Source organism: Nocardia sp. NPDC051463 (assembly GCF_040681975.1).
Classification (GTDB): domain Bacteria; phylum Actinomycetota; class Actinomycetes; order Mycobacteriales; family Mycobacteriaceae; genus Nocardia.
The window spans coordinates 1-57,137 of the sequence record NZ_JBFBAB010000009.1; the positions used below are offsets into that span (position 1 = coordinate 1).

A 57,137-nucleotide genomic window follows, 5' to 3' on the forward strand; every position below is an offset into this window, starting at 1 on the left:
AAAAACGCTCGGCTGGGATACCCCAGCCGAGCGTCTTCGTGATCTACTCACCAGCTAAGAAGCAGGCGGTGTTGCGACGACCCCTGAAATCCAAGGAAGCCGGGGGCCGAGTTCGACAATGCTTGCTGTCAGCGTTTCGCTGTCAGGGGCGCTTGTTGATATTGATCTGCTCGGTGGGTGCGTCGTCCCCGCCGCGATATGGGCGCACGCCGCTCGCCGCGGCATCGCCGTCACGCTGGGCCGGGGTGCTGCCGCGGGGAGCCGGGGTGCCGCCGCGCGAAGCGGTGGCGGGGCTCGCGCCCCCGCGGATGCCGAGGACGATACCGGCGATGAGGGCGATCGCACCGAGAACCCCGAGGACGATCGGCATGATGCGGCCGAACAGCGACAGCTTGTCGATGTTCTCCTTGGCTACCGAGATCTGCGACTCGACGGTGTTCTCGTCGAAGACGAGGTTCGACTTCAGCGCGGTGACCTCGGGCTTGTCTCCGCTACGCGCGTAGTACAGGTGCGGCTGCTCGCCACCCTTGATGATGGTGCCGGTATCGGGCTCGACCCACAGGTCGCGGACGTTGGTGTACCACCGGATCATGGTGACCGGGGTTTCACCGCCTTCGACGCCCCACTTGGCGGCGGGCAGGCTCAGCCTGTTGGTCGGCGCCTGCACCACATCCCACATGTTCGTCACCGGGACCTGCTGCTGGAAGTGGTAGACCTTCATGCTGTTGATCTCGGTCTCTTCGACGAAGGTGGCGTCGTAGGACTTGCGCGCGTTGATGTCGAAGTACGGGTAGGTCTTCTTCTCGGTGCCGATGGGGAATCGGTACTGCAGACCGGTGTGCTGAACCGGGTCGGCGATGCTCTGGCCGTCCTTGTTCACCGAGACAGCGATGGAGCCGTTGGGCTCCTTATCGATCGGCTGGCCGTTCTTGCGGTCGATGGTGACTCGGTCGACGGTCGCGGTCAGCAGCCCGGTGTCGGCCTGCTTATCGATGCGGCGCAGCGTCTGACCAGCCTGGATGGTCATCTCGCTGGCATCGGAGGGGTCTTCGACCGTGAGGAACCGCTGCGAAACCAGCGGCACATTGGTGTCGACCTTGGCCGAGCCTTCGGGGGCCGTGAGCGACTTGGAGTCGAGCACAGAGCTTTCCGAGCCGGGCTGGCTGGTGGCGACGGTAGTGATCTCGAGGTCGAGCGGAGTCTTGGCCAGTTTGCTGACGGTGTACGTCGGGATCATCACCGCTGCGACAATCAGCAACGCGCCGAGACCCACGAGCAGGCAGGCCACCGTCCTTCTGGTTCCGGCACTCAGTGCCATGCAAACTCTCCTCGTCGTAGAACACCGGTCATTCCGGCGAGTACTGCGGGCATGCCACGGCACTCGTGAGCCCCGACACTAACAGTCCGGTGTCGTACCATGCGGTGTCGAGGCAGGAATCGACCCGGAAATCGCCCGAGTTTAGCGCGACGTGTGAAACGACGGGTTCTCACCTGGGCGTATCCACAAGGCAGACTGGAGCTCGATGACCGCAACCATGCCCGCGCCGACCACCGCCACCGCGACGGTCGCACCCACCCGACCTCGCGGCTTCCTACCCGCGCTGGAAGGCGTGCGCGGCATGGCAGCGCTCGGCGTCGTGGTCACCCACGTCGCCTTCCAGACCGGTGCCACGGGAACGCCGGTACTCGGCCGGATCTGGGAACGCTTCGATATGGCAGTCGCGATTTTCTTCGCGCTCTCCGGTTTTCTACTCTGGCGTCCGCATGCCGCGGCGGCGCGCGGCCGCGGCGACGCACCCACTGTCGGCTACTACCTGCGGCATCGCGCGGCGCGCATTCTGCCCGCGTACTGGGTGGTGGTGTGCGTGGCATTGGTGCTGTTGCCCAGTGCGGCAAGCACCGCGGGGCTGCGGGTGTGGGTGGCGAACCTCGGGCTGTTGCAGGTGTTCGTGCCGTTGACGCTCACCGACGGGCTCACGCAGATGTGGAGCCTGTCGGTCGAGGTGTCCTTCTATCTTGTGTTGCCGCTGCTGGCGTTCGCGTTGGTCCGGTTGCGCGGCGCTGCCGCTCGCTGGCGGATCCCGGCGGTCCTCACCGTGGCGGTGGTGGCGCTCAGCTGGAATTTCATTCCGGTGCCGACTCCCGATGCGATTCACGCCGATAATTGGTTGCCCGGATATCTGCCATGGTTCGCGGCAGGCATGCTGCTCGCCGAACTCGTCGATAATGCAGATTCGCTATCGCGCTGGCGTCGAATCGCGGGCAATAAACCAGTGATGTGGGCTGTCGCGCTCGCCGCTTTCCTGTTCTCTGCCACCGATCTCGGTGGCCCCGCCGGGTTGACCCGAGCCGAGCCTTGGCAATACGCGGCGAAAATGGGCCTCGGCACCGTCATCGGTTTCGCCCTGCTCGCGCCCCTGGTGCTGCGACCGCCGACCGCGCGCCCGCACCGGTGGCTGGAATCTTCCGTCGCCGCGACCATCGGCCGCTGGTCCTACGGCATCTTCCTCTGGCATCTCGTCGTGCTGTCGGTCGTCTTCCCGGTCTTCGGAATCCTGCCGTTCCGCGGCAATTTCGCCTACGTCCTCGCCCTCACTATCGCCCTCACCCTGCCCGTCGCCGCGGCAGGCTACGCCCTCGTCGAAGAACCGGCCCGCCGTTTCGTTCGCCGGCGTGATCGCGCACGATCGGCCGGTCAGTCCTCGAGTTGACGGCGCATGTCGAGCAGGTGGTGGCGTAGTTCGTGCAGCGTGTGCACGGCGACCCAGCGCACCGAACGTTGCTGCGGTTCGGGGAAGAGGTAGATGATCGTGCGATCCCAGTCCGCGGGCGCCAACCGATCGAGCACGTTCGCGAATAACAGGGCCGCGTCACCGAGCTGACGGGCCACGTCCGCAGGCTGCTGCTCGGCGTATCCCTCATGCTCGACGCGCTCGTCTCGGCCCATGTTCTGTGCCGTCGGCGTGTCCTGTCGGCGGGTGAGCAACACCCGCTCACGTTGTGCGAGAAGGACATCCCGCATGTGGCAGGCGTACTCCAGCGGTGACCACACCTCCGGACGCAGTCGTCGTCGCAGCTCCGCATGGTCTCCGCGCAGCAGGGTCGCGTACTCCGCGGCGTGACCGCGAGCCAATTCCGGCACCGCGCGGGCCATATCGAGGTCGTACACGAAGCCGCATTCCATACAGTCGGTCACGCCCTCGAACCTAGCAACTGCGTCGCCGGACCACGCGAAACGCAAACCGATGCCGGGATCGACGGCGGACAACCGGCAACACCGACGGTGCCCAGGTGGCCGGCGGCGGCCCTCGGTAACCGTCGCGGGGCTGTAGACCCGCAGCGTGGTCTGGCTATCGGCCGGTCCGTCGCGTCAGTCGTGCGGTGCGAGCGCGGCGACTCCCACCGCGATCACGGCGATCAGCGCGGGTATCTGCACCCACAGCGAGCTGCCCATGTATCCGCCAGGGGCACGCCACGGTCCGGTGGACAGCGCCGCCGCGGCGAAGGCGGTCCCCAGACCAGCCACGGCCGCAAGGCTTTTCGATACCAGGCGCGAGGCGAATCCGACCCCGGCGATAGCCGCGATCGTCAATACGGTTCCGACTGGTCCTGCGATCACGGTGATGGCGGCGGTCAGCCCGATCGCCCCGAGGATCCGATTGGTCCAGCGGACAGGGGTGGGCTGGTCGTCGGTGCCGGGGGGCCGGCTACCCGTGGCGAAACTCGTGGGCGCGGCGTCCGTAGTGGTGCGATTGTCGGTGGGGCCGCCGCTGTCGCCGGTGTGGTTGTCGCGTGCGTCGGCGGGGTTGATCTCCGAGGTGCTGTGGTTGTCGTTCGCGCCCGTGGGGTCGACGTCGGGGTGGTCGGCGCGCGAGTCCGTGCGGTCGATGGTCGAGCAGGTGCGTCGGACATCCGCGTCAAGGGGGACGGACGCATCAGATGCTGGCCCGATGCCGATCGGCTTGGGATGCTTGCGTGGCCGAAGTGGGATCGCGAGTGCGACGAGGGGTATCAGGAGCAGCAGCCCACCGAAGATGCCGAGGCGGTACCAGCGATCTGCGGGGAACTCGATGGTGAACGGGCCCTTGGCAGCTGCGGGAACAAGCCAGGCCTGCTGCCAGCCGTCGACGATGACAGGGTCGAGGAGGTGGCCGTCCGCTGTCCGCGCCCGCCAGCCGACGTTGTTGCTGAGCGGCAGCACCAGCAGTCGGGTCCCCGGCGTCGATTCATTTCGACGTTGCGTGTCGGCCTCGGGTACCGGCTGGGCGGCTGGTTCGGGCGGGGTGTCCGACCCGGTCCGCGTCGGGCTTTCGACGTCGGTCGCTTCGGCGGGGAGGTCCGTCCGGTCCAGGCGTAGTCGGTCGACGAAGAAGAGATCGGTGGGTGCGACGGTGACGTCCGCTCGGCCGGGTGCGACGGCGATGTCGGAATAATCGGAATCAGACTGGGGCAGTTCGGAATTCGGGCAGACCCGGGCGGCGATCGGTGCGCCGGAGCGTAGTTCGTCGACGGTCGCGGTGAGGGTGGTGTGGACGAAGCGGCCGCCGAAGGCGATCGTGGGTCCGTCCGTGCACGCAATGGTGATCTGCCGATCGAGTGCGGCCGGGGCGGGGTGGTCCGGCCCCAGCACCGTGACCTCCGCGAGCCCGGGTGGCTGGGTGACGACGAAGCCGAGCGCGGTGCGGTCGAGCACGTCTTTCCACGTCTGGATACTGAGTTCGATACGGTCGGTGACGCTGGGGTGCAGCGAGATTCGGGCGGGTGCGCCCGGCTCTCGCCCCTCGATTTCCCGCACTTGCGGTCCGTCGCCCAGATTGACCACTACCGCCCTGGGCGCGGCGGGCAGCCCACCCGCCGACGGGGTCAGTTCGAGCCCGGTCACGAGGGCGGGCTCCGGCAGCTCGATCGTCAGTGTCGGCTTGCCGCCGGTGAGGTTGCGGACCGAGCTTTCCGGGGCGGTCCAGCTGGTGCGCGGATCGCCGTCGGTGGCAGCGAACGCGGAGCCACGCAGATCGCCGACATCGGCTCGGCCGCGGGCCACCGGTCGGGTGCGGTCGGTGAGCAGTGCCGCCAACGCGGGACCCTGCCTGGTGCGGACGGTCAGCTGCGGGGTGATTGTCACGGGTTCGGGAACCGAGATCGTGCGTTCGAAAGTGCCGGGCTCCTCCGGGGCGAGGGCGAGGCCCTTGCTGCACCGCACCCGATCCGGCGCGTCGAAACAGGCACTGCGGCCAGGGAATTCCTGCCCGAGATCCCAGGCATGCACCCGTGCACCGGACGGCGGCGGTGGCAGCACGGTCCGATGCCGGATGTCGACGCGCACCGGCTTGTCGCGGATGGTGTAGTCGTCCAGCGTGAGTTCGCTGATGCCGAATTGTCCACCCCGCGTGCCGGTTTCGGTGCGGATAGCGGTGATCGACAGCCAGTTCGTCGGTCCGGCAGGCAGTGAGATGGACACCGGCGCACCGGGTTCGGATATCCGGGCCGAGACGCTGCCGTTCGCGGTACGCACCTCCACCCATTTCACCGGGTCGCCGATCGCGGCGGCACTGGTGGACAGATGCAGCAGTCCGGAGCTGATCGGTTGGTCGAGGTCGAGTCGAAGCCATTGTCCGAGTGCGCGTTCGATGCCGTTGCTGATCCAGGCGGTCGACGGATCGTCATCGACCACCGCCGCGGTGGAGCTGCCTGGTGCCGCGCCGCCGAGCTGGGTGGCATCGCCTGCCGAGCTGGACGCGGTGATCGTCGCACCCGACCATTCCCCGCGTACCAACTCCGCGCCGGGCACCGGGTAGTCCGGTACCAGATTGTGGGTGCGGCGGGCATCCCCGGCGGCGCGCAGCGCGGAATTATGGTTGTCGACTCTGCCGAAATCGGCTTCCCGGTCCATCGGGGTATCGGTCACGGTCACCGGCCCGATCGGCAGCCCGGCGTTGCTCGCGTCGGAGGCGAGAAGTACCGGTGTATTTGCCTTTCCATGGTCGCGACGCAGCCGTTCCAGCACCTCGGGCCCACCTTGGATCACCGGCACTGTCTCCAACGGCACGGTGTAGGCGCCGGGGAAGGACCTCGGCGCACCCGGCCCGCTGCGGACCTCGGCGGGAGTTCCCGGCGGCGGCACGTCGACCCGATAGATCTCGACGGCCGGGTAGGTGGGTCGCAGGTCGCCATCCGCGACCAGGTCATCGGCGATGACGGTCGTCTCGATGGGGGCGCCGAATTCGGTCACCTTCGTCAGCCCAGGTGAGCCATCGAGTGCCTGGTGCGCCAGCATCGGCCGGGTCGAGCGTGAGGTTTCCGGGTCGAGATCGTTGCGCAGCACCAGGATCCCGATGCCCTGATCGGCGAGTGTCGCGGCGAGTCCGGTCGATGGCCTGCCGTCGGCGATCAGCCGCTGCACCGAATCCATCGCGCGGATGGTGCCCGGCGGGTTCAGCGGTACGGCGTCGCGCACCGCCCACGGTGTGCTCGCGAGCGCCTGCAGCGGTTCGTCGCGGGTCAGTCCCCATACCTGACTGCCGAACGGTGCGCCGGGCACGATCAGCGCACGGGTATCGGAGGCGTTGTGCGTCAGCCAGTCCGCGGTTTGCTGCCAATACTCGGGAACATGCTCGTAGGAACCGCGTGGCGCCAACTTCCCAGTCCACGCCAGCGAGGTGGACAGCACCAGCGCGGTGAAAATCAGTGCGGCCACCGCCACCGAACGGTCCCGCTCCGGATGCGCGAACGCACTGCGCCATACCGGCATCGGCACCGCAGCGGGCAGGGGCACCCTGGCGAGCAGGTGCGCGAGGCCCAGCACGAGGGGAAGCCGGATCAACGGCTCCAGCTTGTGCACATTGCGCAATGGTGCGCCGCCGGAATCCAGGAAGGTCCGTACCGACTCCGCGAACGGTCCGCTCAACTCGCCCGCGTAACCAGCGCAAATCCCGACAAGGCCGACGATCAGAATGAGTGCGAGCCTGCCCCGATGTGGCATGGACCGCATCGCGAGCCCCGCCATTCCCGCCGCCGCGAGCAGCCCGGTCGCGAGCACGGCCGCGGGCTGGGTGACCAGCACCGCGCCCGCGATGCGTTCCGGCGACACGAACGGCGTCCAGCTGTCGGTGCCGCGCAGCACCTCGCCGAGCGACGCCCACTGCGTGGTCACTCCGGAGGATTCGATGTAATCCAAAAACGGCGGACTTACCTTGCCGAGCAGCAGCAGCGGCACCGCCCACCAGAACGTGGCGAGCACGAGCAGCGGAATCCACGCCCGTGTGAACAGCCACCAGTCTCGATTCGCCTGATAGGACGCCGATCGAGCACGCCCGGCGCCAGTCTCGCCCGGGTGGAACAGTGGCGAGGCAGCCGCCCACCACAACAACGCGGGCAGGAACGCGGCGACTGTCGCCACCGCGTTGACCGAACCCATCAGTGCGAGCGCGAGCGCGCTACCCGCGGGGGAGGTGGCGCCGCGGCGGCGGCGGTATGCGGTGCCGAGCGCGGCGGGACCGAGCAGGACCCATGGTGCGAGCATCATCGGCAGCGTCTCCGAGGAGATCGAGCCGAGGGTGGTCAGTACGCGCGGTGACAGCGCGAAGGCGACGGCCGCGATGACCCGCGACCCGCGGCTGCCGATCCCGAGTGTTTCGCAGAGCCGGATGATGCCCCAGAATCCGGCGAGCAGCAGCAGTGCCCACCAGATCCGTTGCGTCACCCAGGCGGGCAGACCGAGCACATGTCCCGCGGAGAAGAACGCGCCGTGTGGAAAGAAGTACCCGTACGCCTGGTTCTGCACCTGGCCCATCGGGGCCTGACTGCTCCACAGGTGGGCGGCGCGTTCGAGGAAACCCAGCGGATTCTGCGCGAGGTCGTATTTGGTGTCGGCGACCGCGCGGCCGGGCGCCTGCAGAAACGTCAGCAGGAACGCCGCGACCACGGTCCCGGCGAACCATCGTCTACCGAGCGGGGCGGTGCCGACCTCGCCGCGACCAGAGCCGCGCGGCCCGCCGTCTCGACTGGGTGCCGCCGCGGAGGAGCCGAGCGAGTCGGCGGAGGAAGCGGAGGTCAGCGGCTGCCGTACTCGACGCTGTTGAGCAGCGAGGAATCGGAATCACCGGTGTGGTCGATGTCCGGACGCGAGTTCTGCTGCACAGCCACGGTGATGATCAACACCGCGATCGCGCCCAGCACGGCGCCGGCGACCGCACTCGCAACACCAGGGACAGCAAACTTCATCGCGGTACTCCAATACATCGATGCAGGCATATTCCGGGTCAACCTAGCAGTAACACCGCGCTCGGCGTGCGTTCAGCCCGCCGATAACTGACATCAACGAACACAGCAGCCGATATTCGCCGAATGCGTCGGCTCGGGAAACAATCCTTTTCCGGCGCGTTTACCGCCCAGAGCCGACAGACTTCTCGATCCGGACGGTGCGGAAATTCCGTCATGGACGTGGCCGTGTTGATTCCGGGCCGAACAGGCACCTTCTCTCGGGCCGCCGTCGGCGGACCCGCCTGCTGGAACAGGATCAGCGTTGCGGGATCGCGCAGTGCAGGCTGCCGAGCAGGGTGCGGAGTTTGGCGGTGGTCTCATCGAGTTCGGCGTAGGGATCGGAGGCGGCGACGAGGCCGCCGCCAGCGAAGGCGCGCACCGAGCGGCCGTCAGCCGAGAGTTCCGCACAGCGGATCGAGACAACCCACTCGCCGTCGCCGTGCTCGTCGCACCAGCCCACCGCGCCGCCATAGAAGCCACGGTCCTCTTCCACCTGTGTGATCGTGTCGAGCGCCAGGTCGGTCGGCGTCCCGCAGACCGCCGGTGTGGGGTGCAGCAGCAGCGCCAGATCCAGGGCGGTGGTCGCGGGGTCGCGTAGCCGGCCGGTGATGGGCGTCGCGAGGTGCCAGACCTCGTGGGTGTTGATCAGCTCCGGACCGTCGGGGACGCTCAGCTCCGCGCATACCAGGGTCAGCCGCTCCCGGATCCATTCGACGACGAAGGCATGCTCGTCGCGATTCTTGTTGCTGGACAACAGATCTCGCGCCTGCACCGCATCCGCTTCGGGGTCGGGGAGCCGTGGCAGAGTGCCTGCGAGCGGCCGCAGCGTGACAGTGCTGCCGTGGCGTGCGACCAGAACTTCCGGCGTCGCGCCGACCAACGTCACGCCCGTTCGACCCGCGGGTGTCAGGTCGACTGCGAACACATTGGCGTGCGGATGCCTGGTGAGCAGATGTCCGGCCACCACTTCCGGATCGAGCACGTCCTGTGCCTCGGCCAGCACCGACCTGGCGGCAACGACCTTGCGCAGCCGCTGCCTCGGATCCCGCAACTGCTCGATCAGCTTCGTCACCCGCGCGACATGCTCTGCAGGACTCGGTATCTCGGCGACCACAGCCACCGCGGGCAGCGCGGGTAAGGCGGCGGGCCGCCACGGCCCCACGGTGTGCTGCGCGCGTTCCGGCACGCTCAGCGCGGCGGGCCGTCGCGGATCGAACGGCAGCGCGCCGACCACCAATGTCGCGGTGCCGTCGCGCAGTGCCGCCACCGCTCGCGCGGCATCGTCGAACGCGATCCGGCTACCGGATGCGCGAACAACACCACCTGGCTGAGCGAGCAGAAAACCGTCCATGATCCCTCGACCCTAGTGGCACTGACGGGCGGAGTCTGTCGCCAGTCGTGCCGCTGCGGCCGATCAGGTTCTGCGCGAGATGACCATGATGTATTCGCAGGGAGCGGTCGTTCGGTTGGCGAAGCCGTGGTCCGCGTCGGCCTGGAAGAACAGAGAGTCGCCTGTGTTCAGGGTCTCGCTGATTCCGCCGATCGCGACGGTGAGGGTGCCTTCGAGCACCACGAGTTGTTTCTCCGTACCCGGCGGATACGCGGGCAGCAGCCCGGTAGAGACCTGTGCGGGGAGGTAGTGGATGACCATCTCGGCTCCTCCCGCGCCCGGGGCTGCTGACACCATATGCCGTTCGAAGCCGGTTTCCGGGTCGCGGAAAACGGGGCGATCGTTCTTGCGCATGACAACGGCCACACCAGACGCGGCAGCAGCTGCCCCACCGATCAGGTCCGAGAGCGACGCGTCGAGCGCGTGGGCGATCCTGGACGCGACGCCGATCGTCGGGCTCTTCTCACCGCGTTCGACCTTGGACAGCATTGCCCGGCTGACCGACGACTGTGTGGACAGCTGCTCCAGCGTCAGGCCCGCCTCCTCGCGGCGTCGCCGCACGTTGCCGCCGAACGCGCCGGCCAGGTCGTCACCGTGCTGTGGTTCGGCCGCGGTTCCGTCTTGCTCGACCACCGTGCTCCTCGATCGGTAGGTATATTCGCCGCCCACAGTGTAGCTTTCTCCTAAAGAAGATATAGTCTCCTATCGGAGACGTGCGATATGCGCCCAACACGACGGAGGTTCCATGCGTTTGATCTCGAGTGGCCAGCACCATGCCACGTTCGAATTCGGCGATCTGCAGGTGATCTCGTTGCGAGACGGGTACATCGACATGCCGCCGACACGGCTCCGCGACGAGGATGGCCGCACGCTCGATGAGCTGCCGGCCGCCGTGCCGCTGGCCGGCGACAACTTGCGGCTGTCGGTCAACGCCTTCTTCGTCACCGACGGCACGCGGTCGGTTCTCATCGACACCGGCGCGTCCAACGCCTGGCACGACCCCACCATGGGATTGATCTACGATGCGCTCGACGAAGCGGGAATCGACCGCGCGCAGGTCACCGATGTGGCCATCACCCACAGGCACGAAGACCACGTGAGCGGCCTGATCGCGCCGGACGGTTCAGAGGCGTTCACCGAACTCGAGCGCGTGTGGATCGGCGCGGGCGACACCTCGGTGTTCACGGGGCGGCTCGAGCCGATCCGCGACCGGGTCGTACCCGTGTCGGAGAAGGTCGCGATCAACGACTGGACCACCGCGATCCCGACACCTGGCCATACACCCGGTCACACCGTCTACGACGTCAGGAGCGGCACCGGCCACCTTCTCGTCTGGGGCGACACCGTTCACGTTCCCACGCTCCAATTCGATCAGCCGAACGTGTCCTGGGAGTTCGACGGCGACCAGTCCCAGGCCCGCACCGCGCGAGCGGCCCTCCTGGAACAACTGACCCAACCTCATCACTTCGTCGCCGGCGCCCACCTCGACTCACCCGGCATCGCCCGCGTAACCCCCTCCGGTGATGGTTATGCGCTGGAATACCTCGCACCACCGATCGGCTGATCCAGCCTGTCGGCTTCGGGCCGCGCTCGCGACGGCGGCCAAGGAGGGCTAGCTCGTCGGGAACGTGGTCGAGCCGATCAGGCGCTTCCCGGGCGCGTAGAAGTTGATCAAGGTTGGCAGGGTTGGTGCTGCAACGGCGCGCAGCTGAGTCGCACCGCTGCGGTGATGCCCGCCGAGCGACTGGTGCATGGCCGCGGCGGACATGTCGCGAAGGCTTTCCATGAGGTGCCCCTCGGCGGGCTAGCGGCGGGGCTCCTTGCCCGGCGGCACCATGAGGACGGGGCGGTGGCAGTGCTTGAGGACGGCGTCGGCGACGCTGCTGTGCAGCAGGGCGCGGATGCCGGTGGCGCCACGAGTGCCTGCGACGATGATGTCGACGTCGAGGTCGTCGGCGCATTCGACAATGGCGTTCCAGATCGTCGTGGTGCATTCGGCGGTGCGTGCCTCGGCATTGAGGCCAGCGAGCTTGGCCAGTCGGACGCCTTCGGTGTTCACGTTGCGCGCGTCGACGTAGGCGATGTCCTCGACCTCTTCGTCGGGCAACCATTCCGGTTGCATCACTCCGGACAGGCCGGACACGCGCGCGGCTTGGCGCACCATCGGTTCCCAGGCGGTCAGCACCACGGCTCGGTTCGCGGAAAGGAACCGTCCGGCGTATTCGATGGCTCGCTTGGCATTCTCGGAGCCGTCATAAGCAATGAGCATCAGATCGCAGGGCACAATGACCTCCTGGTCGGAGTCACATGGCTACGCAATCAGGTTACTCCGGGAGGTCACTGCGGCGGCCGCGCCGCGCACGGACAATCGGCCGCACGAAATGGGTGAATGATCGATGTAGGCGTGTGCCTGGGCCCCGATAGTCGGAATACTGTTCAGGGCCAAGCGAATCCCCGCATCGAAACGGCCTGCTGCGCGATCGGTCGCCATCGCCGCAGCTGGTCGCGGTAAACCCGACTGGGCAGGTCCACGGCGGCGGGTCGCACCCAGACGCATCAGGGTCGAGCGCGGCGATTACCGTTGACACTCATGCGGAAGACGCCTCTCGTTCTGCTCGCTATCCTCGCCACCGTCGCGACCTCGTGCTCGAGCGGTGACACCACTATCGCCACGACAACCTCATTGGCGCGGCCGACCGGCGCGCTGCCGGGAGCGGCGTCGGGGGTGCCGGGCACTGCATCGGCCAAACCGGATTGCGTGGCCGACTATCTCGCGCGATTCACGCCGCGACAGAAGCTGGCGCAGTTGTTGACCGTCGGGGTCACCGGCGCCGCCGACGCCACGAACGTGGTGCGCACCGAACAGGTGGGCGGCATCTTCGTCGGCGGCTGGACGGAGCAGGCACTGCTGGCCGACGGGCAGATCGGCCAGGTCGCGGCCGCGGCGACGGTCCCACTGATGGTGACCATCGATGAGGAGGGCGGCCGCGTCTCCCGAGTCAAGGACTTGATCGGTGTCGCGCCGTCGGCACGGGTGACCGCACAGACCATGACGCCCGAACAGTTCTACGACGCCACGCTGACCAGGGGCAAGGCGCTGAAGGATCTCGGCGTGACGGTGGATTTCGCCCCCGACGTGGACGTGAGCAGCCAGCCCGACGATTCCGTCATCGGTGACCGTTCGTTCTCCGACGATCCCGCCGTGGTGACCCGCTACGCGGACGCCTACATCCGCGCCATGCGCGAGGTCGGCCTCGGCACGGTGATGAAGCACTTCCCGGGCCACGGTTCCGGCTCCGGTGACTCCCACACCGGCGCGGTTCGCACTCCGCCGTTGGACCAATTGAAGACCGTCGACCTCGCTCCGTTCCGCACCCTGATCAACTCCGGTGCCGCGGTCATGGTCGGTCACCTCGACGTGCCCGGCCTCACCACCCCGGGCGTGCCCGCGAGTATCAGTCCCGAAGCCATGTCGCTGCTGCGGGACGGCACCGGATATGGTGCCGAGCCTTTCCGTGGGGTCATCTTCACCGACGATCTCGGCGGCATGGCCGCGATCACCAGCCGGATGAGCATCGAAGAGGCGGTCGAGGCGGCGCTGGTCGCGGGTGCCGACAACGCCCTGTGGATAACCACCGACGCGGTACCGCAGGTGCTCGATCGTCTCGAGGAGGCGGTGTCGAGCGGTCGCCTGCCCGCCCCCCGCGTCGATGCCTCTGTGCTGCGTGTTGCCCGCTACAAGGGCGCGCTGACCTGCTGAGCTGACGCTCGGCCCGTCTTGTCCGAGGCCGCCGTCCCGGCAGTGATCCGGGACGGCCGTTATCGAGTTCGCGGAGCAGGAGCTCGATCCGTGCTCGCCCGGCGTTCCCGCAGATGTACAGAGTCAGATGACGGGACGCGCCCAGTCCGGCATGATCACCGGGCCGATCAACTCCAGGTCGGCGGATCGTCCCTGGCGTTGTGACATCTCATCACCGCGATATCGGGCGACTGGTGAGCAAATCCAACCCACGGAACTTACCTTGGAGTAATATAGGAACTTCACATGCGGTAGGAGAGTGGATGGCTGGCGGGACGAAGCGACTTCCTCGGGCGGTTCGTGAGCAGCAGATGCTCGACGCCGCGGTCGAGGTGTTCTCGCGCAAAGGCTTCCACGACACCTCGATGGATGCGATCGCCGCCGAGGCCAAGATCTCTAAACCGATGTTGTACCTCTACTACGGCTCCAAGGACGAGTTGTTCCGCGCCTGCATCCAGCGTGAGGGGCTGCGATTCATCGAGTCGGTGGCACCGGCGGGCAACCCGCAGTTGTCCCCACACGAGCAGGTCCGGACGGCGCTGGAGGGTTTCCTCGGTTTCGTCGACAGCAACCGTCGCTCCTGGCAGGTTCTCTACCGCCAGGCGATCGGGCAGCAAGCTTTCGCCTCGGAGATCGAGAACGCCCGCGAGCGAGTCATCGAGCTCACCGCCAAACTGCTCGAGTCCAGCGCCAAGCATGCCGAGCCGGGCACCAACTTCGACGTGGTGGCGGTAGCGGTCATCGGTGCGGGCGAAGCGATCGCCGACCGTCTGGCCGCCGGACGGATCGAAGTCGGCGAAGCCGTCGACCTCCTCGACGACCTCGCCTGGCGTGGCCTCGCGGGTCGCAAGAAAGCCGAGTAGTTCGCCACTGAGTGCGAGGAGCACCGCTCGGCTTGCCACGTCGTCGACGGGCTGACAGAGTGCGTGAGTTCATCGAGTAAGGACCGGCTGATTCAGTGGCAGCCGGGGAGGGACGGGGCGGAATTGTTCGGGATGTTGCGGCCGTGTTCGCATGGCGCGGAGAAATACGGCATCGACGCGACCGAGTGGCGCACCCATATGTGCGGGCTATGTCTGGGATTGCGCGACGGGCACGGGCAGTTGGCGCGAACGGCGACCAATACCGACGCGATCGTGCTGAGTGTGCTGACCGAGGCTCAGTTTTCCGGGCCGATGGCGCGGACCGCCGCGGGGCCGTGCGCGTTGCGCGGCATGCAGCGGGCCACGGTTGCCGCCGCCGACTCGCCGGGCGTACTGCTGGCATCGACCGCGTCACTGTTGTTGGGCGCGGCCAAGATTCGTGATCATGTCGCGGACGGTGACAGTTCGGCGCTGGTCAAACGGCCGATGACCAAGGTTTCCGGCCGGTGGGCCGAACGGGCGCGTTCGCAGGCGAGCGTGATCGGGCTCAACGTGGAACCTCTTGTCGCCGCGATAGATTCGCAGATCGAACTCGAACGTCGCGCGGGCGGCGCACCGTCGATCTGCGAAAGGCCGACCCTGGAACAGTTGACCGCGCCGACCCAGATCTGTGCCTCGGAATTGTTCGGGCATACCGCGGTGCTGGCCGACCGACCGGAGAACATCACCGCATTGCGCGAGGCGGGTAGGCATTTCGGCCGCATCGCGCATCTCGCCGACGCTGTGAAGGATTTCGAAGCGGACGGCACGCGCGGTCGCTTCAACCCGCTCGCGGCCACCGGAACGACCATGCCGGAGGCCTACGACCTACTACGGCAATCGGACTCGCAGGTCCGCGCGGCCCTCACCGTGGCCGGCCTGGACCAGGTGCCAACCATCCGCTGGATGCTGCTGGATCCGCTGCGCGCTCTGGTGCGCGAAGTGGGCCGCGGCGTCGGCGCAACCGCCAACGCCTGCCACGCATCCCGCGACACAGTGACCTTGCAGTACCCCGGTCCGCCCAATACCGGGCACCGCCCGCCGACACGCCGCCCCGGCGTAGGGGAAGCTCTCGCTGTGGTCCTCGGTGTCTATTGCACCGGCTACGCCTGCTGCGCCGACCACACCAGCCCGTGCTCCGGTCAGCGCAAAGGCGCCTGGATCAAGAATTGCGACTGCTGTAGTTGCTGTGATTGCGGCGACTCGTGCGGCAATTGCTGTGACTGCGGCAATTGCTGTGATTGCGGCTGCGACTGCTGAACGCGGCGGCCTGCCGGAAAGGCAAGAGCCGCACCCCTATTCGAGGTGCGGCTCTGCTCCAGCTCTGTTCAGCGCAGCGTGGCAGTCAGGTGTGGATAACCCTTCTTCGGGTTGAGCAACGCCAGGTCCCAGCCACCCTCGACCTGATCCGCGTACACGTTCACCGTCGACGGCAGCAGAATCGGCTTACCGAACTTGACCGCGTAGGTCGTCTGCTCCGGGATGCGGCCCTCGATATTGCCGAGGATGTTCGCCGCCGACCACATGCCGTGCGCGATCGCCTTCGGGAAGCCGAAAGCCTTGGCGCCCAACGCGGAGGTGTGGATCGGATTGTGATCGCCGGACGCGGAGGCGTACCGGGTGATCGTCTTCTGATCCACCCGCATCGTGCGCAGCGGCGGTGGCGCGACCTCCTGCGGCTTCGGCTCCGGCTTCGGTCCACCCGACAGCGAGGTGCGCTGCTGGTGCAGGAAGGTGGTGACCTGTCGCCACACCAGCTCCCTGCCGACGTTGACCTCGGTCACCGCATCGACGAGCAGACCCTTCGGGTGCTCGCGCAGGTTCTCGATGTGCGTCGTGAAGTCCAGCGGCTCGCTCACCGAGATCTCGCGGGTGCGCTCGATCAGGTTCTGCGCGTGCACCGCACCCACCGCGACGAACGGAAAGTCGCGCGCCACCACCAGCTGCATAGCCAGCGGGAAGCTCAGGATGAACGGGTAGGTCAGCGGCAGCGAGTCGTTGAACCGCAGTCCGGTCGCCCGGCAGTACGCGGCAAGGTGGTCGGGGTCCACCGTGAAGCCCTCGAGCCGGACGGTCCGATCCGGCAGGGTGGACTTGCGTGCCGAGACCAGCGGCACCGGGACCGCGCCGAGCGCGGCCTTGACGAACAGGCTGCTGTTCTTCGGGGGTTCGGTGAGTGTGATCAACTGTGTCTTCTCCCGCCCTGTTCCCGCCGGTGTCTTCTCCCGCCCTGTTCCCGCCCGTGACATCATGCTCCGATCAGGCTCTGTCCGCAGACCCGAACCACGTTGCCGCTCACCGCGTTCGACGCCGGGCTCGCGAAGTAGGCGATGGTCTCGGCCACGTCGACGGTCTCGCCGCCCTGCAGCAGCGAACTCATCAGGCGGCCCGCCTCACGGGTCGCGAGCGGGATGGCGGCGGTCATCGCGGTCTCGATGAAGCCGGGCGCGACCGCGTTGATGGTGATGCCCTTCTCGGCCAGCTTCGGCGCCTCGGCGTTGACCATGCCGATGACACCGGCCTTGGAGGCGCCGTAGTTGGTCTGACCGCGGTTGCCCGCGATGCCCGCGATGGAGGACACGTCGATCACGCGGCCGCCCTCCTTGAGCGCGCCACGGGAGACCAGACCCTCGGTAATGCGGTGCGGTGCGGCGAGGTTCACGTTGATCACCGAGTTCCAGCGGCCCTCGTCCATATTGGCGAGCAGCTTGTCGCGGGTGATGCCCGCGTTGTGCACGACGATGTCGATGCCGCCGAAACGCTCGGTGGCGAATTCGGCCAGCTTTTCCGCGGCGTCGGGCGCGGTGACATCCAGCGCGAGCGCGGTGCCGCCGACCTTGTTGGCGGTGGCCGAGAGTGCCTCGCCTGCGGCCGGGATGTCGGCGACGATCACGGTGGCACCGTCACGGGCGAACACCTCGGCGATGGTCGCGCCGATGCCGCGCGCCGCGCCGGTGACCACGGCGACCTTGCCCTCGAGCGGGCGATCCCAACTGGCGGGCGCGGTCGCGTCATCCTTGCCGACCCGGATGACCTGGCCGTCGACGAACGCCGACTTGGCCGAAAGCAGGAAGCGCAGTGTGGATTCCAGGCCGGTCGCGGTCGCGGCCGCCTCTGGGTGCAGGTACACCAGCTGGGCGGTGGCGCCGCGCAGCAGCTCTTTGGCGACGCTGCGGGTGAAGCCCTCCAGCGCGCGCTGGGCGATCTGCTCGTCCACGCTGGCGGTGAGCTCCGGGGTGGTGCCGATGACCACGATGCGGCCGGACGCGGCAACACTGCGCATGGCGGGCTGGAAGAACTCGTAGAGCTGCGAAAGGTCCTCGATTGAGCCGATGCCGGTCGCGTCGAAGACCAGCGCGCCGTACTTCGCGCCCTGGCTCGGCGCGTCGGCGAAGGTGTAGTCCGACAGCAGGGTGCGCACCGGCTCCGCGACGCGGCCCTTGCCACCGAGCAGCACCGGGCCGGGCAGCGGTGGCTCGCCCTTGGTGTAGCGGCGCAGGGTCTGCGGCTGCGGCAGGCCCAGCTTGCTCGCCAGGAACTGTCCGGGGGCAGAGTGTACGAACGATCCGTAGAGGTTGGGAGCACCCTTGCTCTTGTTCGCTGCCACTGTTTCTCCCTTTTCTGTGTCTCGTGTGTGTACTCGACTCGCCGGTGGCTGCCGGCCAACCGGGTGCTGCTCGTTCACTGCACGTCCCCAGGCGAAATTACGCACGTGCACGGGGTACGGTGTCGACAATAAACTTACTCCAGAGTAAGTTTAAAGTAAACCAACACGACGGGGCGCCGATCCGCGCGGAATTTTCGTGCGAGCACCGGGGCGCCGGCCAACCCCCCGACGAGACCTGGAGACTCGAGTGACAACCAAAGCCCGTTCGGCGAAGAGCACGGCCAAGAAGGCCCCCCGTCCGGTCGCGATTGTGGGCGGCAACCGGATTCCGTTCGCCCGCTCCGACAAGGCCTATGCCCACGCCTCCAACCAGGACATGTTCACGGCCGCGCTCGACGGCCTTGTCAGCCGGTTCAACCTGCAGGGCGAGCGCCTCGGCATGGTCGCCGGCGGCGCGGTGCTCAAGCGCGTCGGCGAGCACGGCATGATCCGCGAGAGTGTGCTCGGCAGCAAGCTCAGCCCCTACACCCCCGCCCACGACCTGCAGCTCGCCTGCGGCACCGGCCTGCAGGCGATCGTCACCGTCGGTGACGCGATCGCGGCGGGCCGCATCGACGCCGGTGTCGGCGGTGGTACCGACACCACCTCCGACGCTCCGATCGGCGTCAGCGAGGGCATGCGCGAGTGGATGCTCGACGCCAACCGCGCCAAGAGCAACAAGGATCGGCTCAAGCTGGTCGGCCAGTTGCGCCCCGGCATGCTCGGCATCGAGATCCCGCGCAACGCCGAGCCGCGCACCGGACTGTCCATGGGCGAGCACGCCGCCATCACCGCGAAGGAATTCGGCGTCGCCCGCGAGGCGCAGGACGAGTTGGCCTACCTGTCGCACAAGAACATGGCGGCCGCCTACGACCGCGGCTTCTTCGACGACCTGATCACCCCATTCCTCGGCCTGACCCGCGACGACAACTTGCGCCCCGGCTCGACCGTCGAGAAGCTGGCCACCCTGAAGCCGGTCTTCGGTGTGAAGGCGGGCGAGGCCACTATGACCGCGGGCAACTCCACCCCGCTGACCGACGGCGCCTCCGCGGTGCTGTTGTCCAGCGATGAATGGGCCACCGAACGCAACCTGCCGGTGCTCGCGCACCTGGTGGACAGCGAGGTCGCCGCCGTCGATTACATCCACGGTCCCGACGGCCTACTGATGGCCCCGACCTACGCGGTGCCCCGCATGCTGGCCCGCAACGGCCTGACCCTGCAGGACTTCGACTACTACGAAATCCACGAGGCCTTCGCGTCCGTGGTGCTCGCGACCCTGCAGGCCTGGGAGTCCGACGCCTACTGCAAAGAGCGCCTCGGCCTCGACGGCGCGCTCGGCTCGATCGACCGCAGCAAGCTCAATGTCAACGGCTCCTCGCTCGCCGCGGGCCACCCGTTCGCCGCCACCGGCGGCCGCATCGTCGCCTCCACCGCGAAGATGTTGGCGGAGAAGGGATCCGGCCGTGCGCTGATCTCCATTTGCGCTGCGGGTGGTCAGGGTGTTGTCGCGATTCTGGAGCGCTGACTTCCCCGCTGTCACGCGTCCTCAGGCCGGACTCCGTGACCGCTGCGTCGGCGGTCGACGGAGAAGTGAGGGGTGATTTAGCCGGTTCCCGGTGCATGACCCATGTGCTGGCGAAATCAGTTGTCCTATAGAGACGCCGAAAGCGAGCACACATCGAGGGGGTATTCGGTCGGTTTCCCGATCGGATACCCCCTTGTTGCGGCATCCATGCCGGACTGACCGGCCACGCCCTCACTCGCCTCTCGAGTTCCCTTCGGCGCCATCGGAGTTCGCGGTCGCCGCGGTGCGAGGCGGGCTATAGCGGGCCGTCGCCACCCACTCCGGCTGCTCGCCGAGAGTAGTCATACGGCGGTCGAATACGGCCTGGGCGACCACCATTCGACTACGTTCGACGGACTCCAGACCATCGGAGGGCGCGAGATCTATGATTCGCATCGCTGCCTTCATGCCACCCGAACCACCGCCCAACAGGACTGGCCTTGCTCAACATCCACCCTGAGGGCTCACGTCACCGAATCGATCAGCTAACTCCAGTACTCCCAGGGATCGAAGACCCCCTCCTCATGCGCGGCTGCCTCGTCCTTGCTGTGCAGGAAGTGGGAGTCGGACTGCACGGTGTCGACCGTGTCGTGCCACGAGGCTTCGGTGATCGGGGATGGGCGGCCCGCGGGCCTGTCTGCGTCTGCGGGCCTGACTGGGTGCCGGGACGGTGGCGTTGACGTTCTGTTGGTGTGATCGAACCTCGTTGGTGTCAGCGCACCAGCCTGACACGGGCGGCGGCGAAGCGGACCAGGCCGGGGGCGAGTCGTCCGACTATGTACTGCAACCGTGCTTCCGGTGTCACCGGTACGACTTGCCGGTCCTTCTGCACCGCTCGCACGATCTGCCGAGCCACTTTCTCCGGCCCGTAGCCGCGCCGTTGGTAGAGGCGGTCGTAGCGCTCCTGCCTGCGGGCCTCCTCTTCGGCCGAGACGCCCGACATCCTGGTGTTGCGCACGATATTGGTATGCACGATGCCGGGGCAGATGGTGCTGACGCCGATGTTGTGCTTGGCCAGTTCGGCGCGCAAGCAGTCGGAGAACATGAAAACCGCTGCCTTGCTTGTGGAATAGGCGCTGAACCCCTGCTGTGGCATGTATCCGGCCATACTGGAGAGGTTCACTATGTGCCCGCCGAGTCCGCGCTCGACCATATGACCGGCGAAGGCGCGGCAGCCGTTGACGACTCCGTTGAGATTCACATTCAACACCCGCTGGAAATCCTCGCTGGAGGTGTCCAGGAACCGTCCGGCCTGGCCGATGCCCGCATTGTTGATCAACACATCCGGCACGCCGTGCTCGGTGATCACATGCTCGGCGTGCTTGCGCACCGCCGCTTCATCGGAGACATCCAGTTCGTAGGCGTGGCCGCGCCCGCCCGACCGGGATATCAGCGCGACCGTCGCCTCGGCGGCGGTGCTGTCGATATCCGACACCACGATCTCCGCGCCGTCCTCGGCGAAGGCGAGCGCGGTTTCCCGCCCGATCCCGCTGCCACCACCGGTGATCACCACCAACTGATCCTCGAACGGCTTGCGCGGCACACCCATTCGCGTGCGCCGAAAGGTGCGCGACTGCGGCCCGCCCGCCACCGCGTCGATCAATTCGACGGCCGCCGAGGCGAGCAGTCGCGGATGGGAGAACGGCAGCCAATGCCCGCCCCGCACCACGCGCAACCACACCGCGTCGACCCAGCGGTCCTCATCGGAATAACTCGACTGCCGGACAGCGGGATCGCGGGTGCCGACAATGATCTGCACCGGAACCGAGGTGTGCCGCGCGCGGGCACCCAGTGGATTGGTGGCCCAGGTCGCTCGATAGATGCGCAGGCCGCTCGCCATGTCCTGCTTGAATGTGGGGGCCAGGTGGATCTGGTCGGGAGCCGCTCCCTCCGTGCGGGAAAGCCAAGTCCGCCAACGCTCTTCGCTCACCCCCGCCGCGATCGCCGCTTGCGGAAGCACCGGCAATGAGAAAACGCCCGAATAGGCGAACGAGCCGAGTTGTGCCAGTGGGAGCGCGATATTGCGCGGCGTCGGCCTGGCCAGCCTGCTACGTGCCCAGCTCGCGGTGTGCGCGAGGCTGGGGCCGGAGACCGAGGTGAACGACGCGACAAGTCGATGCGCGTCGGGCCGTGCGAGCACCTCCCACATAGCGATGCTGCCCCAGTCGTGCGCGAGCACGTGAACGGGCTCGCCATTGCCGAGCGCCTCGATCACCGCGACGTAGTCCGCGGCGAAATTCGCCACAGAAATGGCCTTGGTGCCCGGCGGGTTGGAAGACTCGCCGTGCCCACGGTTGTCCACGCTCAGTACCCGGAACCGCTCGGTGAGTTCCGGCACGACGTTGTTCCACAGGTGGTGGGTGTCGGGCCAGCCGTGTAGCAGCAGGACCGTCGGGCCCGCCGGATTGCCCTGCTCGAAGACGGCGATATCGACCTCGCCGTTGCGTACGACGTGTTTCTCGACCATGAAGCCAACCCACCTTCCGAACCGCAGTAGCGGACCTCACCCTCGAGTTCATTGTGTCTGAGACGGCACGTTTCGGATAGCCCCTCGACGCCCGGCGGGAAGGTCCGCCCGCTGGCGGCACAGCCATGCCGGCAGGGGGTGTCCCTCAACTACCGCGACTTTCGGTGGGTGTCCGCAGACAGCAATGTCGACTGACGCAAGCGCGCCTGCGGCCTTTCTGTCCGCCCGCTCGTCGTGCTCGAAATGGTGGCGCAGGGCCGGCTGAGCGGATCGGCTGTCGAGCTACTACTCCGGCAGCTCGTTGTGCCCGCCGAAGGCCTTGCGCATGGCCGAAAGCATTTTGTCCGCGTACAGCGATTCCCCCCGCGAGGAGAATCGGGCGAACAGCGACGCCGCGAGGACGGGCGCGGGGACGCCGGTGTCGATCGCGGCGTCGAGGGTCCACCGGCCCTCGCCCGAATCCGAGACCCGGCCGTCGAACGAATCGAGGTTCGGATCGGCGAAAAGGGCGCCCGCGGTCAGGTCCAGCAACCAGGAGGCGACTACCGAGCCGCGCCGCCACACCTCGGTGACCTCGGGAATGTCGATCGCGTACCGGTAGTACTCGGGATGTTCGAGCGGCGTCTCCTCGGCGGAGAACCGAGCGTTGTGGTCCGCGCCGATATTCGCCTTGTGCAGGATGTTGAGACCCTCGGCATAGGCCTGCATGGCGCCGTACTCGATGCCGTTGTGCACCATCTTCACGAAGTGGCCCGCACCGGCCGGGCCGCAGTGCAGATAGCCGTGCTCGGCCGCGGACGCTTCGCCGGTGCGTCCCGGTGTCCGTTCGGCGGCCTCGACACCGGGAGCGATGGATTTCAGGAGTGGATCGAGGTACTTCACCTGTTCGGTCTCGCCGCCGATCATCAGACAGAAACCGCGCTCGAGCCCGAAGACGCCGCCCGAGGTGCCGATGTCCACATAGTGAATTCCCTTGGGCCGCAACTGCTCGGCACGTACCAGGTCCTCGTGGTAGCGGCTGTTGCCGCCGTCGATGATGATGTCGCCCGGTTCGAGCACCTCGGCCAGTTGATCGATGACCGCACCGGTGGCGCCCGCGGGGATCATCACCCAGACCACGCGCGGCGTCTCCAGCTTGCCGACGAAGTCCGCCAGCTCGGTGGCGCCCTGGAATTTCGCCGTGCCCAGTTCGGCGGTCAGCTCGTCGATGCGCTCGGGCTTGCGTTCGTAGCCGACGGCGGTGTGCCCGTCCTTGACGATACGGCGGACGATATTGCCGCCCATCCGGCCTAGACCGATCATTCCCAGCTGCATACTCATCCATCTCCCTCGTGTATTGCGAGCCCTGATAGCGAGACGTCCTGGTCGATTGTCCCGCGCCGGTCGACCACGGTCGCGTTCAGCGTGTGTAACGCCTCGTTCTGGGCGGCGATATTCCAATCGGCTCCGCGTAGTTGCCAGACCCCCGACCCGGCAACTGCGCGGGGCCCTTCCATGTCCTGCGGGCGAGCGTTTTGCGCAAGGTTTGCTGCAGATCTGTGGTCTGCGGACCATGCCGGTAGCGGCCACTATGGTGGGCGGAGACTCGCAACCGTGCGAGGTCCCTTTTCATCTCGAGCGGGGAGGACGGTTCGTGACGAGCGAATCGAGCACCGGGCGTGGCGGTCACGGTAGACACGAAGGTGGCGAAGTCGGACTGCGCCAGCTCCTCGAGTCGACCCGTTCTCCGTTACCGGACTCGGCTGCCGGCTGGGATGGCGACTCGGCGCCCACCCAACCCCTGCGGGCGACCGCCAGGGTGCAGCCACCCGGTCGCCCACAGGTCAGCGAGGCCGCTACCGAGCGCTGGTCTCGGCACCAGGAGTCGCAGCCGCAACCCAAGGCGAGTGGGTCACCGAAGGCCCCCCTCGTCAAGAAGATCGGCATCGGGATCGGTGCCTTCGTCGCGGTGGCGGGATCCGTATACGTAGCTGACCTGCTGTTATCCGCTGGGGAAGTGCCGCGCGGCGTCGAGGTCGCGGGCGTCAGCGTCGGTGGTCTCGACACCGACACCGCGGACACCAGGCTGCGTGCGGTGCTCGGCCCACGTTCCGGGCACGAACTGCCCGTGCAGATCGCCGATATGCAGACCAAGCTGCTGCCGAGCACCGCGGGGCTGGAAGTGGACTGGGCGACCACGTGGGAACGCATCGGCTCGCAGCCGATGAATCCGATCACCAGGCTGACATCGCTGTTCACCACCCGCGCGGTGCCGATCGCCAGTGTCGTCGACAACTCGGCGCTGGATCGTCAGCTCGCCGGTTTGCGGGTGCACGACCGGCCGACAGTCGAAGGCACCATCAGATTCGAGGGTGGCAGACCGGTAGCTGTGCCGCCGGTGCCAGGGCGGGTGCTCGACGGTCCCGCGGCCCGCGCAGCGCTGATCGACAACTGGATCTACGGCACGCTGATCGATCTGCCGGAGACGGCCGCGCCCATGACCGTCCGTCCTGAAGCGGTCGATCGGGCATTGCGCGAGGTCGCGGAGCCAGCGGTGCGCGCACCGATCACTTTTGCGGGCAAGGGTGCGGCGGGCAAGCTGGAGCCAGAGCAGATCGCGACCATTGTGTCTTTCGCGCCCGATGGCAATGGCGGACTCACCGCGACCTTCGATCAGGAGGTGGCTACCAGTTTGCTGGCGCCCCAGCTCGCCACCTCCGAAGTGGAGGCCAAGGACGCGACATTCAGTCTGGCCGGTGGGGCCGCGAAGGTCGTTCCCGCGATTGTCGGGGACAAGATCAACTGGCCGAAGACGCTCGAGCAGCTGCCGAATCTCATTGTCATGCCGCAGGAACGCACCGCTCGAGCCGTCTACGACAAGGTCGAGCCCAAGCTCACCACCGAGGCCGCGCAAGGTCTCGGCGTTACCGATGTCATGGGCCAATTCACGACCAACGGCTTCAGCGGCCCCTCCGGGGTGAACATCCGGGTGGTCGCGCGGAAGGTGAACGGCGCCATCGTCAAACCCGGGGAGACGTTCTCGCTCAACGACTTCACCGGCCCGCGCGGCACGGCCGAAGGCTACGTCGAATCCGGCATCATCGATCACGGTCGACCGAGCACCGCCGTCGGCGGCGGGATCAGCCAATTCGCCACCACTCTCTACAACGCCTCGTACTTCGCGGGCCTCGAGGACGCGGGTCACACCGAACACAGCTACTACATCTCGCGCTACCCCGCCGCTCGCGAGGCCACCGTCTTCGACGGCGCCATCGACCTGCGCTTCCGCAACAACACCCCCAACGGCGTGTACATCGAGACTCTCACCACCGACTCCGATGTCACGGTCCGGCTGTGGGGCACCAAGACCGTGGATGTCGAGTCCATCACCGGCGAGCGCACCAAGCCGACGGAACCGCAGACGGTCACCCTCCCGAAGGGCAAGGACTGTATCGCCTCCGAGGGCGGCCCCGGGTTCACCGTGTCCGATACCCGCGTCATCACCGATCACAAATCCGGCAGGGAAGTCTCGCGTGCGACTCGGAACGTGAAGTACGACCCGATCCCTATCGTCAAGTGCGAGTAGCCCGGCTGCGCGCGTCGGCACCTGGGTAGTCGCTGCGGGACCCGCGGACTTCCGCCTTTTCTCTGAGATTGCGGGCTGCGGTTACCCGTACAGTTCCGGAGACGGGGCGGCACGGGTATGGCGTGCCGATCACCAAGCGCACGTTGGTTGCTCGGATCGCGCGGATAAAAGCGAATCACCTCGCCATCGCCGCGCGCCCAGAAATGTTACAGATAATTCCTGTGAAATACTTCTCAACATAACTTGTGGATAGCTGGGTAGGCCACAGTTCTATGGGCATGTCTCTCCGATCTCTCGAGATTTTCCCAATTGGTGCATCGCGCAAGGCCATTGGTGTGATCTCGGTGTTGTGCGGCTTATCTGCCAGCTACGGTGGCACCGGGCGCCTTGTCGGTGGCAAAGTTCGCGAGGGTGGGTGCGTGGCGGCTGCCCGGCCGATCGGTCGAGCCCGATTATCCGTGGATTTCATTTCGAATGACTCGCAACGGTGTGGCAACCTCATGCCCCGTGGCGGGGTCATGTAGCTACTCGCTGGCAGTTGAAGCGTTGTGATACAACATCTTTCGTTGATAACAAGCGTGTTATCAATGAGAGACATTTTCTAGGGGTAGATATTCAATGAGCAAGCTTCGCGTGTTCGGTGTGGTCTTTATCGCCGCTGCTGCTGTGATCGGCGCGGGTTCGGGCCTGGCGTCCGCAACCGTCGACCAGGGCATCGTCGTGCAGGAAATCGGCACCATCGCCCCCGGTGAGCCCACCCCGGGCGGTACCGGCTCGGCGGCGCTGCTTCCGGAACTTCTCAAGGCGCTGGCGACCGGCTCGTCGGCCACCAAGCCTCCCGCGACCCCGTAATCACCGAAACCGAATTGCCCCGCCTCGCACGAGACGGGGCATTTTTGGTTTCCTACCTCTGATACCTGTTGCCGCGCAAAGATTATCCAGCGGACGGCGAATCGAGGGTCAGGGGTCGCACTACCACGGGCTATGAGATGGTGACCAGTATTTCTGCCGCTGCCGATTATTTGTTACGTCGGCGAGTGGCGTCGCCGCACAGTGAACCACCAGGTCGTGCGGGGAGCTGGTTACCATCAGTTTGCATGGTGTTCATGGTCACGACTCTGATCGAAAATCTACCGTGATAGAAATGCGCAGACGATCGCAAACGCGGTCGGATGAGGAATAAGGAAGAAGAGTTTTCATGCGCAAGATTCGTCTGTTCGGTGCCGCCGTTGCCGCTGCCGGTATCGTCCTCGCTGGTTCGGGTATCGCCGCAGCCGAGACCCCTGCCCCCGTTCCGGCTCCCACCGGCTCGAGCAACCTCGCCATCGGCCTCGGGAAGCTGCTGGCGACCGGTTCGGGTGGCGTCAAGCCGCTGCCGACCGCCACCACGGCAGGCTGACAAGCGCTCGATCGCGCGTCGATCCACCAGCGGCCCGGAGAAATCCGGGCCGCTGGTGTTGTATCCACCCGTCACAAGGGAGTTCGCAGCAGGATCACGTTGTACTGGTTGTGCACGGTCAGCATGAAGTAGAGGTCCGGCCCGGTCTGGTACGGAAAGATCATGGGCGCGTAGGCAGTCGGCAATGACGGCCCGCTGACGAGAACCTGTGGTTCGCCCCATGGGCCCTGCGGAGCCGACGCGGTGCGCATGACAACGGAATTGGCCGGGTCGGTGGTGAGCATGACGAACTTGCCGAGATAGTTGTTCCACATCACCGACAACTCGGCGACATCGCCGACGATCGGCGCCGCGGTCTTCGCATCGCCGGGCTGCCACGCGCCGCCGTCCCAATACTCGTAGGCGTCGATATTCGCGATATCGGCTTCCTTTGCTCTGGAGACGAATCCGGGGTTGTTGCGGCCTCCTGGTGTGCCGTACCGGTAGATATATCCCGCGTTCTTCAGGAAGGCGTTCTGCTGGAACTTCTCGTGGCCGTCCACATTCCCGCGCCGGGTGTTGGTCAGCTGGGCCCAGGTCTGCCCACCGTCGCCGGAGGCCGCGAGGGTCGAGAAGTTGGTGGCCCACTTGCCGTGGTCGCCCCATTCGCGCACCGACATCATGCTCATGAACTGCACGCCGCCCACCGAGATGCCCGCGGTCGGAATAAAGCTGATCTCGATGCCGGGAATCTTCGGGCTCGGCAATGGATTGGGCACCGCACTGTCGAAGATGATGCCGTTCGCCGGGTCCTTGGTGGTGCTGCGGAACAGGGCGTTGCTGGTCCAAGCCCAGATGCTGCCCGCGAGCAGGTTGGGCACGCCGAGCCCGGCGCTGTCACCGAAGGCGGTGATCATCCGGCCGCCGCCGTCGTCCCACATGATGCCGAGATCGGTGCCGAGCACGTTCACGTTCTGAGTGTGATTGGGGCTGTCGATCCCGGTCACCTGGAAGATCGCCTGGGCCGGACCCGGCAGCCGCGGTAGTCCGCGCGGCTGGCCGTTCAGCCCGGGAATCGGATTGACATTGTTCGGATCGGCGCAGGTCGGTCCGGTGAATGCGACAGCGAATACGACGGCGAGTACGCCGATTCTGGCAAGGGCGAGCAGCGAGCGGTTCATCCAAACGGTCCCTTCGTCGGCACACGCGCGGCTGGCCCGATCATTGTGCACCGCCTTCGCGCCGGAGGTCCGGCGGCCTGGTGTTATGCCGGCGGACCGCACCGGGTAACAGCAGCGAAATGCGGCCCCGCGTGCCGCATCGCCTCCCCCTTCGAGGCGATCCGGCACGCGGGGCCCGAAGAGAATCGTTGCTAATCTCGTCGGAGGTCGGCAGGAGGCACTTGTATGAGCACTACGCACACCGAGGTAACTCTCCAGGTAGGACCGGATGCCGTCGAAGGCCCGTGTGGCGGGGATAACTGCGGAATCCGGGAAGTCCTCGACCGACTGGGCGACCGATGGAGCATGCTGATTCTCGTCGAGTTGTTCAACGGCCCGCGCCGTTTCCGGGAATTGCAGCGCGCGGTTCCCGGAATTTCTCCGCGCATGCTTACCGTCACCACCCGCAAAGTGGTTCGTGACGGTCTTGTGAGCCGTACCGTGCTGCCGACCTATCCGCCGCAGGTCGAATACGCGCTGACCGACCGCGGCCACAGCCTTTCCGTCCCGATCTTCGGGCTGGTCGAATGGTCACGCGACAACCACGACGCCATCCTGCGTTCGCAGGCCGAATTCGACGCCGAGCACGCCGACCGAATCGACTAGCGCACACAGCGAAAAGCACAGCGGCCCGGAGAATCTCCGGGCCGCTGTGCTGTATTCGGTGTGACAGTAGTCAGCTAGCGCCTCAGAACGCCGCTTCGTCGATTTCCATGATGTCGTTGTCCAGGTTCGACAGGATGGCGCGCGTGGCGGTCAGCTCCGGAAGCACGTTGCGGGCGAAGAACTGCGCGACACCGACCTTGCCGGTGTAGAACGCCTCGTCGGCACCGGTCGCGCCATTGTCGAGGGCCTTGATGGCGACCTCGGCGTGACGCAACAGCTGCCAGCCGATGAGCAGGTCACCGACGGCGAGCAGGAAGCGCACCGAGCCGAGACCGACCTTGTAGAGCTCCTTCGGGTCGGCCTGGGCGCCCATCAGGTGGCCGGTGAGCGTGGCGGCCATAGCCTGCACGTCCTCCAGCGCGGTGGCGAGCAGCTTGCGCTCGGCCTTCAGGCGACCGTTGCCTGCCTCGGACTCGATGAACTTCTGCACCTGGCCTGCCACGTGGGCCAGCGCGACGCCGCGGTCACGGGCGATCTTGCGGAAGAAGAAGTCCTGTGCCTGGATGGCGGTGGTGCCCTCGTACAGCGAGTCGATCTTCGCGTCGCGGATGTACTGCTCGATCGGGTAGTCCTGCAGGAAGCCGGAGCCACCGAAGGTCTGCAGCGATTCGGTCAGGTACTGGTAGGCCCGCTCGGAACCGACACCCTTGACGATCGGCAGCAGCAGATCGTTGACGCGGAAGGCCACGTCCTCGTCGGCGCCGGAAACCAGCTGCGCGATATCGGCATCCTGGTGCGCGGCGGTGTAGAGGTAGATGGCGCGCAGACCCTCGGCGTATGCCTTCTGCAGGGCCAGCGAACGACGCACGTCCGGGTGGTGGGTGATGGTGACGCGGGCAGCGGCCTTGTCGGTCATCTGGGTCAGGTCCGAACCCTGGACGCGCTGCTTGGCGTAGTCGAGCGCGTTGAGGTAACCGGTCGAGAGGGTCGCGATGGCCTTGGTGCCCACCATCATGCGCGCGTTCTCGATCACGTCGAACATCTGCGCGATGCCGTTGTGCACCTCGCCGACCAGCCAGCCCTTGGCGGGGATGCCGTGGCCGCCGAAGGTGACCTCACAGGTGGCCGAAACCTTGATGCCCATCTTGTGCTCGACATTGGTGACGAAGGCACCGTTGCGGTCGCCGATGGTCTCGGTCTCGAAGTCGAAGTGGTACTTCGGCACGTAGAACAGCGAGAGGCCCTTGGTGCCGGGTCCCGCGCCCTCGGGGCGGGCCAGCACCAGGTGCATGATGTTCTCGAACAGGTCGTCGGAGTCGCCCGAAGTGATGAAGCGCTTGACGCCCTCGATGTGCCAGGTGCCGTCTTCCTGCTTGACCGCCTTGGTGCGTCCGGCGCCGACGTCGGAGCCGGCGTCCGGCTCGGTCAGCACCATGGTGGCGCCCCAGTTGCGGTCGGCGATGATCTGCGCCCACTTCTTCTGCTCATCGGTGCCGTTGTTGTAGAAGACCTGCGCGAAGCCCGCGCCCGCTGCGTACATCTGGGCAGGCGGGTTGGCGCCGAGGATCATTTCGCCCAGCGCCCAGGTGACGGCGCTCGGCGCGCCGAGGCCGCCCAGCTCCTCACGGACGCCGACCTTGGCCCAACCTGCGTCTTCGAGCGCGCGGTAGGACTTCTTGAAGGACTCGGGGAGAGTGACGGTGTGGGTCTCGGGGTCGAAGGTCGGCGGGTTGCGGTCACCGTCGACGAACGAGTCGGCCAGCGGACCCTCGGCCAGGCGACGCACCTCGTTGAGCATCTCCTTGACGGTCTCGGAGTCGAGATCGCCGTATGCTTCGCCGTCGAGGAGCGCACCGAGGCCGAGTACCTCGAAGAGGTTGAACTCCAGGTCGCGGACGTTGCTCTTGTAGTGGCCCATGTCTGTCTACTCACTCTCCGTTGAGTTGGTGCGGTCGGTTGCTTGCCGTTCCCGCCCGTTGTCGCCACCGGGTAGCCATCCGGGTTTCCGCATGCTACTCGCGGGTAACTTATGAAACATATTACCGGCCGGTAATGGGGAGGCAAAGGCTCGAGCGGGCAATGTGACGCGGAAAACACTCGAAGGCGTTGCCGCGCCGCCGCGGCTCGAGTAAGAGGCGGGTTGTCTGCCCGGCTCGACTGCCGAACCAAGACCCTGTTGCGCTCGCTGGTTCCCGGTTGCTGCAGCGCTACCGTTGGGTGTGCGAATCGAGACGAGCGCAGGGCCTGCCGAGATCGAGCTCGACAAGCCGCGCGCGCCTGCCTTCCTGCTGCTGCTCACGCACGGCTCCGGAGGTGGCGTCGACGCGAAAGACCTGCTCGTGGTACGCGATCGTGCGCTCGAGCTCGGCGGCGCGGTAGCCAGGGTCGTGCAGCCCTATCGGGTCGCGGGACGCCGCGCGCCGGGCTCGGCGGTGAAGCAGGACGAAGCCTGGCTCGAGATCGTCGCGCAGCTGCGTAAGAAGGTCGCCAAGGTCCCGCTGATCCAGGGTGGTCGCAGCAATGGCGCCCGGGTGGCCTGTCGCACCGCGATCGCCGCAGAGGCAAGCGGGGTGATCGCCCTGTCCTTTCCGCTGCATCCCCCGGGAAAGCCGGAGAACACCCGCGTCGAGGAGCTGCGGTCGACCGGCGATATCGAGGTGGTGGTGATCAATGGTGCGCGAGACCCGTTCGGTGTGCCCGACGAGGTCGACGCGATGCAGGTGGAAACCATTGCTGGACAACCGCATTCGTTCCGTAGCGGCTTCGCCGAGATCGCCGACATCGTCACGCCGCCGCTGCGGCGATGGGCTGGACTCGAGGTCTGACAACCGTTGCTTCTGAACCGGCTGTGCGGTGCGGCCACTGCCTTCTTCGATCCCGTGCGACGAGTCAGCCACTCGCCTCGCTGTTGCAGTCAATGCGGTTGACCGGCCACATCGCCGCGCACCGCCGGGACTATGTGAACGCGCCGAGCCGGGAGGAGTCGGTAGCCACCCGAGCGGAGTGCAACCGGCACCTGCCGGCGCGCTGCGGCAGATCGGTCACTCGACGGTCGGGGATTCCCATGCCTGCTGGTCAGGTACTGGAGCCGATCTGGTTGCGACGACCAGTGCATCGATGGCATCGCGGTCTTCGGTGATGCGGAGGATGCGCTCGGCGATTCGGACCTGGATGTGTTCGGATTTCGGGCCGAGGTCGGCGACGATGTCTTCGGGGGTGAACAGGACCGACGGATCCTGAGGACCGCCGTAACCGTCGGTGAGATTGGTGGTGTCGTGCCCGAGGATCAGCAGGGTGCCCTCGGGAGCGAGCAGGTCCGCGGCGCGGCGGACCAAGGTGCGGCGCTGCTCGGCCGGCAGGTGCAGGAAGACCAGCAGGACCAGCTCGTACGGGCCGGTGATACCCGCCGCGTCGAGGTCGGTGACGTCGGCGCACTGCCAGGTGATGCGGTTGCGCACCGAGCGCGACAAGCGGGTCGCGACGGTGCGGCCCTTGTCGACTCCCACCTGTGAGTAGTCGACCGCGTGCACCTGCCAGCCGTGCGTGGCCAGCCACAATGCGTTTCGACCCTCGCCGCAGGCGAGGTCGAGGGCACGCGGCAGCGTCGGCACCTCGCCGTCCGGGGTGTCGGGCTGTAGCGGGGTGCGCCGCTCCAGCCCGTAGACGTGCTCGACCACCGTGCTGTTCGGCGGTGCGCCCCAGACCAATTCACCTTGCGCATACCGCGCGTCCCAATCGGCCGCCTCCATACCCCTCAGTCTATGGACCGGCCTCAGCCGCCTCGCGCCACTGTGCGCGCGGGCCGGGTCATGTCGATGGGGCGAACTCCGGCAGCCAGCGCAGCGGCGTGGTTTCCCGAATGTGGATCAACACGTCGAACGCCTCGATCAACGAGCCGACCAGCATGTTCGCGTCGGCATCCTGCGCGGGGTCGTAGATCCCGCTGATGGTGCGCAGCTTCGCCGGTGCGAGTCGCCACCGGTGCACCGGGTCGGGGGCCTGCGCCCGCAGGTCGACGGCGAAGGCGGGCAGGTTCACCGCACCGAGCGTTGCGTCGATGAGATCGGGCGCGGGATCAGGGGCTGTCGCCATGCCCAGGTCGCCGTGATGGAAGCCGATCGCCACCGACGCGTAGTCCGCGCCGAAGTGGCGGCGTAGGTGGCTGCCTGCACCGCGGAATACGCTCTGCTCGGGTTGGGCGCCGAGGGCGAGCGCCGCGGTGTGGGCGATGCCGTCCCAGTAGGCGATCCTGGCGCCGGTCGCCCGGTGCCATTCGATGACGCGATCGGCCGACGGCCGCTCGTCGCGGTCGAAGCCGCCTTGTCCCGCAACGCTATTCGTATGGAAAGCAAGGATGCGGCGCGCGTGGGCCAGCGCGGTCGAGCGCTCGGCCGACTCCGGTAGCCCGTCGAGCAGTGCGAGCGCATCGCGTGCTTCGTCGAGGAAGGGGCGACCAGGGTGAATGCCTTGGTGGCGCTGGACGTGTTCGTCCACCTGGTGCGCGGTCCTGATGGGCGTGAGATGAGATTCGAGCGCGATGAGCCGTTGCGGCGCCGCGTGCCGGATGTAGTCGAGCACCACGTCGTAATCGGCGGATTCGGCCTGGGGCGGCTCGACGCCGAAGATGCGAACCGGATCATCCTGATGTTCCTGATTGAAAGCCCGAATCCAGGTCAACGCCTCGACCGTCTCGGCGCTGCGCCACGGTCGCCACGCACTCGCGAGCACGGATTCGGGATCGCCCGCCCCGGTGCGAACAAAGTCGTCCCAGCGCTCACCGGAACCCGCGCTGTCCTGAATCGCCAGTGCGCGGAAGCCGTGCCGTTCGACGAGCGCGCGGAATATGCGTGAACGCACACCGAAGGTCTGCCGGGAGAATCGCGTCGATTCGCCGAGCCCGACCACTGTCGCGGCCGCGAGCCGGTCGACCAATGGTTCGAGGTCCGTGCCACCGTAGTCGGCGTCGGAGCCGGTCACCGGACGGGCATTGGCACGCAACCAGTCGCGCACTGCGGCGGTCTCGTCGGATGCGCCGACAGGGGATGCGGGAGCGGTAGTAGTCATGTCGCAAGCCTCATACCTGAAGTCCACTCGAGGTCAAATCGACCGTCGAGGGCGGGGAGCCATTGCTGGATCCCGGCTTGTCGAGCGCTGTGTGCGATCCGGACGCGGAGCCATCGGACGGCCCGCAGGTCGTGGTCACAACGTCGTGCGCATCAGGACCACGTTGTACTGGCTGTGGACCGTCGTGACGAAGTACAGGTCGCGACCGGTCTGGTACGGGAAGATCGAGGGCGCGTAGGCGGTCGGCAATTCCCTGGTGTCGATCAGCACCTCGGGATCGCTCCACGGACCCGTCGGCGATGGCGCCCGCCGCATCACCACCGAATTGAACGGATCGGTGGTGAGCGCGATGTACTGGCCGAGGTACTGGTTGTACATCACCGACAACTCGCCGACACCGAACATGATCGGCGCGGCCGCGTTGACGTCGTCCTTCTTCCAGCGCTCGCCGTCCCAGTACTCGTATTCGGCGAGGTTGGCGATGTCTCTGTCCCGCACGCGGGCGACGAACGCCGCACGGTTGCGCCCGGAGCGGGTGCCGTATTCGTAGACGTACCCGCCGTCTTTCAGGAAGGCGTTCATCTGGAAGTTGGCGTCGGCTCCGTCGTTGGGCCTGCGGGTCTGCGGCAGCTCGGCCCAGGTCTCGCCGTTGTCGCCGGAGGCGGCGAGGCCGGAGAAGCCCGTGGTCCACTGCCCGATGTCATCCCAGCTCTGTACCGACATGAGGCTCATGTACTGAACGCCGTCGACCGCGATGCCCGCGGTGGGGATGCGGCTGATTTCGATGAACGGAATCTTCGGGCTGGGGATAAGGTCGCGCGCCTGGCCGAATACATCGCGCACGACACTGTCGAAGAATATGCCGTTGGCCGGGTCCTGAGTATGGCTACGCACGAGAATATTGCTGCGCCACGCCCACATGCTACCTACCAGCAAATTCGGGAAACCGAGTCCGGCAGTATCGCCGAAGGCGGTCAGCATTTCGCCGCTTCCGTTGTCCCACATGATGCCGAGATCGGTGCCGAGCACGTTGTAGGTCTGGGTGTTGTTCGGGCTCGCCATGCCCGTCACCTGGAAGACCGCCCTGGTCCGTCCGTTCAGGTTGGGCAGCCCAGTTGTGCCGTTGAGCACGGGAAACGGGTTGATTGCGTTTGGGTTTGCCGAGGCTGGGGTAGTCGCTGTGAGGAGCAAGGCCGTGGCACCCGCCAGCGCGGACAGCAGAATGGATCCGGTTTTGGTCAAAGTCTTTGAGCCCTCCGGTTTCTCGCCGAAGCATGCTCGATACACCGACCCCCCGTCGTGTGTTTCGAGGCACATTCCGACTGGCTGGCAAATCGTTGGAAATGCTAACAGCCAATCCGGAAGAATTGGTGGGTTGTGTCATTGATTGATGAAATTTAACGACTACTGCGGTGGGTTTTGGCCCGCGAGGTCGCCTTTCGCAAGATCAGTGGCAGCTGAATGGCCCGCTCGATTGCGAAGGTACGGCGCGCGGCCGCCTCCCAGGATCGATCGAACAACCGCTTGGCTCCCGCGACGGCGTGCGGGGAGCGGGTCGCGATGCGGTCGGCGAGCTTTTCGGCGGTCGCGACCGGGTCCGCGGTGACCTCGGTGATCAGGCCGATGCGCTCGGCATAGGCGGCATCGACGAGGTCGGCGGTCATGGTCAGCAGCAGCGCCTTGTCGATGCCGATCAGGCGCGAGAGTGTCGCGGCGCCGGTCATGTCCGGCACTAGGCCGTGCTTGGCTTCCATTATCGAGAATTCCGCGTCCGGCGTGGCGAACCGGAAGTCCGCGGCCAATGCGAGCTGTAGGCCGCCGCCGTAGCAGCGACCGTGCACGGCCGCGATCACCGGGACCTGGAGTCGACGCCACGCCCAGCAGGCTTCCTGGAAGGCGTTGGTGCCGCGCCAGGGCAGCGGGACGAAGCCGCGCACGACGGCCAGTGGGTCGCCGGTGGCTGCAGCGACGTCGAGGCCGCTACTGAAGCTCGGGCCGTTGCCGGACAGGATGACCGCCCGGAGATCTTTGCGGTCGGCCAGGGTGTGTGCGGTATCGGCCAGCCCGCGCAGCATCGCGTGGGTGAGGCCGTTGTGCTTGTCGGGTCGGTCCAGCGTGACGTAGGCGCGGTTGCCGTCGAACCGCAGCGCGATGTTAGTGCCCATTTCTCGAATCTTACTCGTGAGTCAGTTCGTGTCATCGGCCATTGCCTGCCCGGGAGTCACCTGTTCTAATCGAAACTGTAGTTACCGTCAATGCTGACGGTAACTGGAGCGTGAAGCGGAGGAACACATGCTGCCAGCGGGAATGGACCCCCGAACGCCGGTGCTCGTCGGCGCCGGGCAGATCGTGCACCGACCGGGCGAGCCGGGCCTACCCGGACCTGTCGAACTGGCCGCTGAATCCCTACGTCGAGCGGGATCCGACAGCGGCACGGGTGACCGACTGCTCCGAGCGGCCGACCTGATCGCCACGGCGGCACCGGTCAGTCGTCCCTACCCGGACCTCGGCGCACTCGTCGCTGCCGAGCTCGGCGCCGCCCCGAAGCGGAGGGTGCAATCCGCACGATTCGGCGGTGACGCACCACTACGCCTGCTCAACGCCGTCGCGCAGGCGATCGCCGAGGGGAATTCCGACGTCGCGCTGCTCACCGGGGCAGAGGCGGTCGCCTCCTGGAACGTCGCGACCCGCGGCGGCGGCCCGCTCGAGTGGCCCGAGCAGCCGGAAGCCGCGCGACCGACCGACGTCATCGGCTCCGAGCGCGGACCCAACACCGAAATGGAGACCGCGGCTGGACTGTGGGGCCCGGTCTATTTCTACGCACTGATGGAAACCGCGCTGCGTGGACGACTCGGTCTGAGCGAACAGGAGCATCGGGAGCGGATCGGCGGGTTGTGGTCGCGGCTGTCCGGGGTGGCGGCGCGAAACCCGTATGCCTGGCAGCCCGCCGAGCATTCGATCGCGGAGTTGGTGACACCGAGCCCGGCCAACCGGCTGGTGTCGACTCCGTATCCGAAGCTGCTCGTCGCCAATCTGTCCGTGGATCAGGGCGCCGGTCTGATCGTGTGCAGTGCCGCCGCTGCCGACGCGGCGGGTGTCCCGCACGACCGCTGGGTCTTCCCGCACGGTGGCGCGACGGCCACTGACGAATGGTTCGTCTCCGAGCGCGCGGATCTGGCTGCCTCGCCGGCCATCGCCGCTGCCGGGCAGGCCGCATTGGCGGCCGCGGGCATCGGCATCGACGAGGTGGCCCACCTCGACCTGTACTCCTGCTTTCCGGTCGCGGTGCAGGTCGCGGCCGCGGCGCTCGGACTGCCGATCGACGATCCCGCCCGGCCGCTCTCGGTCACCGGCGGACTCACCTTCGGCGGCGGGCCGGGCAACAACTACACCACCCATGCTCTCGCGACGCTGGTCGGCCTGCTGCGGGAGGACTCCGGGTCCTACGGTCTGGCAACTGCTCTTGGCTGGTACATCACCAAACACGGCGTCGGCGTGTACTCGGCGCGGCCGCCCGCGCGACTGTTCGGGGCCGTCGAAGCGGAAGTGCCTGTCGCACGGCGTGATACAGCGCCCGGCTACACCGGGCCCGCCACTGTCGAGTCCTACACCGTCGCTTATCGCAAGGGCAGGGGGCCCGACCACGCGGATGAGCCGGAGGCCGTGGTCATCAGCGCGCTCAACCCGGACGGTGCACGCATACTGTTGCGGGTGTCCGATGCCGAGACCATCGCGGCGTTCACCGACGGCGATCCGCTCGGCGTCGCCGTCGACATCACAGCCGCACACCAGCTCACCCTGCTCACCGAGAGGACCGCCCGATGACCGACCTGATTCTTGTCGAACGGCGCGAGGCCATCACGCTGCTGACCATCAACCGTCCCGAAGCCCGCAACGCCATCAACCTGGCCACCGCACAGGCCATCGAGGCCGCCGTCGACGAGTTCGAGGCCGACGAGTGCGCCCGTGTGCTCGTGCTCACCGGTGCCGGCGCAACGTTCAGTGCCGGAATGGATCTCGTTGCGGCCGCCAAGGGCGAGATGCCCATGACGCAGCGCCGCGGTCCGCTCGGTATCGCCGCGAAACCACCTGTCAAACCGATGATTTCGGCAGTCGAGGGGTTCGCGCTCGCCGGTGGTTTCGAATTGGCGCTCGCCGGTGATCTGATCGTCGCGGCGAGCGACGCGCAGTTCGGCATTCCGGAGGTGAAGCGCGGTCTTGTCGCCGCGGGTGGCGGTGTGTTGCGCCTGACGCAGCGCCTGCCGCGGCCGATGGCCGCCGAGCTCGCGTTGACCGGCGGCCGGGTCGGCGCCGAGCGGCTCTATCAGCTCGGACTGGTCAACCGGGTCACCGAACCCGGCGGCGCGCTGGAAGGTGCGCTGGCGTTGGCGGCGGAAATTGTTGCGGCCGCACCGCTCTCGGTCGCCGCGAGCAAGCGGATCATCGACGAATCGCCGGACTGGAGTGTCGCGGAGGGTTTCGCCAAGCAGGGCGAAATCGCGTTGCCCGCACTCTTTTCCACAGATGCTGCCGAGGGTGCACTCGCCTTCGCGCAGAAGCGTGAACCGCAGTGGCAGGGACGCTGAGGCCATGACCGAACGCGTCCGGGAGACGCAGGCGCAGCGCAGGGCGCGCATGCGCACCCGTCTCCTGGACGCGGCGGTGGAGAGCCTGGTCGCGGTCGGCTACGCAGGCACGACCACACTCGAAGTGCAGAAGCGGGCCGGTGTCCCGCGCGGCACACTGCAGCACTACTTTCCGACCAGGGCGGACCTGCTCGCCGGTGCTGTCGAGCATGTCGCCGAACATCGATTCCTCCAGCTGACAAGGGAATTCGAGGCAATACCCGCCGAATCCGATCGGCTGGAGACGGCCGTCGAGCTGACCATGCGGATGCTCAGCGGCCCAACCTTCCTTGCCGCGCTGGAAATGTGGGTCGGCGCTCGCACCGACCCGGAACTGCTCGCGGCCTTCTTACCGCTGGAGCGCCGCCTGTTCGATCTGATGCACAACAGTATTCGCGATCTCTTCCGCACGGAGTTCCCCGACGATTCCCGGGTGCCGACGATCACCGAATTCACCATCGAGATCATGACCGGTCTGGCGCTGCGCGCGCTGTTGACCGGTGATCTCGATCGGAACCGAATCATCCAGCACCGCTGGCGAAATGCGGTGCGCATCCTGCTCGGTACGGCGGAGCCGAACACCCTCACCGCACCACGGTCGGACCGATAGGGTGCTACGGGCAACCGGCGATCGTGTCCCGCAGCACCGTCGCGCAGGCGGCCGGGTCGTCGTAGAACGGGGTGTGCCCGCTGCCGTGCAGGGTGACGTGCCTGGCGTTCGGCAATGCGGCGCGAGCGCGGCGGCTCTGCGTGGCGTAGGTCAGCAGGATGTCGCGATTTCCCCAGGCGATTGTGACAGGAATGCCTGTGAGACTGCCGATTTCGTGCAGTTGTGCCTCGGTGAACGAGGCGAGTGCGTCGTCGAAGGCGGGGGCGTTGACCGCACCGCCCGCGGTGTCGACGGCGATCCGAGTGGAGACCGCCCACGGTTTGCCGAAGACGAGACCGAGAAAGGCGGTCCGGCCCGCTGCGTTCCCGAGGATCCTCGGCAACGCGGATCCGAGCGGACCCGCGAGCGCTTTGGACTTGCCGAGTGACTGCTGGCACCAGACGCGCCCCGCGGTCTCCCAGAATCCGATCGGGGAGAAGGCGGTCACCGACCGAGCAAGCCCGCGGGCGCCGAGGTTCAGCGTGATGAGCCCGCCCATCGAGTTGCCGGCGAGGTGTGGCCGTTGGAGGCCTTCGCCGGCGAGGAAATCGGCGAGCGCCTCGGTGAGGGTGTCGACGGTGGTGTGCGCCAGCGGTGCGGAACCGGCGAACCCGGGTAGGTCGACAGCGATGACCTCGAAGGATTCGGCGAGGTTGTCGATGATCGGTTCCCACACCTGCCACCTGCTGCCGATCCCGTGCACGAGAACCAGCGGTTCCCCGGCGCCGACCCGGTGGTGATTCAGCGTCGTCATCCTCGTGATCCCCAGTTCTTCGTGATCGGCCGAATGCGATCACACTAACAGCAGTCACCAGCCATCAGTTCGGATCGATAGCGCTGCGCCGTCCCGGTTGTTGAGCAACAAATCATCGTCTGACACGAGCCGAATCAGGCTCGGATCGGTACGATAAAAGGTATGGCAACGCGTAAGGTCACCCTTTCGCTGGACGAGGCCGCCTGGTCATTCGCCGAACAGGCCGCGGCCCGAGCCGGCATGTCGCCCTCGGCATGGATATCGAAGGCCGCGCGCCGCGAAGCCGTGCGCACGGGAGTCGGGCCGGGGCTCGACGTGACGGCCGATGCCGCGGCGGACGAGGCAGAACTGGCCGCCGCCGAGGAGGCGATGCGTGCGCAGGGGTGAACTGTGGACCTACTACCCCCATGGTTCGCCGCCGCGGCGCCGCATCGTTGTGCTCATCAGCAGTGATGGCATCAACGAGTCGACGAGGCAGTGGCTGATCGCCGCCGAGATACTCGATCGGGATCCGCAGGACATCCTCGCGGTGCCGGTAGCGCGGCACGGATGGGTACACGCGGGCAATATCGGGCGCATCTATCGTGGCTGGCTCGCCGAGCGAGTCGATGAAATGGACACCGAAGAGCTCGAACGCCTGGACACCGCATTGCGGGCGGCCATGGACCTGTGAATGCTTCCACTGGACGGGAATTTCGGCTCGGGCGGCCTCGAGAGCCTCGGTGCGGCATTATCGTTGCGGCGTCTACGAAGTGGCCGCCCTAATGTCACAAGCTTGATGAGAAGAGGAGTCAGGTGCGGATTTTCCTGATCGCCGCGGCCGCTGTCGCGCTGCCGATGTTGGCGGCGTGCGGTAACGACACGGACGCGGCAACGCCCGCGATAACCCAGGCGGATCTCTCGAAGTCGCTGCAGGACAAGGGCCTGCAGGACCCGAAGCTTGCTGAATGCGCGGCGAAACTCTATGTGGAGCAGGGTATTTCGCAGGAGGGCCTGCGCAAGATGACGGGCAGCGAGTACGACACCAAGGTGGTCGACCCGACAACCCTCGGTATGAGCAAGGAAGACGCCGACAAGGCCCGCCAGGCCACCGGCAAAATCGTCAGCGAGTGCCTCGCACAGCGCTGACCCGATCATGAGTCGAGCCGGTGCGCGGATCAGAGGATGACGACGAGTTCGATGTGCGCCTCGGATCCGGCCGAGAGTTGCTCGGCAATCCGCACCGGCTTCTTGACCGGAAGCACGTAGGTGGCCCGGGACTTGTCCGGGAACAGCGAGGTCGACCAACGGCTACCGCCGATGGTCACCTCCACCTTCACCGCGCCGAACCCACCGGCCCGGTGCGAATACCTCTCCTCGATCTCATCGGCGATGCTCTCGGGCAGATTCACGAAATGCCACGACCCCTGCCCACTGTGTTCCCAGACCTCCGCCGTGAACGAGTACCGCGCTACAGCCACCGCGTGACTGTAGCGAGCGGCGCCGACAACCAGCCGATCGAGCAAGTGCACAGGGCGGCGCCGATCGCGCGAGGGGATCGGGATGGGGTCAGGGGACGAGCGCGGCCATTTCAGGCTTGGTCCGGACCGATCACGCTCACGGTGCCGTCACCGCTGTTGACCACATTTGTGGGTGAGCTGTTTTCGTCGCTGATCCGAAAGGACTGCACCACGATTTCGGCGAGTACGACCGGATCCAGCGGACTCGGGGCGTGAATGGTTGTTAGGCATTACCGCATGGACCGAGGTCAGGCCGGGGTGCAGTGGGGTGTCCGCGGCAATGTCAGAGTGGTCAGGAATTGGTCGGCCGCGGTGGTGGTGCAGGGGGTGCGGTGGTACACGCCGTGGCCCCAGCCGGTGTAGGTCAGGAGGGTTGCGCGTGGGGTTCGGTCGGCTACCTGGGTTGCCCATTCGTGCGGGGTCGCGGGATCGTGCAGCGAGCTGAAGATCAGGATCGGTGGGCCGTCTTCGATCTGCGGGCGGTGTTGCGGGTTCTGCGGTGGGGTCGGCCAGCCGGAGCAGAGAGTGCCTGCGGCCCACGCGAAATGGGCGCGCAAAGTGGGAGTGTTGGCCGTCTGTTCGCGCCACAGACGCAGCCAGTCGTCTTGATCGGCGATGTCGAAGCGCCAGTCGGAGCACAGGATGATCTCCGGCATCGCCGCCGCCCTACCGGACCGCTGGGTCGGGGCACTCGGCATCGGGAGGCCGGCCGGTTGGTCGGTCAGTGTTCGAAGTTCGGCCGCCAGGCGCGGCCATTCGGGCGCATAGAGTCGCTGGGTGACTGTGCGGCTCAATTCGAGTGGGCCCAGCGGAGTGTCGGGCTTCTCCGTATCTCGCAGCTCGCCGCGCTCGGCTCTGGAAAACAGTTCGCCATAGATGCGGTGGGTGTCGGCGCCGTGCAGGACGCACTGCGCGTCCCGCGAACACCAGGATGCGAATTCATCGAAAGTGTCCTGGCCCGCGCGTGCTTCGCTGGCCAGGAATCCGCGGCCGTCCAGGCTGTGATCGTCCACGCTGTCCATCAGCGAGGCACGCAATCGCTTCGGGAACAGCTCCGCGTACGCCTGCGCGGGCATGGTGCCGTAGGAGCGGCTGTAGAGCGTGAGCTGATCCTCGCGCAGTGCCGACCGCAGCGCTTCGAGATCCTGTGCGACGCTCACGGCATCGAGGTGGTCGATCAGCGCCCCGGTGTACTGGCGGCAGCTGGCGGCGAGATCTCCCGCGTACGAATGAATGTCGCTGATGCGCCCGCCGGTGTCCGGCATCATGTTCGGGCGGCTTGCTGCGAGTCCGGAGTCGCACTGCACCGAGTGGCTGCGCTTGACCCCACGCGGATCCATGCTGACGATGTCGAATCGCGCCCGCAGCTCCGGCGAGAACTTTCCGCCCTGCAGGATTTCGTCCACTCCCGAAGAGCCGGGCCCGCCGGGCAGTGAAACCAGCGTTCCGATCTTCCCCACGGCGTCGTCGGCTCGATCCCGCACCACGGCAATGTCGACGGTCGAACCGTTTCGGTTCGACCAGTCGATGGGCACAGTCACTGTCGCGCAGTCGAATTCGGCCTTCTCCACACAGGGCTGCCAGTTCAGTACTTGTGCCGGGCTCGCGGCGGAGGTGCAGGCGGCCAACGCCACCGCGATCAGTGCGGAGGCCAAGGTCACGCCGAGTATCTTGCGACGGAGATGCATACGGATGATCGTCGCCGCGACCTTCGACCGACCACATCACTCCGGCGAGTGATCCCGCCTCACCCTGCGGTACTGCCGCGGCGCGCACTGGCGAGAGGTTCCCGCCATCGTCCACTGATCGTGGTGATTTTCACGGTCCGTAACAACGGAGGATCATCCGACGACTACGCAGGGTATCGAACACCCGTCCGAATTCATCGGACCCATTGCACGTCTGTCCTTTTCAGACCAGGCGGCAGACACCAGGAGGACAGACCGTGCGGATCATGCAGATGTTGGGCAAGGGGCGCCGATGGCGCGCTGGTACGGGAATGGTGCTGGGCGTCCTGGCGCCGGTGCTGATCGTGACCGCGTGCACGGCTGACAAGGAGGGTTCCGCCACGCCGCGTACCGGCACTGCGACGGCTACCTCGGTGAGCGTATCGAGGACGACACCCCCGGCCACCGCCACGGCACCAGGCAATCCCGGCGGGGCCCAGGGGAATTCGGGCGGCGGCGGGAATGCGGGAAGCGCGGGAAATACGGGAAGTGAGGGCGGAGCGGGCGCCGGACAGCCGGCGGCCGAGCAGCCCGACACCCCGGGCGGCACGGATACCTGTGGCGCGACCTTCTGCGGCACAACGAGCTATCCCCCTCCGGCGCCCGGCGGCACCGACTACTGCGGCGACACCCCATGCGGCGTCTACATCAAGTGCACCGACAAGATCAACTACGCGGGCGATCCACGGTCCAACAACGAGATCAACAACATCGGCGTGAACACCGGCCAGTGTCCCGAACCGATTCACCCCCCGACGACAAGCAGTGCCGAACCTCCGGCTACGACCACGGTGGCGCCGACGGCTGCTCCGACTACGGCTGCTCCGACAACCACTGTGGCGACAACCGCTACGCAGTAGGGGCTGAGGCTGGAGCTCGGTGCCCAGAGCGTGGGCACCGACTCCAGGCCATTGGCGACTGGCATCCGAAGTGCGAGAGGCATCGCTCGTCGGTCGACGCCAAACGGTCAGGTCTTCGGGGTGGTGTCGGTGCGTTCATCGCGACATACCCCGCTTGCCCTGTAGGGCAAGTGATTTCATTCCTTCCCCGTGGAGAAGAAATGAAATCGACCAAGGCAATTGTGTTGGCAGGCAAACGATCTCGCCCGGACCTTCAGCTGGTCGGTTGAACCAGATCTGCACGGCAATAGCCCGCAGTCGCCAGCCAATAGCGGAGCCCCGATCCGATGACCTGCTGGTCAGGGGTTATTTTTGGTGGAGCCGATGACGGGAATCGAACCCGCGCTGTCTGCTTGGGAAGCAGAAGTTCTACCATTGAACTACATCGGCCTACGCGTGAGCGCGATCGCGAGCCTACCAGACCAGGCGCTATGCGGTGCAAGTTCAGGCGGTTGGCCTGGTGTCCAGGTCCTGACCGGGCCTGTTCCTTATCTACTGCTTACCTCGATTCGAGACCGCGAAGCCGGTCTCGGCGACGGCTTGTGCGGCGAATGCCGATGCTATGCCGGCCTGTCCGAACGACCGACAGGGCGTTCCCGCACCGACCAGGTACCTGCCCGGCTCGACTTCCTCGCCGAGCACTTCACACCGGTACCCGTGGCATCATCCGACAGCGATGGCGTCACGCCGACAGTCCCGAACAGTGTTTCCGCAGATCAGCCAAGTCTCTGTTGGCCTTGGCTAGAACCTGGCGATCGGCTCGACGGGGTCCGGGTTCGTCTGGAAGGTGGACCCGTCGGCGGGGCGTGGTCCCGATCAATAGGGCATCTGACCGATACGGCCCGGTGTTGTTGTCTGGCAACATGGCTGAGTTCATGTGGTGCAACGTGAGGAGTGGGTCCTTGATGGGAAATCTTCGGAACTCTGTTTCGGTCGTGATCGCGCTGGCCGCCGCTGGTGTGGCCTTGAACGCGCCGCAGGCGTCGGCCGAGATCGGGGTTCAGGTCATGATCGCGGGGGGCGGGCTCAGTAATGGGTTCGGGACGGGCTGTAGCTACGACGTGGTCGCGAACGGCGCCACCGGTGTGGGCATGGAATTCTATGACAACGGTGTCTTGTTCGCCGCGACGGAAGCAAGCCCGACCCCGAAGACGCACGTGGCCAGATGGGCTCCGGCGACGCCTGGGACGCACACCATCCTGGTCAATCAGAACGGGGATGCGAAAACTGTCGTCCTTACGGTCGGTACCGGGATCAACGCGGGAAGTTCTTGCCTCGTGATGTAGCGGGCCCACGCTGGGGTCGGTCCCGCTACAGCTCGCCGAGGTATGAGGCTCTCACCGCTACCTCATGACGCTCGTTTCAGGCCGTGGCGTTGGGCTCGCGGGCCCTGGGTGGGGCCGACCCGACGGGCTCGCGCGAGAGCCGACACACCTGATATCCACAGGGCTGACGGTGTGGCGGGAACCACGCTGGGGATCCGGATCGATCAGGTGGGTGACCGCTACCGTGTTCGAGCCGTGGGGCTCCTTGGTGGTGAATGGCTTTCCGATGCGGTGCCGTATCTGGGCGTCGGCGTGCGGACGATGCAGTACTTCAGTTTCGATCGAAGCGGCGGCAACGACGATGGTGCTGGTGGCTGTCTGTGCGCGACGGTGGAGTCGGGTGGCGTGGCGGCGGAGGATTGTGGGCTGGGGGAGGTCGATTCGATCCGGAGGTCGCCGGTTCGAAGCCTGTCCCCGCTACGACGCCGACGAGCTACATCCTGTCGGGTGCCGCGATGCCGAGCAGATCCAAGCCGGTGGCGAGGACCTGCGCCGTGAGATCACACAGGGCCAGGCGGCTGCTTCGGCTCGGTTCCTCGGCCTTGAGCACCGGGCATCGTTCGTAGAACGCGGTGAATGCGGTCGACAGCGCGTAGAGGTAGTTCGCGAGCCGGTGGAACTCCACCGTGTCCGCCACCTCGGCGATGACGTCGGGAAAGGCGAGCAGTTCGATCGCCAGAGTCCGCTCCGAGTGCTCGGCGAGGCGCACGGGCTCGCCGTCGCGCGCGGGAATCACGTTGCCGCGACGGAAGATCGACCGAATCCGGGCATGCGCGTACTGGAGGTAGGGGGCGGTGTTGCCCTCGAAGGAGAGCATGCGATCGAAGTCGAAGACATAGTCGCGGGTGCGGTCGGTGGACAGATCCGCGTACTTGACCGCGCCGATTCCCACCGCGCGGGCGATGTCGGCACGGGTTTCGGCGTCGATATCGGGATTCTTCTCCACGATCGCCGCCGTCGCGCGTTCAACAGCCTCGTTGAGCAGGTCGACGAGTTTGATCGTGCCGCCGGCCCGGCTGCGCAGCACCTTGCCGTCGGGTCCGAGCACGGATCCGAATCCGACGTGCGTGGCGCGCGCCGGGGGCACGAGCCAGCCGGCCGCGCGGGCTGTCGCGAACACCATCGCGAAATGCTGCTGCTGTGGTGCGCCGACGACGTAGAGGAGCCTGGTGGCTCCGAGTTCGGTAAGCCGGTTGCTGATGGCGGCCAAATCGGTGGTGGCGTAACCGTAGCCGCCATCGCTTTTGCGGACGATCAGGGGAACCGGCCCGCCGTCACGACCGGCGAACCCCTCTGGAAACACACACTCGGCGCCGTCGCTGACCCGCAGCAGTCCGTGCCGGTCGAGATCGGTGACCACCGAGGATAGTTCGTCGTTGTAGGAGCTCTCACCGACGAAGTCCGATTCGACCAGCCGGACATCGAGACTGTCGTACACCCGCATGAAGTACCGCTTGGATTCGGCGACCAGCAACCGCCACAGCCGCAGTGTGGCCTCGTCTCCGCCCTGCAAGAGGACAACCCGCCGACGGGACCGATCCTTGAATTCATCCGACGTGTCGAACTTCCGCCGAGCCGAGGTGTAGAAGTCGTTCAGATCACCGACCGAGAGCTCGGCGGCCGCCTCCACCTCGCCGATGTCGAGCAGATGCTCGATGAGCATGCCGAACGGAGTACCCCAGTCCCCCAAGTGGTTCCGCTTGAGGACCCGGTGCCCCAACCACTCTGTGACCCGCACCGCTGCGTCACCGATGATCGTGCTCCTGAGATGACCGACGTGCATCTCTTTGGCCGTATTCGGCGCCGAGTAGTCGATCACCACGGTCTCCGGATCCGTCACAGCCGGCACGCCGTGGCGAGCGTCGGCACCGACCGATCCGACGAGCCGGCCGAGCACCTCCGATCGGAGAGTGAGATTGATGAATCCCGGCCCCGAGATCTCCGTACGCTCCACGAGATCATCGAGATCCGCCGCTGCCAGCACCTTGGCCGCGATTTCCCGCGGATTCGCGCTCATGCGCTTGGCCAAGCCCAACGCCGCGTTCGACTGGTAGTCGGCGTACTGCGACCGCTGGACAACCGGGTCTACCGGTTCGCCGGCCACGGTTTCGAAGGCATGCGCAAGGCGATCACGCAGTAGTTGCTTGGGAGTTCCCACGGACGACAACCCTAGCGAATACGCAGATGGCCGAGCCGGTGGCGCCGACCGAAAAGGATGAAAACCGATGGAACCGATCTTGGATGCGCGGTGGCTAAAGGCAGGTGACATAACAGGTTTCGAACGGCCGCAGAGAGGCGGACCGCCAGGGATCGAACGGGGGAGGGGAGGGATTGCCAGCACGCTCACCGGGGTCGGGCATCGGCGTTCCTGCCGAGCGATGTCGACCCGGCCGCGAATTGAACATATGTCTTGGACATATGTATTGCACAAATGTACAAATCATTGGACTGTCTCGTGCATGCACAGAAACGAACTCACCATCGACGCCGCCGGATCTCCTAACTCGACGTGGGCGGGAACGGCCGACCGCTGCTCGCGCTGCACGGTCACCTGGAAGAGGGGGCGAGCTGGGCGCGGCTGGCGGCCGATCTTGTGCCGCAGTGGCGGTCATCGCGCCCGACCAGCGCGGGCACGGCGACTCCGGTCGCGCCCATGACTACTCGCTCGAGGGCTATGTTGCCGACGCCGTCGCGCTGATCGAGCACCCGGGAGTCGTGGCCCGTCGCGATTCTCGGACACTCGGGCCGAGGCATCACCGCGATGCGGCTCGCGGCTCGCCGCCCGGACCTGGTCTCCGCGCTGATCGTGGTGGAAATCGGCGCGGTCCATGTGAGCACTGGCGCGTTAGACTTCGTGCTCGGATGGCCGCGGCAGGCGTCGACCAGGCAGGGGCTGCTCGACGCGCTCGGGTTCGCGGCGCCGATGTTCGCGGAGGTACTGCGTGAGAACCGGACGGCAGTTGGCGATTGCCGTTCGCGCCGCGGGACATGGTCGACTCCGAAGCCCTTGTCGCCGGCGACTATTGGGCCGACTGGCTCGGTAGTGATTGCCCTGCTCTACTCGTCGTCGGCAACAAGCAGCCATGCGTGGACCCCGCGCTCGCCGAGCAGCTGTGCGTCGAGAGGTCGAATGCGGCGCTGGTCACTCTCGACACCGACCATTTCGTGCACAAAGGCGACCCGGCTGGATTCGCCGCGGCCGTGCGCGATTTCCTCCGGTCGCGGTAACTCGACTCGAAGCCGGATGCCACGCTGACGGGCCGGATCGAGCAGGCAGTAGTCTCGTCGCGTGCTGCTTTCCGATCGTGACATCCGTGCGGAGATCGCCGCTGGGCGTCTCGGCGTCGAGCCGCTCCTGGAAACCCTGATCCAGCCGTCGAGTATCGACGTGCGACTGGATCGGATGTTCCGAGTGTTCGATAACACCCGCTACACCCATATCGACCCGGCGCAGCGGCAGGACGAGTTGACCAGTTTGGTCGAGCCCGGCGAGGGCGAGCCGTTCGTGCTGCATCCGGGTGAGTTCGTCCTCGGCTCCACCCTCGAGGTGTGCACGCTGCCCGATGACCTGGCCGGACGACTGGAAGGCAAGTCGAGCCTCGGCAGGCTGGGCCTGTTGACGCACTCGACGGCAGGCTTCATCGACCCCGGGTTCAGCGGTCACATCACCCTCGAACTGTCGAACGTGGCGAACCTGCCGATCACGCTGTGGCCAGGTATGAAGATCGGTCAACTGTGCTTGCTCCGGTTGACGAGCCCGGCCGAGCATCCCTACGGCAGTGCGAGCACCGGGTCGAAGTATCAAGGTCAGCGTGGTCCGACGCCGTCGAAGTCCTACCTGAACTTTCCGCTGCCGAACTAGGGCTGCTCGGCGAGCCTTCCTCGATGCATCGCCGAGCATTGCGCCCTAGTCGCAGCCGAATGCCTTCGGCTCCAGTCGGTTTCCGCCGCTGTCAACGGCCCCGGGCCGAGTCCACCCCTGTCGACTGCCAGAAATAGGGGTGGGCTCGACTCGCGCCGGCGCCGGCGACAGCGGGGATTGATGACGCAAATCAATCCCCGCCGCCCGCTCCCACCGCGAGTGCCGTCGTGATGATGACGGAAAGCGGTGGGAGCGTGTCGCCCCGATTCGGCAGGCTGACCCAGAAGCACCCTTCCCGGGTCCAGCGGCCGAGTCCGGTCGGCAACATCACGGCGCTGCCGATGGCGGGAATGCCTATGTCGAGACGGTTCAACACCTCCAATACCTGTGTCCCCGGCCGGCTGTCCGGCTCGGCAAGGAAGCTCCATCGAATCTGCCTGGCCAGCATGGGGCCCCTCGTCCCCTGCTGTGCCAAAGCCGCCCTGACCTTTTCGGCCCTTGCGGTCGGCAGATGGACGACGCACACTCGACCGGTGATCGGCAGCATCACGAACCCGCCTCGCTCGCTGACCGGTAGCCCGAACTCGTGCCGGTAGTAGGCCACCCAATCGTCGACTGTTCTGATCCTGTCCACGTTCACGGCCATACTCCTCGCCTCCTGCTTCAAGGGTCGCGGCAACGGCGGCGGTTCGGTATTGCCCGCGCGCCCGCCTTCCACTGCCATTCCGCTGCCCTTCACCCGGCCGCACCCTGCGGCGTTCGCCTCGCCTGATAGCGAATTGCTTTTGCCTGTGGTCGTACTCACAAACCACTCGTACTCTGGATAGGAGTTGTTCGTTCGAAGGGATGACATCGTGGTCCGGCAGTGGTCAGGTAAAGAGGCCCGTGCCCTTCGCGATGCCAAGCGGATGAGTCTCCGGGAGTTCGCGGCGCATCTGGGTGTGCACGAACGCCTGGTGTCGAAGTGGGAGGCCGGCGGCGCCCGGGTGCACCCACGTCCGATCAATCAAGCCGCTCTCGACACGTCTCTGGCCAGGTCCGACGATGTTGTGCGGGCAAGGTTTGCGGCGCTGATCGATCAACCCCTTGTTGATCGTGCTGCCGCGCCAGGATTCGATGCGCACGCCGACGCCGCGGCGCGTACCAATTATTCGAGCGACGCGGACCTGCTGGCACTCATAGATGCCGGTGCGATGAGAGGTGATGCGTTAGCAGCGATTTCGGAGAGGGATCTGATCATGGCGGCTGCCCATGAGGCCAGCGAGCACGCAGGCCAGGCCGAGAGCACCAATGTGGGTGCAACCACTTTGGAACAGCTCGATGCCGATGTCACGCGTATCGCGAACGACTACGTGCACATTCCGCCGGTTCCGATGATGGTCGAGATGCTGCGGGTGCGTCGCCGGGTGTACCGGCTGCTGGAGGGTCATCAGCGGCCCGCCGACACCAGTCACCTATATCTGTTGGCAGGCACTCTGTCTGGTCTGCTCGCGAACGCGAGCACCGACCTCGGCTACTACGACGCGGCGGGCGAACAGGCCAGAGCCGCATGGGCCTACGCGGAATTGTGCGGCCACAACGGATTGCGTGCCTGGACCCGCGGCATGCACGCGCTCATCGAATACTGGTCGGAGCGGCCGCGCCGCGCGGTGCTGCTGGCACAGAGTGGGCAGGAGTTCGCGGAGTCGGCCACCGCGCGGGTGCGCCTGCTCAATATCGAGGCCAGGATCTGGTCACGGCTCGGCAGTGCGGCCGATACCGATCGCTGCATTCGCGCCGCGGACGATGCGCGCGAGGCCGGTGAGACCGACACGCTGCACGATGAGATCGGAGGCGTATTCGGCTTCAACGAAGCGAAGGCCAGCTACTACGCGGGCGCCACCTATATCCACCTCGGCCAGGCGGCCCCCGCATTGGCGGCCACCGAGCGAACCATCGAGCTGTATGCGAATGGTCCGACCGAGCAGCGCTCCTACGGGGCCGAGTCCCTGGCCCGGGTGGACAACGCCGCGGCGCATCTGATCAACGGCAGCCTGGACGGTGCGGCCGAGGCCCTGCACCCGGTGCTCGGTTTGGCCGAGGATAAGCGCATCGCCCAACTGGAAGAGCGACTGACCGGTGTGCGGCGGCGCATCGCCGGTCCCGCCTTTCGCGATGCGGTGAAGGCGCGGTTCCTCGATGAACGCATCGAGGAATTCTGCGGCATCACCGCCGCCAAAGGCATTCCGCCGGGCAATTCGTCGGCCTGAGCCCGCGACCTCGGTTTTCTCCCGCGTCCCCGCGCGTGCCGGGTTGGTAGTGGCGCAGGTCTCCCCGCGCGGATAAGGGCGATAAGTGCTTGCGGCGGGATGGCACCATTGGACAGGTGAGCCCGAGTCATCTACCGCATCATCCGCCGCGCGTGCTGGAACAGTCGACGAAGCTGCAGAACGTTCTCTACGAAATTCGTGGTCCGGTACATGCGCACGCGGCACGGCTCGAGGCGGAGGGTCACCGGATCCTCAAGCTCAATATCGGCAATCCCGCCCCGTTCGGGTTCGAGGCTCCCGATGTGATCATGCGCGACATCATCGCCGCGCTGCCGTATGCCCAGGGCTATTCGGAATCGAAGGGCATCCTGTCGGCGCGGCGCGCCATCGTCACCCGCTATGAGCTGGTCGCGGGCTTCCCCGAGCTCGATGTCGACGATGTGTATCTCGGCAACGGCGTCTCCGAGCTGATCACCATCACCATGCAGGCGCTGCTCGACAATGGCGACGAGGTGCTGATCCCGGCGCCCGACTATCCGCTGTGGACGGCGATGACCAGTCTCGCCGGTGGCACCCCGGTGCACTACCTGTGCGACGAGTCCAACGGTTGGCAGCCCGATATCGCCGATATCGAGTCGAAGATCACCGACAAGACCAAGGCTCTGTTGGTGATCAACCCGAACAACCCGACCGGCGCGGTGTACTCCGCCGAGATTTTGCAGCAGCTTGTCGATATCGCGCGTAAGCATCGGCTGCTGCTGCTCGCCGACGAGATCTACGACAAGATTCTCTACGACGACGCCAAGCACATATCGCTGGCGACGCTCGCCCCCGACCTGCTGTGCCTGACGTTCAACGGATTGTCCAAGGCCTACCGGGTCGCGGGCTATCGGTCGGGCTGGCTGGCGATCACCGGGCCGAAGGAACATGCCGCCGGTTTCCTGGAGGGCATCGACCTGCTCGCCTCGACCCGGCTGTGCCCGAATGTGCCTGCACAGCATGCGATTCAGGTGGCGCTGGGGGGACACCAGAGCATCGAGGATTTGATCCTGCCCGGCGGGCGGCTGCTCGAGCAGCGCGATGTCGCGTGGGAGCGGCTCAATATGATCCCCGGTGTCTCGTGTGTGAAGCCCAAGGGTGCGCTGTACGCGTTCCCGCGGCTGGATCCGAACGTCTATGAGATCCACGATGATTCGAAGCTGATCTTGGATCTGTTGTTGCAGGAGAAGATCTTGATGGTGCAGGGCACCGGCTTCAACTGGCCCGATCACGATCATCTGCGGATCGTCACGCTGCCGTGGGCCAGGGACCTTGCGGTGGCCATCGAGCGCTTCGGCAATTTCCTGTCCAACTACCGTCAGTGAGTGGCTGATTCCGGACCCAGCGTGTTCGGGGCAACCAAACCGCCCCGCTTACGGTCTTAAAAACAGACTCACCGTATGGATACGGGCGATTTTTCAAGACTAGCTAGCGCAAAAGAAGACCTTTTGTGTACAGTGGCTCTTGGCACTTTAGAGTGCCCGGTCGGGTTGTCTACCCCCCCTGGACGATCCGACCTCGAGTTCGGCCGCCTACCCCCCTGGGCGCCAGCTCGCGGGCGGCGGAGACATCCCCCTGCTCTCCGCCGCCCCCTCCACTTTCTCCGTTCCGGATTCGCCTCGAACGCCGCTCCGGTCCGCTGCGCCGACTTGAAAATGAAATCCTTTAAGCTCGGCACCGGACAAGCACACGTCCGACAGGCAGGAGCCCGGTAAGTGAGCGCAGCAAGCGCGCCGTCACCACAGCGCACGGCGGTGTCATGACCGACCACCATCACCACCACCACGACCATTCCGAACCGATCGCGATCGGCGCCAATGCCGCCCGCGTCGTAATCGGGCTACTCGCCGCCATCGGTGTGCTGGTCGTGATCGCCGCGATCGTCCTGTGGCCGAGCGCCCAGCACGTCGACATCCCGCTGCCGATGCAGAACGCGGGCGGCGGCGCGGTGCAAACCGAGGCCGGGACGGTGGTGTTGCAGGACCTCGGCGCGTGCGGCAGCCCCTCGATCGGCAAGGTCTTCGTCGACAAGCCCGAAGCGCCGCGCAACAACGCCTACACCTGCCAGCGCAGTCTGATCACCATCGACTCCGGGCCGCACAAGGGCAATCACACGCTGCTCGAAATCGCTCCGGGCCCAGGGCAACCCGACCTGCGCGCCGGTGACGACATCCGGCTGGTCCGGCAGACCGATCCGAACGGCACGCCGATGTACTCCTTCGAGGACTACGCGCGCGGGCTGCCGTTGACGCTGATTGTGCTGGTCTTCGTGGTGGTGATCGTGGTGGTGGCGCGCTGGCGCGGGCTGCGCGCGCTGCTGGGACTGATCTTCGCCTTCGCTGTGCTGGTGGGGTTCCTGTTGCCCGCGCTGCTGGACGGAAAGCCCGCGATCCCCGTCGCGCTCGTCTCGGGGGCGCTGATTCTGTATGCCGTGCTGTATCTCGCGCACGGGGTGAACCTGCGGACCAGTTCGGCGCTGCTGGGCACCTTGACATCGATGGTGCTCGCCGCGGTGCTGTCCTGGGTAGCGATCGAGGCGACGCACCTGACCGGGCTGTCGGAGGAACAGAACACCAACGTCGCCACCTACATTCAGCACGTCAGCATTACCGGGCTGCTGTTGGCGGGCTTCATCATCGGCTCGCTCGGTGTACTCAACGATGTCACCATCACCCAGGCTTCCGCCGCTTTCGAGCTGGCAGCCCTCGATGAATCAACCTCGCGTCGTGAGGTTTTCGCCGCCGCCATGCGAGTGGGCCGCGACCACATCGCCAGCACCGTCTACACCCTGGTGCTCGCCTATGCAGGCGGTGCGCTGCCGTTGCTGCTGCTGTTCAGCGTCGCCGGCCGCTCGATCCGCGATGTGCTGACCGGCGACGCGGTGGCCATCGAGATCGCACGCTCGGCGGTCGGCGGCATCGCGCTCGCGATGTCGGTTCCGCTGACGACCGGAATCGCGGTCCTGCTCGCGCGCCCGTTCGGCGGCAAGCAGCAGGCGCCGTCCGCGCCTGCGCGGCGTGCGCGGCACGCGAAGAACTGAGGACGGGCTCGCCGGTTTACCGCGGTGGCGGCGGGAACGGGAAGACCTCGGTCGGAATCGTCGGCAGCACGATCGTCGGAAGCCCCGGCACGACAATCGTATTCGGACCCGGCGTCGTCGGCGGTGGGGTCGTGGTGGTCTGCCGTCGCGGTGGCGGTGCGGCGACCGATTCCTCGGTCTCGGTCGTCGTGCCGGGTGCGACCGCGATCTGTGGGTCGAGGGTGGTGGTGCGCGGCGCGCTGGTCGGGGAGACCGAGGTCGAGCGCTCGCTGCTCTGCGAATCTCGCTCGAGGACCTGCGGTCCGTAACCCAGTCCGAGACCGATCGCGGCGACAACCGCCAGCGCGCTGACGGTCAGGACCGCGCCGTTGATCTCACGCTTGCGACCACGCCTGGGCGGTGCGGATAGCCAGGCGGGCGACAGCGCATCGTCGTCATCGAGCGTCCTGCCGGGGGGAGTGGCGGCCCGGATCGGGCGGACCGGGCGAGCCAGCAGCGCCGCGCCGCGGGTGATCACCGTTTCCGGGTTGTCCGGCACGATCACCGGCACCCCCATCCACCGCTCGAGCACCTTGGCGATCAACGGAATTCGCGCGCAACCACCGATCAGCAGCACACCGTGCACCGGGCGATCGGACCGCACGATCACATCGCGCGCCATCCGCGCCGACGATTCGATCGCCAGCATGATCAGCGATTCGAAATTTTCCTGGGCGAGCAGCACCAGACCCTGTTCGCTCGGCAGGGCGACGGCGGTGTTCGAGGACAGCTGTTCCTTGGCCTCGCGGCATAGTGCGTCGAGTGCGGCCAAGCCCGCCGGATCGGCGGGGTGCGCGATCCGGCCGGAGGCGATCTGCTGCTCGCGGATGAGTGAGTCGAGGTAGTCGCCGCTGATATCGCTGGTGCGTTCGCTGTGGCGGACCTCACGGGTCTGGGCGTCGACGACACTGACCGACAGTCCCGAGCTGCCGAGGTCGTAGACCACCAACGAGGAGATGCCGCGAATATCGCCGGTGGAGTGAGCGAATTCGAGTGCGGCGATGAGTTCGGGCACGAGTTCGTAGTTGGTGAGTTGCTGGCGAGCCATCGACGCGCGGATTGCCCTGGCGTGTTGTTCGCTGCGGTAGGCGATCGCGGTGGCCTGGATGCCCGGCGTCGCCTCCAGCGTCACGCCGATTGCCTCGGCGGCCAGCTCTTCTACCTGGTGCTCGCCGACCGGGATGGTCTGCAGGTCGAACGAGTGCGGTGCGACATGTCCGTGAGGGCTCGCGGCGTGCGGCCGCGCCATACGGACTGCGCCGGCCCCCACCGAAACTCCCAGAACCGAACTCATCAGCTACCCATCTCGTTTCACACTTCACGAGCGAGCCTTGTGCCGCCCGCCGGTGGAAAGGCCGCTCACGCCGACCCTACCGCCGACGATCGGCAATGCCTAAGGCAGGACTGGTTGTCCAGCAGTCGCCCCCGCCTCGCCAGGCAACTCTACGGTGTGCCGAGTCCGGCGTACACCCATCCGGCGGCTCTCCAGGTGGCACGATTGAGACAGTTCCTGCCATCGATGATCGAGCGGCCGCGGACCACCGGATCCAGGTCCCGCGGTCGCAATGCGACGAACTCATCCCATTCGGTGAGAACGAGCACCACATCGGCGCGCTCGCATGCCTCGGCGACGGAGGTCGCGTAGTTCAGGGTGGGGAACACGCGCCGCGAATTCTCCAGTGCCTTGGGGTCATACACCGTGACCACCGCGCCGTGCAGCTGGATCATGCCCGCCACATTCAATGCGGGGGAGTCGCGCACGTCGTCGGATTCGGGTTTGAACGCCGCACCGAGGACCGCCACATTGGCGCCGAGCAGCGAACCGCCGCAGGCCCGCGCGGCCATGTCCACCATCTTGGTGCGGCGGCGCATATTGATGTTGTCGACCTCGCGAAGGAAGGCTAAGGCATGATCGGCGCCGAGCTCACCGGCGCGGGCCATGAACGCGCGAATGTCCTTCGGCAGACAGCCGCCACCGAAACCCAGTCCGGCATTGAGGAATCGGCGGCCGATGCGGGCGTCGTAGCCGAGTGCGTCGGCCAGCATCGTCACGTCGGCGCCGGTCGCCTCGCAGACTTCCGAGACCGCGTTGATGAACGAAATCTTGGTCGCGAGAAAGGCATTCGCCGACACTTTGACCAGCTCGGCGGTGGCCAGATCGGTCAGCAGGAACGGCACGTCGGCCGCGAGCAGATCAGCGTAGATTTCTCGCACCAGGTCCTCGACCCAGTCCGCGGCGTCGCGCCGGTTGTCGACACCGAGCACCAGACGGTCCGGGCGTAGCGTGTCCTTGACCGCGAACCCCTCCCGGAGGAACTCAGGATTCCAAGCCACCTCGACCTCGGCGTCGGTGAGCATGCGGGCCCGCGCACCCAATGCCGCCGCGGTGCCGACCGGCACTGTCGACTTTCCGATGATCACCGAGGGACGTTCCAGCAGCGGCGCGAGCGTATCGACCACGGCGTGAACGTATTTCAGGTCGGCGGCGTACTCGCCCTTCTTCTGTGGTGTCCCGACGCCGAGAAAATGTATGTCCGCGTGCGCCGCCGCTTCCGGGTAGGACGTGGTGA

50 protein-coding genes and 1 tRNA gene (1 of these 51 running past the window's edge) are annotated in these 57,137 nt (G+C 66.4%); 24 read left to right on the top strand and 27 right to left on the bottom strand.

The features are described from left to right. Positions 1–142: 142 nt before the first annotated feature. Positions 143–1,318, bottom strand: coding sequence for a DUF3068 domain-containing protein (locus tag AB0M74_RS14590; protein ID WP_364906589.1), 1,176 nt, complete (start codon positions 1,316–1,318; stop codon positions 143–145). Positions 1,319–1,535: 217 nt separating this feature from the next. Here AB0M74_RS14590 and AB0M74_RS14595 point away from each other — a divergent pair, with 217 nt between their 5' ends. Further along, positions 1,536–2,711, top strand: a complete 1,176-nt coding sequence (locus tag AB0M74_RS14595) for an acyltransferase (protein ID WP_364907118.1) — start codon at positions 1,536–1,538, stop codon at positions 2,709–2,711. On the opposite strand, the gene AB0M74_RS14600 is transcribed toward AB0M74_RS14595, so the two are convergent. The 5 genes from AB0M74_RS14600 to AB0M74_RS14620 form a co-directional block, all read right to left on the bottom strand. Continuing rightward, positions 2,696–3,184 (bottom strand): DinB family protein, encoded by a 489-nt coding sequence (locus AB0M74_RS14600; protein WP_364907121.1) that lies wholly within the window; start codon positions 3,182–3,184, stop codon positions 2,696–2,698. The genes AB0M74_RS14595 and AB0M74_RS14600 overlap by 16 nt on opposite strands. Positions 3,185–3,370: 186 nt before the next feature. After that, positions 3,371–7,921, bottom strand: coding sequence for an alpha-(1->3)-arabinofuranosyltransferase (locus AB0M74_RS14605; RefSeq protein WP_364906592.1), 4,551 nt, complete (start codon positions 7,919–7,921; stop codon positions 3,371–3,373). A gap of 128 nt (positions 7,922–8,049) precedes the next feature. Next, positions 8,050–8,220 carry a DUF2613 domain-containing protein gene (locus tag AB0M74_RS14610; RefSeq protein WP_364906595.1) on the bottom strand — a complete coding sequence of 57 codons (171 nt, stop codon included), beginning with the start codon at positions 8,218–8,220 and terminating at the stop codon, positions 8,050–8,052. A 295-nt stretch (positions 8,221–8,515) separates the two neighbouring features. Next, on the bottom strand, positions 8,516–9,610 hold the full coding sequence (locus AB0M74_RS14615; protein ID WP_364906597.1) for an isochorismate synthase: 1,095 nt from the start codon (positions 9,608–9,610) through the stop codon (positions 8,516–8,518). 63 nt (positions 9,611–9,673) lie between these two features. Then, positions 9,674–10,282, bottom strand: coding sequence for an XRE family transcriptional regulator (locus AB0M74_RS14620; RefSeq protein WP_364906600.1), 609 nt, complete (start codon positions 10,280–10,282; stop codon positions 9,674–9,676). 112 nt (positions 10,283–10,394) lie between these two features. Between AB0M74_RS14620 and AB0M74_RS14625 the strand changes: the two genes are divergently transcribed. Beyond that, positions 10,395–11,213: an MBL fold metallo-hydrolase gene (locus AB0M74_RS14625; RefSeq protein ID WP_364906602.1), complete on the top strand. Its 819-nt coding sequence runs from the start codon at positions 10,395–10,397 to the stop codon at positions 11,211–11,213. A gap of 48 nt (positions 11,214–11,261) precedes the next feature. On the opposite strand, the gene AB0M74_RS14630 is transcribed toward AB0M74_RS14625, so the two are convergent. Together AB0M74_RS14630 and AB0M74_RS14635 are read right to left on the bottom strand one after the other, a co-directional pair. After that, the gene (locus AB0M74_RS14630) at positions 11,262–11,435 is read right to left on the bottom strand and encodes a hypothetical protein (protein ID WP_364906604.1); all 174 of its coding nucleotides are present in this window, start codon (positions 11,433–11,435) and stop codon (positions 11,262–11,264) included. A gap of 18 nt (positions 11,436–11,453) precedes the next feature. Then, positions 11,454–11,933 carry a universal stress protein gene (locus AB0M74_RS14635; RefSeq protein ID WP_364906606.1) on the bottom strand — a complete coding sequence of 160 codons (480 nt, stop codon included), beginning with the start codon at positions 11,931–11,933 and terminating at the stop codon, positions 11,454–11,456. A gap of 306 nt (positions 11,934–12,239) precedes the next feature. Between AB0M74_RS14635 and AB0M74_RS14640 the strand changes: the two genes are divergently transcribed. From AB0M74_RS14640 to AB0M74_RS14650, 3 genes are all read left to right on the top strand, one after another. Continuing rightward, positions 12,240–13,409, top strand: coding sequence for a glycoside hydrolase family 3 N-terminal domain-containing protein (locus AB0M74_RS14640; protein ID WP_364906609.1), 1,170 nt, complete (start codon positions 12,240–12,242; stop codon positions 13,407–13,409). Between the two features lie 302 nt (positions 13,410–13,711). Continuing rightward, complete coding sequence (locus tag AB0M74_RS14645) at positions 13,712–14,311, top strand: TetR/AcrR family transcriptional regulator (RefSeq protein WP_364906612.1); 600 nt, start codon at positions 13,712–13,714, stop codon at positions 14,309–14,311. A 63-nt stretch (positions 14,312–14,374) separates the two neighbouring features. Beyond that, positions 14,375–15,610, top strand: a complete 1,236-nt coding sequence (locus tag AB0M74_RS14650) for a DUF5685 family protein (protein WP_364906615.1) — start codon at positions 14,375–14,377, stop codon at positions 15,608–15,610. Positions 15,611–15,678: 68 nt separating this feature from the next. Here AB0M74_RS14650 and AB0M74_RS14655 read toward each other — a convergent pair whose 3' ends face one another. Together AB0M74_RS14655 and AB0M74_RS14660 are read right to left on the bottom strand one after the other, a co-directional pair. Continuing rightward, a complete protein-coding gene (locus AB0M74_RS14655) occupies positions 15,679–16,599 on the bottom strand; it encodes a MaoC/PaaZ C-terminal domain-containing protein (RefSeq protein WP_364907124.1) in 921 nt (306 codons plus the stop codon). Continuing rightward, positions 16,599–17,957 (bottom strand): 3-oxoacyl-ACP reductase, encoded by a 1,359-nt coding sequence (locus AB0M74_RS14660; RefSeq protein WP_364906617.1) that lies wholly within the window; start codon positions 17,955–17,957, stop codon positions 16,599–16,601. The genes AB0M74_RS14655 and AB0M74_RS14660 overlap by 1 nt, the downstream gene beginning before the upstream one ends. 247 nt (positions 17,958–18,204) lie before the next feature. On the opposite strand from AB0M74_RS14660, the gene AB0M74_RS14665 reads away from it, so the two are divergent. Then, the gene (locus AB0M74_RS14665; RefSeq protein ID WP_364906620.1) at positions 18,205–19,521 is read left to right on the top strand and encodes an acetyl-CoA C-acetyltransferase; all 1,317 of its coding nucleotides are present in this window, start codon (positions 18,205–18,207) and stop codon (positions 19,519–19,521) included. A 231-nt stretch (positions 19,522–19,752) separates the two neighbouring features. Here the strand turns inward: AB0M74_RS14665 and AB0M74_RS14670 are convergent, their stop codons facing one another. The 3 genes from AB0M74_RS14670 to gnd form a co-directional block, all read right to left on the bottom strand. Next, positions 19,753–19,956, bottom strand: a complete 204-nt coding sequence (locus AB0M74_RS14670; RefSeq protein WP_364906623.1) for a hypothetical protein — start codon at positions 19,954–19,956, stop codon at positions 19,753–19,755. Positions 19,957–20,272: 316 nt separating this feature from the next. Beyond that, entirely contained in the window at positions 20,273–22,027 is a 1,755-nt protein-coding gene (locus AB0M74_RS14675) for an SDR family oxidoreductase (protein ID WP_364906626.1), read from the bottom strand. Positions 22,028–22,312: 285 nt separating this feature from the next. Continuing rightward, positions 22,313–23,341: a phosphogluconate dehydrogenase (NAD(+)-dependent, decarboxylating) gene (gene gnd, locus AB0M74_RS14680; protein WP_364907127.1), complete on the bottom strand. Its 1,029-nt coding sequence runs from the start codon at positions 23,339–23,341 to the stop codon at positions 22,313–22,315. 319 nt (positions 23,342–23,660) lie between these two features. Here gnd and AB0M74_RS14685 point away from each other — a divergent pair, with 319 nt between their 5' ends. The 3 genes from AB0M74_RS14685 to AB0M74_RS14695 all read left to right on the top strand — a co-directional run bounded on the left by AB0M74_RS14685 (position 23,661) and on the right by AB0M74_RS14695 (position 26,991). Then, the gene (locus AB0M74_RS14685; protein ID WP_364906629.1) at positions 23,661–25,592 is read left to right on the top strand and encodes a VanW family protein; all 1,932 of its coding nucleotides are present in this window, start codon (positions 23,661–23,663) and stop codon (positions 25,590–25,592) included. A gap of 618 nt (positions 25,593–26,210) precedes the next feature. Continuing rightward, positions 26,211–26,444, top strand: coding sequence for a hypothetical protein (locus AB0M74_RS14690; protein WP_364906631.1), 234 nt, complete (start codon positions 26,211–26,213; stop codon positions 26,442–26,444). A gap of 346 nt (positions 26,445–26,790) precedes the next feature. Then, positions 26,791–26,991, top strand: a complete 201-nt coding sequence (locus tag AB0M74_RS14695) for a hypothetical protein (RefSeq protein ID WP_364906634.1) — start codon at positions 26,791–26,793, stop codon at positions 26,989–26,991. Between the two features lie 71 nt (positions 26,992–27,062). Here AB0M74_RS14695 and AB0M74_RS14700 read toward each other — a convergent pair whose 3' ends face one another. Next, positions 27,063–28,151 carry a DUF4185 domain-containing protein gene (locus tag AB0M74_RS14700; protein ID WP_364906637.1) on the bottom strand — a complete coding sequence of 363 codons (1,089 nt, stop codon included), beginning with the start codon at positions 28,149–28,151 and terminating at the stop codon, positions 27,063–27,065. 225 nt (positions 28,152–28,376) lie between these two features. On the opposite strand from AB0M74_RS14700, the gene AB0M74_RS14705 reads away from it, so the two are divergent. Next, positions 28,377–28,796: a helix-turn-helix domain-containing protein gene (locus AB0M74_RS14705; RefSeq protein WP_364906640.1), complete on the top strand. Its 420-nt coding sequence runs from the start codon at positions 28,377–28,379 to the stop codon at positions 28,794–28,796. Between the two features lie 82 nt (positions 28,797–28,878). On the opposite strand, the gene AB0M74_RS14710 is transcribed toward AB0M74_RS14705, so the two are convergent. Next, on the bottom strand, positions 28,879–30,714 hold the full coding sequence (locus tag AB0M74_RS14710) for an acyl-CoA dehydrogenase (protein WP_364906643.1): 1,836 nt from the start codon (positions 30,712–30,714) through the stop codon (positions 28,879–28,881). A gap of 301 nt (positions 30,715–31,015) precedes the next feature. On the opposite strand from AB0M74_RS14710, the gene AB0M74_RS14715 reads away from it, so the two are divergent. Next, positions 31,016–31,621 carry an alpha/beta family hydrolase gene (locus AB0M74_RS14715; RefSeq protein WP_364906646.1) on the top strand — a complete coding sequence of 202 codons (606 nt, stop codon included), beginning with the start codon at positions 31,016–31,018 and terminating at the stop codon, positions 31,619–31,621. 216 nt (positions 31,622–31,837) lie between these two features. Here AB0M74_RS14715 and AB0M74_RS14720 read toward each other — a convergent pair whose 3' ends face one another. The 4 genes from AB0M74_RS14720 to AB0M74_RS14735 all read right to left on the bottom strand — a co-directional run bounded on the left by AB0M74_RS14720 (position 31,838) and on the right by AB0M74_RS14735 (position 36,025). Then, the gene (locus AB0M74_RS14720; RefSeq protein ID WP_364906648.1) at positions 31,838–32,545 is read right to left on the bottom strand and encodes a class I SAM-dependent methyltransferase; all 708 of its coding nucleotides are present in this window, start codon (positions 32,543–32,545) and stop codon (positions 31,838–31,840) included. 58 nt (positions 32,546–32,603) lie between these two features. After that, positions 32,604–33,860 carry an erythromycin esterase family protein gene (locus AB0M74_RS14725; RefSeq protein ID WP_364906650.1) on the bottom strand — a complete coding sequence of 419 codons (1,257 nt, stop codon included), beginning with the start codon at positions 33,858–33,860 and terminating at the stop codon, positions 32,604–32,606. Positions 33,861–33,995: 135 nt separating this feature from the next. Next, positions 33,996–35,102 carry a DUF4185 domain-containing protein gene (locus AB0M74_RS14730; protein ID WP_364906653.1) on the bottom strand — a complete coding sequence of 369 codons (1,107 nt, stop codon included), beginning with the start codon at positions 35,100–35,102 and terminating at the stop codon, positions 33,996–33,998. A 155-nt stretch (positions 35,103–35,257) separates the two neighbouring features. Continuing rightward, entirely contained in the window at positions 35,258–36,025 is a 768-nt protein-coding gene (locus tag AB0M74_RS14735; RefSeq protein ID WP_364906655.1) for a crotonase/enoyl-CoA hydratase family protein, read from the bottom strand. Positions 36,026–36,152: 127 nt separating this feature from the next. Between AB0M74_RS14735 and AB0M74_RS14740 the strand changes: the two genes are divergently transcribed. Genes AB0M74_RS14740 through AB0M74_RS14750 form a run of 3 tightly spaced genes read left to right on the top strand, consistent with a single transcriptional unit; the run spans position 36,153 to position 39,095 of the window. Further along, positions 36,153–37,685 (top strand): acetyl-CoA acetyltransferase, encoded by a 1,533-nt coding sequence (locus AB0M74_RS14740; protein ID WP_364906657.1) that lies wholly within the window; start codon positions 36,153–36,155, stop codon positions 37,683–37,685. Then, on the top strand, positions 37,682–38,446 hold the full coding sequence (locus AB0M74_RS14745; protein WP_364906660.1) for a crotonase/enoyl-CoA hydratase family protein: 765 nt from the start codon (positions 37,682–37,684) through the stop codon (positions 38,444–38,446). Before AB0M74_RS14740 ends, AB0M74_RS14745 begins: the two co-directional genes overlap by 4 nt. Before the next feature lie 4 nt (positions 38,447–38,450). Beyond that, positions 38,451–39,095, top strand: a complete 645-nt coding sequence (locus tag AB0M74_RS14750) for a TetR/AcrR family transcriptional regulator (protein WP_364906662.1) — start codon at positions 38,451–38,453, stop codon at positions 39,093–39,095. Between the two features lie 4 nt (positions 39,096–39,099). Here AB0M74_RS14750 and AB0M74_RS14755 read toward each other — a convergent pair whose 3' ends face one another. Further along, on the bottom strand, positions 39,100–39,888 hold the full coding sequence (locus tag AB0M74_RS14755; RefSeq protein ID WP_364906665.1) for an alpha/beta hydrolase: 789 nt from the start codon (positions 39,886–39,888) through the stop codon (positions 39,100–39,102). Between the two features lie 162 nt (positions 39,889–40,050). Between AB0M74_RS14755 and AB0M74_RS14760 the strand changes: the two genes are divergently transcribed. The 3 genes from AB0M74_RS14760 to AB0M74_RS14770 all read left to right on the top strand — a co-directional run bounded on the left by AB0M74_RS14760 (position 40,051) and on the right by AB0M74_RS14770 (position 41,016). Beyond that, complete coding sequence (locus tag AB0M74_RS14760) at positions 40,051–40,275, top strand: hypothetical protein (protein WP_364906668.1); 225 nt, start codon at positions 40,051–40,053, stop codon at positions 40,273–40,275. Continuing rightward, positions 40,262–40,561, top strand: coding sequence for a hypothetical protein (locus tag AB0M74_RS14765; protein ID WP_364906670.1), 300 nt, complete (start codon positions 40,262–40,264; stop codon positions 40,559–40,561). The genes AB0M74_RS14760 and AB0M74_RS14765 overlap by 14 nt, the downstream gene beginning before the upstream one ends. Positions 40,562–40,683: 122 nt before the next feature. Beyond that, positions 40,684–41,016: a hypothetical protein gene (locus tag AB0M74_RS14770; RefSeq protein ID WP_364906673.1), complete on the top strand. Its 333-nt coding sequence runs from the start codon at positions 40,684–40,686 to the stop codon at positions 41,014–41,016. A gap of 29 nt (positions 41,017–41,045) precedes the next feature. Here the strand turns inward: AB0M74_RS14770 and AB0M74_RS14775 are convergent, their stop codons facing one another. Together AB0M74_RS14775 and AB0M74_RS14780 are read right to left on the bottom strand one after the other, a co-directional pair. After that, positions 41,046–41,348, bottom strand: coding sequence for a DUF1905 domain-containing protein (locus tag AB0M74_RS14775; RefSeq protein WP_364906676.1), 303 nt, complete (start codon positions 41,346–41,348; stop codon positions 41,046–41,048). 287 nt (positions 41,349–41,635) lie between these two features. Next, positions 41,636–43,075, bottom strand: coding sequence for an alpha/beta hydrolase (locus AB0M74_RS14780; protein ID WP_364906678.1), 1,440 nt, complete (start codon positions 43,073–43,075; stop codon positions 41,636–41,638). A gap of 266 nt (positions 43,076–43,341) precedes the next feature. Between AB0M74_RS14780 and AB0M74_RS14785 the strand changes: the two genes are divergently transcribed. Then, positions 43,342–43,974, top strand: coding sequence for a hypothetical protein (locus tag AB0M74_RS14785; RefSeq protein ID WP_364907130.1), 633 nt, complete (start codon positions 43,342–43,344; stop codon positions 43,972–43,974). Between the two features lie 355 nt (positions 43,975–44,329). Here AB0M74_RS14785 and AB0M74_RS14790 read toward each other — a convergent pair. Next, positions 44,330–44,403, bottom strand: a tRNA-Gly gene (locus AB0M74_RS14790). A 515-nt stretch (positions 44,404–44,918) separates the two neighbouring features. On the opposite strand from AB0M74_RS14790, the gene AB0M74_RS14795 reads away from it, so the two are divergent. Beyond that, positions 44,919–45,299, top strand: a complete 381-nt coding sequence (locus AB0M74_RS14795) for a hypothetical protein (RefSeq protein ID WP_364906681.1) — start codon at positions 44,919–44,921, stop codon at positions 45,297–45,299. Between the two features lie 472 nt (positions 45,300–45,771). Here the strand turns inward: AB0M74_RS14795 and argS are convergent, their stop codons facing one another. Next, positions 45,772–47,496 carry an arginine--tRNA ligase gene (gene argS, locus AB0M74_RS14800; protein WP_364906684.1) on the bottom strand — a complete coding sequence of 575 codons (1,725 nt, stop codon included), beginning with the start codon at positions 47,494–47,496 and terminating at the stop codon, positions 45,772–45,774. Between the two features lie 830 nt (positions 47,497–48,326). On the opposite strand from argS, the gene AB0M74_RS14805 reads away from it, so the two are divergent. Beyond that, the gene (locus AB0M74_RS14805; RefSeq protein WP_364906686.1) at positions 48,327–48,566 is read left to right on the top strand and encodes an alpha/beta hydrolase; all 240 of its coding nucleotides are present in this window, start codon (positions 48,327–48,329) and stop codon (positions 48,564–48,566) included. A 61-nt stretch (positions 48,567–48,627) separates the two neighbouring features. After that, positions 48,628–49,200, top strand: a complete 573-nt coding sequence (gene dcd / locus AB0M74_RS14810) for a dCTP deaminase (protein WP_364906689.1) — start codon at positions 48,628–48,630, stop codon at positions 49,198–49,200. Between the two features lie 190 nt (positions 49,201–49,390). Here dcd and AB0M74_RS14815 read toward each other — a convergent pair whose 3' ends face one another. Continuing rightward, the gene (locus AB0M74_RS14815) at positions 49,391–49,840 is read right to left on the bottom strand and encodes a hypothetical protein (RefSeq protein ID WP_364906692.1); all 450 of its coding nucleotides are present in this window, start codon (positions 49,838–49,840) and stop codon (positions 49,391–49,393) included. A 268-nt stretch (positions 49,841–50,108) separates the two neighbouring features. Here AB0M74_RS14815 and AB0M74_RS14820 point away from each other — a divergent pair, with 268 nt between their 5' ends. From AB0M74_RS14820 to AB0M74_RS14830, 3 genes are all read left to right on the top strand, one after another. Then, positions 50,109–51,449, top strand: coding sequence for an XRE family transcriptional regulator (locus tag AB0M74_RS14820; protein ID WP_364906695.1), 1,341 nt, complete (start codon positions 50,109–50,111; stop codon positions 51,447–51,449). A 107-nt stretch (positions 51,450–51,556) separates the two neighbouring features. Further along, complete coding sequence (locus AB0M74_RS14825) at positions 51,557–52,813, top strand: pyridoxal phosphate-dependent aminotransferase (protein WP_364907133.1); 1,257 nt, start codon at positions 51,557–51,559, stop codon at positions 52,811–52,813. A gap of 434 nt (positions 52,814–53,247) precedes the next feature. Continuing rightward, positions 53,248–54,528: a YibE/F family protein gene (locus AB0M74_RS14830; protein WP_364906698.1), complete on the top strand. Its 1,281-nt coding sequence runs from the start codon at positions 53,248–53,250 to the stop codon at positions 54,526–54,528. Positions 54,529–54,544: 16 nt separating this feature from the next. Here the strand turns inward: AB0M74_RS14830 and AB0M74_RS14835 are convergent, their stop codons facing one another. Both AB0M74_RS14835 and AB0M74_RS14840 read right to left on the bottom strand, forming a co-directional pair. Further along, positions 54,545–55,861, bottom strand: a complete 1,317-nt coding sequence (locus tag AB0M74_RS14835) for an Hsp70 family protein (RefSeq protein WP_364906701.1) — start codon at positions 55,859–55,861, stop codon at positions 54,545–54,547. Between the two features lie 149 nt (positions 55,862–56,010). Further along, positions 56,011–57,137 carry the 3' portion of a UDP-glucose/GDP-mannose dehydrogenase family protein gene (locus AB0M74_RS14840; protein ID WP_364906704.1) on the bottom strand. 196 nt of this gene lie beyond the right edge of the window, so only the last 1,127 of its 1,323 coding nucleotides appear in the window; its start codon lies off the right edge, out of view — the gene reads right to left on this strand; it ends in the stop codon at positions 56,011–56,013.

What these genes read in the sequence shown, in the direction of transcription:
- AB0M74_RS14590 (WP_364906589.1), bottom strand. Translation starts at nt 1,318, where the DNA reads ATGGCACTGAGTGCCGGAACCAGAAGGACGGTGGCCTGCCTGCTCGTG.
- AB0M74_RS14595 (WP_364907118.1), top strand. Translation starts at nt 1,536, where the DNA reads ATGCCCGCGCCGACCACCGCCACCGCGACGGTCGCACCCACCCGACCT.
- AB0M74_RS14600 (WP_364907121.1), bottom strand. Translation starts at nt 3,184, where the DNA reads ATGGAATGCGGCTTCGTGTACGACCTCGATATGGCCCGCGCGGTGCCG.
- AB0M74_RS14610 (WP_364906595.1), bottom strand. Translation starts at nt 8,220, where the DNA reads ATGAAGTTTGCTGTCCCTGGTGTTGCGAGTGCGGTCGCCGGCGCCGTG.
- AB0M74_RS14615 (WP_364906597.1), bottom strand. Translation starts at nt 9,610, where the DNA reads ATGGACGGTTTTCTGCTCGCTCAGCCAGGTGGTGTTGTTCGCGCATCC.
- AB0M74_RS14625 (WP_364906602.1), top strand. Translation starts at nt 10,395, where the DNA reads ATGCGTTTGATCTCGAGTGGCCAGCACCATGCCACGTTCGAATTCGGC.
- AB0M74_RS14630 (WP_364906604.1), bottom strand. Translation starts at nt 11,435, where the DNA reads ATGGAAAGCCTTCGCGACATGTCCGCCGCGGCCATGCACCAGTCGCTC.
- AB0M74_RS14640 (WP_364906609.1), top strand. Translation starts at nt 12,240, where the DNA reads ATGCGGAAGACGCCTCTCGTTCTGCTCGCTATCCTCGCCACCGTCGCG.
- AB0M74_RS14645 (WP_364906612.1), top strand. Translation starts at nt 13,712, where the DNA reads ATGGCTGGCGGGACGAAGCGACTTCCTCGGGCGGTTCGTGAGCAGCAG.
- AB0M74_RS14655 (WP_364907124.1), bottom strand. Translation starts at nt 16,599, where the DNA reads ATGTCACGGGCGGGAACAGGGCGGGAGAAGACACCGGCGGGAACAGGG.
- AB0M74_RS14670 (WP_364906623.1), bottom strand. Translation starts at nt 19,956, where the DNA reads ATGCGAATCATAGATCTCGCGCCCTCCGATGGTCTGGAGTCCGTCGAA.
- AB0M74_RS14675 (WP_364906626.1), bottom strand. Translation starts at nt 22,027, where the DNA reads ATGGTCGAGAAACACGTCGTACGCAACGGCGAGGTCGATATCGCCGTC.
- gnd (WP_364907127.1), bottom strand. Translation starts at nt 23,341, where the DNA reads ATGCAGCTGGGAATGATCGGTCTAGGCCGGATGGGCGGCAATATCGTC.
- AB0M74_RS14690 (WP_364906631.1), top strand. Translation starts at nt 26,211, where the DNA reads ATGAGCAAGCTTCGCGTGTTCGGTGTGGTCTTTATCGCCGCTGCTGCT.
- AB0M74_RS14695 (WP_364906634.1), top strand. Translation starts at nt 26,791, where the DNA reads ATGCGCAAGATTCGTCTGTTCGGTGCCGCCGTTGCCGCTGCCGGTATC.
- AB0M74_RS14700 (WP_364906637.1), bottom strand. Translation starts at nt 28,151, where the DNA reads ATGAACCGCTCGCTGCTCGCCCTTGCCAGAATCGGCGTACTCGCCGTC.
- AB0M74_RS14705 (WP_364906640.1), top strand. Translation starts at nt 28,377, where the DNA reads ATGAGCACTACGCACACCGAGGTAACTCTCCAGGTAGGACCGGATGCC.
- AB0M74_RS14710 (WP_364906643.1), bottom strand. Translation starts at nt 30,714, where the DNA reads ATGGGCCACTACAAGAGCAACGTCCGCGACCTGGAGTTCAACCTCTTC.
- AB0M74_RS14720 (WP_364906648.1), bottom strand. Translation starts at nt 32,545, where the DNA reads ATGGAGGCGGCCGATTGGGACGCGCGGTATGCGCAAGGTGAATTGGTC.
- AB0M74_RS14725 (WP_364906650.1), bottom strand. Translation starts at nt 33,860, where the DNA reads ATGACTACTACCGCTCCCGCATCCCCTGTCGGCGCATCCGACGAGACC.
- AB0M74_RS14735 (WP_364906655.1), bottom strand. Translation starts at nt 36,025, where the DNA reads ATGGGCACTAACATCGCGCTGCGGTTCGACGGCAACCGCGCCTACGTC.
- AB0M74_RS14740 (WP_364906657.1), top strand. Translation starts at nt 36,153, where the DNA reads ATGCTGCCAGCGGGAATGGACCCCCGAACGCCGGTGCTCGTCGGCGCC.
- AB0M74_RS14745 (WP_364906660.1), top strand. Translation starts at nt 37,682, where the DNA reads ATGACCGACCTGATTCTTGTCGAACGGCGCGAGGCCATCACGCTGCTG.
- AB0M74_RS14750 (WP_364906662.1), top strand. Translation starts at nt 38,451, where the DNA reads ATGACCGAACGCGTCCGGGAGACGCAGGCGCAGCGCAGGGCGCGCATG.
- AB0M74_RS14755 (WP_364906665.1), bottom strand. Translation starts at nt 39,888, where the DNA reads ATGACGACGCTGAATCACCACCGGGTCGGCGCCGGGGAACCGCTGGTT.
- AB0M74_RS14760 (WP_364906668.1), top strand. Translation starts at nt 40,051, where the DNA reads ATGGCAACGCGTAAGGTCACCCTTTCGCTGGACGAGGCCGCCTGGTCA.
- AB0M74_RS14780 (WP_364906678.1), bottom strand. Translation starts at nt 43,075, where the DNA reads ATGCATCTCCGTCGCAAGATACTCGGCGTGACCTTGGCCTCCGCACTG.
- AB0M74_RS14785 (WP_364907130.1), top strand. Translation starts at nt 43,342, where the DNA reads ATGCAGATGTTGGGCAAGGGGCGCCGATGGCGCGCTGGTACGGGAATG.
- AB0M74_RS14795 (WP_364906681.1), top strand. Translation starts at nt 44,919, where the DNA reads ATGGGAAATCTTCGGAACTCTGTTTCGGTCGTGATCGCGCTGGCCGCC.
- AB0M74_RS14805 (WP_364906686.1), top strand. Translation starts at nt 48,327, where the DNA reads ATGGTCGACTCCGAAGCCCTTGTCGCCGGCGACTATTGGGCCGACTGG.
- AB0M74_RS14820 (WP_364906695.1), top strand. Translation starts at nt 50,109, where the DNA reads ATGAGTCTCCGGGAGTTCGCGGCGCATCTGGGTGTGCACGAACGCCTG.
- AB0M74_RS14830 (WP_364906698.1), top strand. Translation starts at nt 53,248, where the DNA reads ATGACCGACCACCATCACCACCACCACGACCATTCCGAACCGATCGCG.
- AB0M74_RS14835 (WP_364906701.1), bottom strand. Translation starts at nt 55,861, where the DNA reads ATGAGTTCGGTTCTGGGAGTTTCGGTGGGGGCCGGCGCAGTCCGTATG.